The organism is Caballeronia eucalypticola, from assembly GCF_047608185.1.
In the GTDB taxonomy this organism is placed as follows: Bacteria; Pseudomonadota; Gammaproteobacteria; order Burkholderiales; family Burkholderiaceae; genus Caballeronia.
On sequence record NZ_JBLKRU010000002.1, the window covers coordinates 402,968 to 460,638 of the forward strand.

At 57.4% G+C, this 57,671-nt stretch carries 50 protein-coding genes, 1 tRNA gene and 5 pseudogenes (2 of these 56 running past the window's edge); 34 read left to right on the plus strand and 22 right to left on the minus strand.

Annotated elements, in window-relative coordinates; all coding sequences use genetic code 11:
* The 6 genes from gltX to ACMX25_RS04025 form a co-directional block, all read left to right on the plus strand.
* Nucleotides 1-560, plus strand: the end of a protein-coding gene (gene gltX, locus ACMX25_RS04000; RefSeq protein ID WP_414948235.1) for a glutamate--tRNA ligase. The gene continues 847 nt to the left of window position 1, outside the view; 560 of the gene's 1,407 nt are visible here — the last part of the coding sequence; the start codon falls outside the window, past its left edge; its stop codon occupies nucleotides 558-560.
* A gap of 181 nt (nucleotides 561-741) precedes the next feature.
* Nucleotides 742-817 (plus strand) — tRNA-Ala (locus tag ACMX25_RS04005).
* Between the two features lie 186 nt (nucleotides 818-1,003).
* On the plus strand, nucleotides 1,004-1,510 hold the full coding sequence (locus tag ACMX25_RS04010) for an Arm DNA-binding domain-containing protein (RefSeq protein ID WP_414948236.1): 507 nt from the start codon (nucleotides 1,004-1,006) through the stop codon (nucleotides 1,508-1,510).
* Entirely contained in the window at nucleotides 1,426-2,298 is an 873-nt protein-coding gene (locus ACMX25_RS04015) for a tyrosine-type recombinase/integrase (protein ID WP_414948237.1), read from the plus strand. Before ACMX25_RS04010 ends, ACMX25_RS04015 begins: the two co-directional genes overlap by 85 nt.
* Before the next feature lie 270 nt (nucleotides 2,299-2,568).
* Complete coding sequence (locus tag ACMX25_RS04020) at nucleotides 2,569-3,474, plus strand: AbiTii domain-containing protein (protein ID WP_414948238.1); 906 nt, start codon at nucleotides 2,569-2,571, stop codon at nucleotides 3,472-3,474.
* Between the two features lie 159 nt (nucleotides 3,475-3,633).
* Complete coding sequence (locus ACMX25_RS04025) at nucleotides 3,634-4,137, plus strand: hypothetical protein (RefSeq protein ID WP_414948239.1); 504 nt, start codon at nucleotides 3,634-3,636, stop codon at nucleotides 4,135-4,137.
* A gap of 10 nt (nucleotides 4,138-4,147) precedes the next feature.
* On the opposite strand, the pseudogene ACMX25_RS04030 reads toward ACMX25_RS04025, so the two are convergent.
* Nucleotides 4,148-4,537: pseudogene (locus ACMX25_RS04030) on the minus strand (ATP-binding protein); the annotation flags it as partial.
* Nucleotides 4,538-5,103: 566 nt separating this feature from the next.
* Here ACMX25_RS04030 and ACMX25_RS04035 point away from each other — a divergent pair.
* From ACMX25_RS04035 to ACMX25_RS04045, 3 genes are all read left to right on the plus strand, one after another.
* Entirely contained in the window at nucleotides 5,104-6,471 is a 1,368-nt protein-coding gene (locus ACMX25_RS04035) for an MFS transporter (RefSeq protein WP_414948240.1), read from the plus strand.
* Between the two features lie 176 nt (nucleotides 6,472-6,647).
* On the plus strand, nucleotides 6,648-7,802 hold the full coding sequence (locus ACMX25_RS04040; RefSeq protein WP_414948241.1) for a porin: 1,155 nt from the start codon (nucleotides 6,648-6,650) through the stop codon (nucleotides 7,800-7,802).
* Between the two features lie 202 nt (nucleotides 7,803-8,004).
* Nucleotides 8,005-11,397 (plus strand): molybdopterin-dependent oxidoreductase, encoded by a 3,393-nt coding sequence (locus ACMX25_RS04045; protein ID WP_414948242.1) that lies wholly within the window; start codon nucleotides 8,005-8,007, stop codon nucleotides 11,395-11,397.
* Nucleotides 11,398-11,494: 97 nt separating this feature from the next.
* On the opposite strand, the gene ACMX25_RS04050 is transcribed toward ACMX25_RS04045, so the two are convergent.
* Nucleotides 11,495-12,565 carry a porin gene (locus tag ACMX25_RS04050; RefSeq protein ID WP_414948243.1) on the minus strand — a complete coding sequence of 357 codons (1,071 nt, stop codon included), beginning with the start codon at nucleotides 12,563-12,565 and terminating at the stop codon, nucleotides 11,495-11,497.
* A gap of 249 nt (nucleotides 12,566-12,814) precedes the next feature.
* Entirely contained in the window at nucleotides 12,815-14,170 is a 1,356-nt protein-coding gene (locus tag ACMX25_RS04055; RefSeq protein WP_414948244.1) for an MFS transporter, read from the minus strand.
* Between the two features lie 624 nt (nucleotides 14,171-14,794).
* On the opposite strand from ACMX25_RS04055, the gene ACMX25_RS04060 reads away from it, so the two are divergent.
* From ACMX25_RS04060 to ACMX25_RS04110, 11 genes and pseudogenes are all read left to right on the plus strand, one after another.
* A complete protein-coding gene (locus tag ACMX25_RS04060; RefSeq protein WP_414948245.1) occupies nucleotides 14,795-15,115 on the plus strand; it encodes a non-heme iron oxygenase ferredoxin subunit in 321 nt (106 codons plus the stop codon).
* A gap of 100 nt (nucleotides 15,116-15,215) precedes the next feature.
* Complete coding sequence (locus ACMX25_RS04065) at nucleotides 15,216-16,463, plus strand: aromatic ring-hydroxylating oxygenase subunit alpha (RefSeq protein ID WP_414948246.1); 1,248 nt, start codon at nucleotides 15,216-15,218, stop codon at nucleotides 16,461-16,463.
* Nucleotides 16,464-16,525: 62 nt separating this feature from the next.
* Nucleotides 16,526-17,002: an aromatic-ring-hydroxylating dioxygenase subunit beta gene (locus ACMX25_RS04070; protein ID WP_414948247.1), complete on the plus strand. Its 477-nt coding sequence runs from the start codon at nucleotides 16,526-16,528 to the stop codon at nucleotides 17,000-17,002.
* A 12-nt stretch (nucleotides 17,003-17,014) separates the two neighbouring features.
* Complete coding sequence (locus tag ACMX25_RS04075; RefSeq protein ID WP_414948248.1) at nucleotides 17,015-18,190, plus strand: NAD(P)/FAD-dependent oxidoreductase; 1,176 nt, start codon at nucleotides 17,015-17,017, stop codon at nucleotides 18,188-18,190.
* Between the two features lie 152 nt (nucleotides 18,191-18,342).
* The gene (locus ACMX25_RS04080) at nucleotides 18,343-18,570 is read left to right on the plus strand and encodes a hypothetical protein (RefSeq protein WP_414948249.1); all 228 of its coding nucleotides are present in this window, start codon (nucleotides 18,343-18,345) and stop codon (nucleotides 18,568-18,570) included.
* 76 nt (nucleotides 18,571-18,646) lie between these two features.
* Nucleotides 18,647-19,858 carry an FAD-dependent monooxygenase gene (locus ACMX25_RS04085; RefSeq protein WP_414948250.1) on the plus strand — a complete coding sequence of 404 codons (1,212 nt, stop codon included), beginning with the start codon at nucleotides 18,647-18,649 and terminating at the stop codon, nucleotides 19,856-19,858.
* 33 nt (nucleotides 19,859-19,891) lie between these two features.
* Entirely contained in the window at nucleotides 19,892-20,644 is a 753-nt protein-coding gene (locus ACMX25_RS04090) for a maleate cis-trans isomerase family protein (RefSeq protein ID WP_414948251.1), read from the plus strand.
* Between the two features lie 24 nt (nucleotides 20,645-20,668).
* Nucleotides 20,669-21,496, plus strand: coding sequence for an alpha/beta fold hydrolase (locus tag ACMX25_RS04095; RefSeq protein WP_414948252.1), 828 nt, complete (start codon nucleotides 20,669-20,671; stop codon nucleotides 21,494-21,496).
* 35 nt (nucleotides 21,497-21,531) lie between these two features.
* A complete protein-coding gene (locus ACMX25_RS04100) occupies nucleotides 21,532-22,578 on the plus strand; it encodes a 2,5-dihydroxypyridine 5,6-dioxygenase (RefSeq protein ID WP_414948253.1) in 1,047 nt (348 codons plus the stop codon).
* An 8-nt stretch (nucleotides 22,579-22,586) separates the two neighbouring features.
* On the plus strand, nucleotides 22,587-23,243 hold the full coding sequence (locus ACMX25_RS04105; RefSeq protein ID WP_414948254.1) for an isochorismatase family protein: 657 nt from the start codon (nucleotides 22,587-22,589) through the stop codon (nucleotides 23,241-23,243).
* A 61-nt stretch (nucleotides 23,244-23,304) separates the two neighbouring features.
* Nucleotides 23,305-23,862 (plus strand): annotated as a pseudogene (locus tag ACMX25_RS04110) (chorismate--pyruvate lyase family protein); the annotation flags it as partial.
* 50 nt (nucleotides 23,863-23,912) lie between these two features.
* Here the strand turns inward: ACMX25_RS04110 and ACMX25_RS04115 are convergent.
* A complete protein-coding gene (locus ACMX25_RS04115; RefSeq protein WP_414948255.1) occupies nucleotides 23,913-24,635 on the minus strand; it encodes a hypothetical protein in 723 nt (240 codons plus the stop codon).
* A 273-nt stretch (nucleotides 24,636-24,908) separates the two neighbouring features.
* On the opposite strand from ACMX25_RS04115, the gene ACMX25_RS04120 reads away from it, so the two are divergent.
* Nucleotides 24,909-25,598: a TetR/AcrR family transcriptional regulator gene (locus tag ACMX25_RS04120; protein ID WP_414948256.1), complete on the plus strand. Its 690-nt coding sequence runs from the start codon at nucleotides 24,909-24,911 to the stop codon at nucleotides 25,596-25,598.
* On the opposite strand, the gene ACMX25_RS04125 is transcribed toward ACMX25_RS04120, so the two are convergent.
* A complete protein-coding gene (locus ACMX25_RS04125) occupies nucleotides 25,551-26,318 on the minus strand; it encodes a GntR family transcriptional regulator (RefSeq protein WP_414948257.1) in 768 nt (255 codons plus the stop codon). The genes ACMX25_RS04120 and ACMX25_RS04125 overlap by 48 nt on opposite strands.
* Before the next feature lie 529 nt (nucleotides 26,319-26,847).
* Nucleotides 26,848-27,859 (minus strand): annotated as a pseudogene (locus ACMX25_RS04130) (IS110 family RNA-guided transposase).
* A 603-nt stretch (nucleotides 27,860-28,462) separates the two neighbouring features.
* Between ACMX25_RS04130 and ACMX25_RS04135 the strand changes: the two are divergent.
* From ACMX25_RS04135 to ACMX25_RS04175, 10 genes and pseudogenes are all read left to right on the plus strand, one after another.
* Complete coding sequence (locus ACMX25_RS04135) at nucleotides 28,463-28,810, plus strand: transcriptional repressor (protein WP_414948312.1); 348 nt, start codon at nucleotides 28,463-28,465, stop codon at nucleotides 28,808-28,810.
* A 326-nt stretch (nucleotides 28,811-29,136) separates the two neighbouring features.
* Nucleotides 29,137-31,308 carry a TonB-dependent receptor gene (locus ACMX25_RS04140; protein ID WP_414948259.1) on the plus strand — a complete coding sequence of 724 codons (2,172 nt, stop codon included), beginning with the start codon at nucleotides 29,137-29,139 and terminating at the stop codon, nucleotides 31,306-31,308.
* 14 nt (nucleotides 31,309-31,322) lie between these two features.
* Entirely contained in the window at nucleotides 31,323-32,018 is a 696-nt protein-coding gene (locus tag ACMX25_RS04145; RefSeq protein WP_414948260.1) for a MotA/TolQ/ExbB proton channel family protein, read from the plus strand.
* Entirely contained in the window at nucleotides 32,015-32,419 is a 405-nt protein-coding gene (locus tag ACMX25_RS04150; protein ID WP_414948261.1) for an ExbD/TolR family protein, read from the plus strand. The genes ACMX25_RS04145 and ACMX25_RS04150 overlap by 4 nt, the downstream gene beginning before the upstream one ends.
* A 1-nt stretch (nucleotide 32,420) precedes the next feature.
* Complete coding sequence (locus ACMX25_RS04155) at nucleotides 32,421-33,134, plus strand: TonB family protein (protein ID WP_414948262.1); 714 nt, start codon at nucleotides 32,421-32,423, stop codon at nucleotides 33,132-33,134.
* The gene (locus ACMX25_RS04160) at nucleotides 33,131-34,690 is read left to right on the plus strand and encodes an alkaline phosphatase family protein (protein ID WP_414948263.1); all 1,560 of its coding nucleotides are present in this window, start codon (nucleotides 33,131-33,133) and stop codon (nucleotides 34,688-34,690) included. Before ACMX25_RS04155 ends, ACMX25_RS04160 begins: the two co-directional genes overlap by 4 nt.
* Nucleotides 34,680-35,402 (plus strand): response regulator transcription factor, encoded by a 723-nt coding sequence (locus tag ACMX25_RS04165; protein WP_414948264.1) that lies wholly within the window; start codon nucleotides 34,680-34,682, stop codon nucleotides 35,400-35,402. Before ACMX25_RS04160 ends, ACMX25_RS04165 begins: the two co-directional genes overlap by 11 nt.
* Entirely contained in the window at nucleotides 35,371-36,777 is a 1,407-nt protein-coding gene (locus ACMX25_RS04170) for a HAMP domain-containing sensor histidine kinase (protein ID WP_414948265.1), read from the plus strand. Before ACMX25_RS04165 ends, ACMX25_RS04170 begins: the two co-directional genes overlap by 32 nt.
* Before the next feature lie 619 nt (nucleotides 36,778-37,396).
* Nucleotides 37,397-37,535, plus strand: a pseudogene (locus tag ACMX25_RS40380) (XdhC family protein); the annotation flags it as partial.
* A gap of 355 nt (nucleotides 37,536-37,890) precedes the next feature.
* Nucleotides 37,891-38,787, plus strand: a complete 897-nt coding sequence (locus ACMX25_RS04175; RefSeq protein WP_414948266.1) for a 2OG-Fe(II) oxygenase — start codon at nucleotides 37,891-37,893, stop codon at nucleotides 38,785-38,787.
* Between the two features lie 39 nt (nucleotides 38,788-38,826).
* Here the strand turns inward: ACMX25_RS04175 and ACMX25_RS04180 are convergent, their stop codons facing one another.
* From ACMX25_RS04180 to ACMX25_RS04190, 3 genes are all read right to left on the minus strand, one after another.
* Nucleotides 38,827-39,498: a hypothetical protein gene (locus ACMX25_RS04180; protein WP_414948267.1), complete on the minus strand. Its 672-nt coding sequence runs from the start codon at nucleotides 39,496-39,498 to the stop codon at nucleotides 38,827-38,829.
* Between the two features lie 99 nt (nucleotides 39,499-39,597).
* A complete protein-coding gene (locus ACMX25_RS04185) occupies nucleotides 39,598-41,064 on the minus strand; it encodes a cytochrome-c peroxidase (protein ID WP_414948268.1) in 1,467 nt (488 codons plus the stop codon).
* 178 nt (nucleotides 41,065-41,242) lie between these two features.
* Complete coding sequence (locus ACMX25_RS04190) at nucleotides 41,243-43,540, minus strand: alkaline phosphatase family protein (RefSeq protein WP_414948269.1); 2,298 nt, start codon at nucleotides 43,538-43,540, stop codon at nucleotides 41,243-41,245.
* Between the two features lie 369 nt (nucleotides 43,541-43,909).
* Between ACMX25_RS04190 and ACMX25_RS04195 the strand changes: the two genes are divergently transcribed.
* Nucleotides 43,910-44,626: a winged helix-turn-helix domain-containing protein gene (locus ACMX25_RS04195; RefSeq protein ID WP_414948270.1), complete on the plus strand. Its 717-nt coding sequence runs from the start codon at nucleotides 43,910-43,912 to the stop codon at nucleotides 44,624-44,626.
* 58 nt (nucleotides 44,627-44,684) lie between these two features.
* Here ACMX25_RS04195 and ACMX25_RS04200 read toward each other — a convergent pair.
* The 5 genes and pseudogenes from ACMX25_RS04200 to ACMX25_RS04220 form a co-directional block, all read right to left on the minus strand.
* Nucleotides 44,685-44,932, minus strand: a pseudogene (locus tag ACMX25_RS04200) (IS21 family transposase); the annotation flags it as partial.
* A 126-nt stretch (nucleotides 44,933-45,058) separates the two neighbouring features.
* A complete protein-coding gene (locus ACMX25_RS04205; protein WP_414948271.1) occupies nucleotides 45,059-45,715 on the minus strand; it encodes a hypothetical protein in 657 nt (218 codons plus the stop codon).
* Nucleotides 45,715-46,530, minus strand: coding sequence for a sodium:solute symporter family transporter (locus ACMX25_RS04210; protein WP_414948272.1), 816 nt, complete (start codon nucleotides 46,528-46,530; stop codon nucleotides 45,715-45,717). Before ACMX25_RS04210 ends, ACMX25_RS04205 begins: the two co-directional genes overlap by 1 nt.
* Nucleotides 46,531-46,809: 279 nt before the next feature.
* On the minus strand, nucleotides 46,810-47,319 hold the full coding sequence (locus ACMX25_RS04215) for a flavin reductase family protein (protein ID WP_414948273.1): 510 nt from the start codon (nucleotides 47,317-47,319) through the stop codon (nucleotides 46,810-46,812).
* Nucleotides 47,320-47,330: 11 nt separating this feature from the next.
* Complete coding sequence (locus tag ACMX25_RS04220; protein ID WP_414948313.1) at nucleotides 47,331-48,671, minus strand: LLM class flavin-dependent oxidoreductase; 1,341 nt, start codon at nucleotides 48,669-48,671, stop codon at nucleotides 47,331-47,333.
* 305 nt (nucleotides 48,672-48,976) lie between these two features.
* Between ACMX25_RS04220 and ACMX25_RS04225 the strand changes: the two genes are divergently transcribed.
* Complete coding sequence (locus tag ACMX25_RS04225; RefSeq protein WP_414948274.1) at nucleotides 48,977-49,900, plus strand: LysR family transcriptional regulator; 924 nt, start codon at nucleotides 48,977-48,979, stop codon at nucleotides 49,898-49,900.
* Nucleotides 49,901-50,162: 262 nt separating this feature from the next.
* Complete coding sequence (locus ACMX25_RS04230) at nucleotides 50,163-51,302, plus strand: porin (protein ID WP_414948275.1); 1,140 nt, start codon at nucleotides 50,163-50,165, stop codon at nucleotides 51,300-51,302.
* 57 nt (nucleotides 51,303-51,359) lie between these two features.
* Here ACMX25_RS04230 and ACMX25_RS04235 read toward each other — a convergent pair whose 3' ends face one another.
* The 8 genes in view from ACMX25_RS04235 to ACMX25_RS04270 are tightly spaced (at most 52 nt apart) and all read right to left on the minus strand, a layout consistent with a single transcriptional unit that may run on beyond the window.
* Nucleotides 51,360-52,391 carry an adenosine deaminase gene (locus ACMX25_RS04235; protein ID WP_414948276.1) on the minus strand — a complete coding sequence of 344 codons (1,032 nt, stop codon included), beginning with the start codon at nucleotides 52,389-52,391 and terminating at the stop codon, nucleotides 51,360-51,362.
* Between the two features lie 50 nt (nucleotides 52,392-52,441).
* Complete coding sequence (locus ACMX25_RS04240; protein ID WP_414948277.1) at nucleotides 52,442-53,452, minus strand: 2-hydroxyacid dehydrogenase; 1,011 nt, start codon at nucleotides 53,450-53,452, stop codon at nucleotides 52,442-52,444.
* Nucleotides 53,449-54,219 (minus strand): class II aldolase/adducin family protein, encoded by a 771-nt coding sequence (locus ACMX25_RS04245; RefSeq protein WP_414948278.1) that lies wholly within the window; start codon nucleotides 54,217-54,219, stop codon nucleotides 53,449-53,451. The genes ACMX25_RS04240 and ACMX25_RS04245 overlap by 4 nt, the downstream gene beginning before the upstream one ends.
* A 17-nt stretch (nucleotides 54,220-54,236) precedes the next feature.
* Complete coding sequence (locus ACMX25_RS04250; RefSeq protein WP_414948279.1) at nucleotides 54,237-54,650, minus strand: thioesterase family protein; 414 nt, start codon at nucleotides 54,648-54,650, stop codon at nucleotides 54,237-54,239.
* 52 nt (nucleotides 54,651-54,702) lie between these two features.
* Nucleotides 54,703-55,536: an ABC transporter permease gene (locus ACMX25_RS04255; protein WP_414948280.1), complete on the minus strand. Its 834-nt coding sequence runs from the start codon at nucleotides 55,534-55,536 to the stop codon at nucleotides 54,703-54,705.
* Nucleotides 55,533-56,300 (minus strand): ABC transporter ATP-binding protein, encoded by a 768-nt coding sequence (locus ACMX25_RS04260; protein WP_414948281.1) that lies wholly within the window; start codon nucleotides 56,298-56,300, stop codon nucleotides 55,533-55,535. Before ACMX25_RS04260 ends, ACMX25_RS04255 begins: the two co-directional genes overlap by 4 nt.
* Nucleotides 56,301-56,331: 31 nt before the next feature.
* Entirely contained in the window at nucleotides 56,332-57,168 is an 837-nt protein-coding gene (locus ACMX25_RS04265) for an enoyl-CoA hydratase/isomerase family protein (RefSeq protein WP_414948282.1), read from the minus strand.
* Nucleotides 57,165-57,671, minus strand: the final stretch of a protein-coding gene (locus tag ACMX25_RS04270) for an acetate--CoA ligase family protein (protein ID WP_414948283.1). 1,629 nt of this gene lie beyond the right edge of the window; only the last 507 of its 2,136 coding nucleotides appear in the window; its start codon lies off the right edge, out of view — the gene reads right to left on this strand; the stop codon is at nucleotides 57,165-57,167. The genes ACMX25_RS04265 and ACMX25_RS04270 overlap by 4 nt, the downstream gene beginning before the upstream one ends.

The following is a 57,671-nucleotide window of genomic DNA, read 5'->3' on the forward strand; positions in this document are numbered from 1 at the left end:
CGCGTGAACAGTTTGTCGAATGGTTCGACCTGGACCATCTGGGCAAGTCGCCGGCGCAATACGATCCGGACCGGCTGAACTGGCTGAACGCGCACTACATCAAGGAAGCGGACAACGCGCGGCTGGAAACGCTTGTGAAGCCATTCCTGGCCGAATTGGGTATCGACGCCACCATGATCGAGCAAGGAGCGCCGCTCGAGCTTGTGATCGGTCTGCTGAAGGACCGCGCATCGACGGTCAAGGAAATTGCCGATAACGCCGCCATGTTCTATCGGGAGCCCGTGATCGATCCCGCAGCGCTCGCGCAGCATGTCACCGAAACCGTGCGTCCTGCACTCGCGGATTTGCGTCAGGCACTGAGCGAAGTGGAGTGGAGCAAGGAAGCCATCTCGGTGGCGTTCAAGGCCACGTTGACGACCCACAAGCTCAAGATGCCGCATCTCGCCATGCCGGTGCGCCTCCTGGTCGCGGGCACCACGCACACACCGTCCATTGACGCGGTGCTGATGTTGTTCGGCCGCGAGACGGTGCTAGGCCGACTCGACAAAGGCATTGCTTAAACTGGAACATGAGCACGGGTGTGAGGTGAGGTGAGGCGGCGCGTGCGCGTGGCATTGTCGCGAACGGTGTTCAGTTCGGGCCTCAAGTTTGCACCCTAAGAACGAACTATTTTCAGATGCTGGGCTAAAAGGTATTTACAACTTCAAAAGTGCCCTTTAGAATCTCGTTTCTGTTCTGCAAGGGGGTATAGCTCAGCTGGGAGAGCGCTTGCATGGCATGCAAGAGGTCAGCGGTTCGATCCCGCTTACCTCCACCATCAGAACATTATTGATGTGCCGCAGACAGCCACTGAAGTCCGAAAAGCCCTGAGAAATCAGGGCTTTATCTTTTTCCGCTGTCCTCTTTCTTCCACCTGGTTCCGGCGTGTTCCTGCATTTGCGTGTACCCGTCGGCGTACCCCAAAATGGGTTTGCCGCCATTCTCGATTTCGAGGTACACCGCCATGGGCCTGCTCACTGATCGTCAGATCCAGTCCGCTTCGCATCGTCCCACCGAATATTTCCTTTCTGATGGGGAAGGGCTGTTCCTTAGGGTACGTCCGACTCGTAAGGTATGGATCTACCGCTATAAGCAGGATGGCCGAGAGGTCAAACTCGGTTTGGGGCGGTATCCGGTAGTTACCCTGGCCATGGCCCGCCAGAAGGCGCGCCAACTGGCCGAGAAGAGGGCCAATGGCGTTGACCCCAAGCAGGATCGTCGGGCGGCCCAGGAGCGCGACCGGATTCAGCGGTTGAATACGTTCGAGGCTGTCGCGCGCATCTGGCACGCGCAGGCGAACAAGGACCGGATCTGGTCTAAGCACTATGCGACAAGGTCATGCGAGCGCTGGCGCTACACGTGTTTCCGTGGATCGGGAGACATCCGATGCCATCGATTCTCCAGACCGAGATTGTGCGGTGCCTGCACCGTATCAAGGATCGCGGGAATTTGGAGACCGCACAGCGCGTGAAAGGGTATGTGGTGGACGTGTACCAGTACGCCGCGGATACCGGTGTACTTGAGCGTGGGCAGAATTTCATGACGGGCGCTACAGGTGGATTGCCGGCATCGCGGGCGCGCAGCTATGCCGCTATCACCGACCCCAAGCGCTTGGGCCAACTGGTAAGAGACATCCGGGCATATAAGGGAAACATCATCACGCGCGCAGCACTGCAGCTTGCTCCGATCGTATTTCAGCGGCCCGGCCAGCTCCGTTTTGCCCATTGGGAGGATATGGATCTTGATGCAGCGATCTGGACTTGTCCACCAGAGAAAATGAAGATCCGTGAGTGGAGAAAGCGAGATACCCGGACGCCACCTCATCTAGTCCCCTTGCCGAGTCAGGCGGTGGAGCTTTTGCGAGATATCCATCCTTTGACCGGACCGATTGGACCGATCTTTCGCAATATGGCAAGGCGTTCCGAAGGCTCTCGTTATATGAGCGAGAATACGGTCAACAGCGCACTACGTGCGCTGGGCTATGACACGCAAGAGGACATCACTGGCCATGGGTTTCGGGCGACGGCGCGAACCCTGATTCGCGAGTATCTCGGTTGGGACCCGGACGTAATCGAACGGCACCTTGCGCATGGTTCGGACGAAGAACTGGGAGATAGTTACGACAGGGCGACGCTCTTGGAGCAACGGAAATATATGGTCCAGGCTTGGGCGGACTTGCTAGACGCGTTGGCAGAAGGGAAGGTTCCCGCTCCTGTCAGAAAATTTGGCAAGATGACAGCCGATTTCGTCGAAGTTTGAAGAGGGTTGACTGCGGCATGATCGAATTCACCCAGATTACCGAAAAATATCAGCCACCCTATATCGAGAAGCATTTCAGCTCTCTTGAAGGGCTACACATGTTCTCGGTCCAATTCTTTAAAGACGTCGCAGAGATTTATGATGTGCTCACACGGATGCGCAACGTCGAGCGTAATCCTACCGGATATTCAATCGATGACGCGCATAACTTCACAACCCAATTAGAATTACCGTCGGTAGCATCGACATCAAAGCTCCCGGGCTATAGAAATGAAGCTACTTAACGACATCGTTGACCTACTCAGCGACAAAAGCGGTTCCCTTACCGGCGCGCTGCTAAAAACAAAGGTGCTGCTACATCGTATTGGTCACCGCGAACTCGTTGAGTGGGTCAGTGATGAACTCGACGGCTACAAAGATGACAACCGGGTGCCAAGTTACCGGCTCGTCGTGGCCCGCGTGGTAGGCAACGTCCACGTTCCAGGGGGCCGCTATAAAAATCAAACATTACCGACGGCCCATTTGCCAGAAGAGTTGCGCCTAAGCATGAGTCAGTGGCCGATGCCTCAATCCATCAGCGTGCTGGAAACCTTGGCGCAGCAAACGCAGTCAATGTGCAATTATTTCCCTCCGGAGATCGCCGCTGGATTTAGTCACGGTTATGAGGCCGGACACGTTACCAGCGCGTGGAGACAGATCGAGCCGGGGCAGGTGCAAAATATTGTTATCGCGGTTCGTTCCCGATTGCTGGATTTTGTACTGACACTCCAGGACGAAATAGGCACCGCCTCAGAGGAAAATATGAAAGAAGCGGCAAAAGATGTGGACGCGGTAGCCATGTTCCAGCACACCATTTTCGGTGATAACGCCACTATCGTTTTCGGTACTGGCAACACCGCCAACGTGAACAACACGATTGAAAAAGGTAATTTCAATGCCCTAGCCGAGACCTTGAGAAAGGCCGGTGTAGAGGAAGCTGATGTTAGCGACTTGAAAACGGCTATTGATGATGACGACCCCGCAGTCGTGGTCCGCGAAAAGCAGTTCGGCCCGAAGGTCAAGGCGTGGATGACAAATATGATGGGTAAGGCTATTGGCGGTGGCTGGGCCATTGGTATCGCAGCCGGTGGGAAATTGCTCGCGGATGCGCTGGGCGCTCATTACGGCATTAAATAAGTATGCCTAGCTTTGAAGAAACAAAAGACTTGATTTATTCGGAGATCACCGGTGAGGAGAAAGCTGCTGCGGCCTCTTTCCTCTCACGGTACGGCGAGCAGGCTGCGCGGTTTTCTGATTTGACGGCGCAAGCGATGATGGACTGGGAGGCCATTGATCGTGGAGCGGTCCAATCGAAAACAGGAAGCACAAACGTATTGCCTTCCTGATCTTCTGCGCTATCACTTTAAACGCCCAGTCGATGAAGCTTTTGCTTGCTGGCCACATCGTTGCAGCGGGCAACCTCATGCGGCAACGATCGAGGCGCTTGCATTGCCTCTGCTCGGTTCGGGGAAGTCGCTAACCCTGCTGGACCAATTCGATGCGGGTAAGTACTCGACAAATGTAGCCGTACGCGATGTACTACGAAACCGTAAAGCCCTCGGGCTTGATGAACATGGGGTGAAATTGCTGGAGATAGCGAAGAATTTTTACCACAACCACAGCCATTTTTCCCGGTTGACGGTCGCCACCGTTATAGCTTTTGAGGAGGTCGGGTTATATGTCGGCGCATCTTTCGATGAGGCGAAGTTTGATCAGTACGACAGCGAAGTGGCTAGCTGGACAACGTCAAGCAGCACGGCCGCCCAGCGACAATTATCTTGGGCGGTCAGCGGGGGTTAATTGTCGCTGGCTAACTCATAATTGTCGCGCCTCCTTCCTGATTCTTTTCGGGTAATTGTCGCTGGCGAGCGCTTTGTTTGTCGCTGGCCTTACGACGACGATAACTTTCGACGTTGAGCTCGAAGATCGTCGAATGATGTACAAGCCGGTCAATGGCGGCCACTGTCATGCCCGGGTCAGGGAACACGTCATTCCAGCCAGAGAATGGCTGATTGGCTGTGATCAGAAGGCTTTTGCGCTCGTATCTCTCGGCAATCAGTTCAAATAGCACGCTGGTTTCAGCCTGGTCCTTTCGCGCGTACAACAGGTCGTCCAGAATGATGAGGTCGAAACGATCGAGCTTGGCGAGTGCAGAGGGAAGCTGCAGGCTCTTGCGCGCAGCCTGTAGCTTCTGTACGAGTTCGGACACCAACATGGCATCCAAAATCACAGCAACCAACCAGAAGCGCCTCGTGTACCGCAGGTCGACCCCATCGATCCATTGCATAGATACAAATTAAACGTCGATATCGCGGATGACACGGTGCCCATACGCCACCTGCGGAATTAGCCGCTCCATGGATTTATCGCCTCAATGACGCCTCGAGAAGGCGCGCAACTCATTCGTAGACACCGGCTCGAACTGCACTCGCGCACAAAATCGTAAAGACCGTGGCCCAAACCGCTTGCCGCTCTTGGCCGGCCTGATAGGCGCTACCGCAGTTGCAACCGTTTTTTGGCGGGCGATCGGTATCGATAAATACGAAATTCGACTGAATCTCCGGCTGTCAAATCACGTGATGGGCGTCCAAATGCCCAAAAATCTGGGGGTTTCCTTGATTAAAGGGTTAACCCCTGTATGTATAATTTTATGGCTATATAATAGTCTGTACTGCCAGCACGAACTTGCCTCAACGAACGGTCTGCTAGGGGTTGGTGTTTCCTTCATAGACCTACACGGTCGATACGCCCATTGAATCTGGAGCCATGATGGCAGGAGCTAATATCAACATCCACGATGTAATCGATCGTGAGCCCATCAAGAGAACGCAGGTTGTCGCGCTTGTTCTTTTCGCGCTGCTGTTGCTCTCGGTCGGATACGACATACAAGTCGCTAGCTATTACGTGCCGGTTCTGGCCAAAGAGTGGCATCTGCCGAAATCCATTCTGGGTACCATATTTTCAGCCGCTTTCGTAGGACTGCTGATTGGGAACTTTGGTATTTCACCTCTTGCGAATCGATTTGGTCCGAAAAAAATGGCGGTCATCTCGACAACAGCAATCGGTCTGTTAACCTTGCTGACGTTGCTTGCGACAAATGCCAACGAATTGATTGCCCTAAGACTGCTAACAGGCATTGGCCTTGGAGCAGCGGTCCCCTGTGCCGTCGGACTCACGTCTGAGTTCAGCCCAAAACGGTTCCGTGCAACCTTCGTGATGCTTACGTACGTTGGATATTCGTTTGGTTACACCGTGGCTGGTTTCTGCAGCGGCGCCCTTATTCCGTCCCACGGATGGGCTGGTCCGGTGTGGGTAGGAGGAATTGGCCCGCTCGTACTCACCTTTTTCTTACTACCTTTCATTCCGGAGTCAGCACCCTACATTGCACGCCGGCACGGTAGCGAGACCCTTTTTCTGATGCTCAAGAGGCTTTATCCGCATGTGGATCTGCCGCTTGGGACAAGTGTCACCTCAAACGATTCGAAGACTAACAGCACCGACGTAACGGGTCTTTTTTCGGCAGAGCGGCGCACAGGAACGTTCCTGATTTGGGCGGTGTTTATTCTTAGCACTGGAGAATTTTCCTTCTTGCAAAGCTGGCTGCCGACGGTCCTTACGTCGGTTTCTTATCAGACTCACATTGTCGTATGGGCGACAGCGCTTAGCAGTGTCGGCGGTATGGTCGCCGGCGTGGTCATGGGACCGCTGATCGATCGCGTCGGCCCATACATGGTTCTGTCAGGCCTTTATTTGCTTAGTAGTCTTGCGATGGTGGCGATATCCGCCGTGCTCGGTGGCGAAAGCGGGCTACTCATATTTACCGTGTTCTGCTGCGGATTTGGTGTCGGTGGCGGTCAGAAAGGTGTTGTCGCGCTAGGTTCACTTTTTTATCCCGCGGGACTTCGCGCGACCGGAGTCGCATGGGCATATGGCTTCGGCCGGCTCGGTGGTGCTGGCGGAACATACCTCGCGGGCGTCCTGTATGCCGCAGACTGGTCTCCCGACGCGATTTTTCGTGCGGCCGCCGTTCCGGCATTAGCCGCTTCGATTTGCGTAGCGATCATGGGTTGGCGATATAGCGCAAACCGAGATGGTCTATCTGAGTCGCCCAAAGCGCAAGGCGACGTTCGCTAACACTACTTAGGGAAACAAGGAACGTTGGACAGCTGTAATGTATTCGGGTTTCAAACCTGGATTGAAAACGATTTTGCGAAACAAAAAGTCGATGGTTAGGTTTGCTAAAGATAGCCAAAAAATCAAAAAGTCACCGGACTAAAGGCCGTGACCTCAATAGGTTCTGGAGAATCGCAATGAAAAAATTTGTATCTGCGTTTCAATTTTACTTAGCAGCACCATTCATTTTATTTTCCGGGGCCGCACTCGCGCAGTCGTCAGTTTCTCTATATGGCATTGTTGAGGACGGATTTATTTACACGAATAATCAAAAAGGCGGATCCGTTGTTCAGGCTACGACCGGTCAGACCAACACAAGTCGATGGGGGATGACGGGTGCGGAAGATCTTGGTGGCAGTTACAAAGCCGTTTTTACTCTTGAGAATGGATTTGATACTTCAACTGGGAAATTAGGCCAAAACGGCCGGTTGTTTGGTCGCTCATCTTTTGTGGGTATCGCGGCACCTTTTGGAACTATCACTGCGGGTCGGCAATATGAACCGTTAAGTCAATACGTTGGTGCTCTCAGCAGCGCGATCAGATGGGCGGGTTGGACGGGAGCGCATCCAGGTGACGTTGACAACATGCAGTCGACGATCAGATTCGACAATTCCGTGCAATACGCAAGTCCCAACCTTTCCGGCCTCTCATTCAAGGCGATGTACGCTCCTGGTGGGCAGCCAGGCAGCTTCACGAAGCAGCGAGCAATGTCTTTCGGAGTGGGATACAAGGTCGGAAGTCTTAGTCTTGCTGCCGGATATCTGAATATGAACGATCCCTCGATTTCGGCTTATGGCGGGACTACTTTGCCAGGCCAGACCGGCTACACGTCACCGGTCACGTCTCCTGTGTACAGCGGATATGCCTCGGCTGAGACACTGCAGATTGCAGCGGTCGGCGGGGTCTATCAGATTGGTGCATTCGATATTGGAGTGATCTATTCAAACACCCGGTTTAAGAATGTCGACTTCACGCCGACCACGCCGCATCGCGGCGGTACGCCACAGTTCAACGATCTTGAAGCGAATGTACTTTACCGAATTATTCCGTCATTGCAGGCCGGCGGCGCTTTCATTTATTCAAGAACCGGTACAGCCCAATATCTGCAGTGGAATGCGGGGCTTAACTATGCTCTCTCCAGAATGACTGATATTGGCCTCGTTACCGTTTGGCAGCGGGCAATGGGTACCGATTCAACGGGAGCACCGGCAGTGGCGAACATTCAATCATTGACGGCGTCGAGTACGTCCAGCCAAGTGGCGGTTCGGGTCAATCTTCGACATAGATTCTGACGGCGGTCAAGAGCTCAGAATTTCCAGGTTCGCATTCCATCCTGTACGGAATTAGCGACTCGAAAAAGATCCCGCCGGGCAGCGTTTGTGAATCTAGCGCAAACCCTGCACGTTTAATTTGATGAACAGACTGTAGTGTGCGCGATCCGCGCATAGACACTTTTGATTGGCAAGGCACGGAAGGAATTGGAGCGGGCTATTTATGCAAGAGATTCGAGGATTCTGCACATTGTGCCGTTCTCAATGTGGCACCATCAATACGGTAGATGGAGATCGGCTTATTTCGGTACGAAACGATCCTAATCACCCGACCGGTGCTGCCATGTGCATGAAGGGGCGGGCCGGCCCAGAGATTATCGAGGCTTCAAATCGAATCCTCTACCCAATGAAGCGGACGAACCCGAAGAATGCGATCGACCCAGGATGGGTCCGGATATCGTGGGAGGAAGCACTTCAAACGGTGGCATCGAAGCTGTCTAAGATTCGCAGTGAGTCGGGAGCTGAAGCCGTGGCGTTCGCTGTCACCACCAAGAGTGGAACTGCGATTGGGGATTCGATAGAGTGGATCGATCGATTCGTACGCGTCTTTGGTAGTCCAAACGTTATTGGCTCAACGGAGATCTGTAACTGGCACAAGGACAACGCACATAAATTCACTTTTGGAGTGGCCATACCGACCGCAGACTACGCTCATTCCGAATTGTCTATTCTCTGGGGACATAATCCCACGAGCACTTGGCTCGCGCAGTCTGAAGCGATCGCTCAGGGACGCAAGCGCGGTGGAAAGCTTATTGTGGTTGACCCGCGTCCTACTCCTCTCGCATCAACAGCGGATGTTTGGCTTCAGGTCAAACCTGGGACAGATGCCGCGCTCGCTTTAGGATTTTCGCATCTTTTACTTTCTCAGTCCCGCTACAACGATGAGTTCGTCAGGAATTGGACAAATTCGCCGCTTCTTGTCAGCAAGCAGACGGGCCTTTTCCTTCGTGGAAAAGATATCTGGCCTGACGGCAATGACAGTTTTGTCGTTTGGGACAAGAGGTCATGCGCGCCGCGGGCTTACGACACGACGATGGCGGCCGAGGATCAGGGCAGCACCGATTTCGAGTTGGATGCTTCGTTGAAGATCGACACATTAAATGGAGAAGACTTTTGTGATACCGCGTTCAGCTTGTACAGAGCGCAGTGCGCAGAATGGAACCCTGAAAAGGTAGAGGCTGTAACAGGTGTTTCGACCGAAAAACTCATGCAGGCCGCAGAGTTGATCGGATCGAGCAACAAGATCGCATACCACGCCTGGACAGGCGTGGGACAGGGTCCCAACGCTGCGCAAACGGAGAGAGCGATTGCTACGTTGTATGCGCTGCGCGGCTGTTTCGATGATGTAGGCTGCAATCGTATATATACGAAACAGCCAGTCAATAAGGTCGATAAGCCCGACTTGATAGAAAAATCGCAACTTGCGAAAGCTGTTGGTCTTTCTGAGCGGCCGATTGGTCCGCCCTCTGAGGGGCGTGTCAAGCCGACTGACGTTTTCCGTGCGATCAAATCTGGCAGACCATACCGGATCAGAGCCATTTTAGGCTTTGGCACGAATCATCTTGCAACCCAGTCCGATGTGGAAGAGATCAAGGCTGGACTGGAGCAAACCGAGTTTCATGTCCACTGCGACATGATCGAAACCCCTACCGCGCGTCACGCTGACATTATTCTCCCTGTAAGTACACCATGGGAACGCGAGTCGCTTAGGATCGGCTTCGAGATCAGTGAGGACGCGGAAAATCTCATCCAGCTTCGCCCTGCATTCGTTAAGGCTAGAGGTGAAAGTCGATCAGATCTCGAAATCGTTTTCGAGCTTGCATGCAGGCTTGGGTTCAGTAAAGAGTTTTTTGGGGGGAGCATAGAAGCCGGATGGAATTATATGCTTGCCCCGCTGGGGTTCACGGTGGACGACCTACGGCGAAACGATTATCGGATGGTCCGCCCTCTTGAACACCGCAATCGAAAATACGCGGAAATAAAAGATGGCAAAGCAGTTGGCTTTGCTACTGAAACACGTCGAGTTGAATTGTATTCGGAAAAATTTCTGCGATACGGATATCCCGCGCTACCGTTCCACCTGCAACAGGCTGAGACGGATGATCAATTCCCGCTGGTCTTGACTTCCGTGAAGAGCGGTTACTACACGCACAGTTCGTTTCGCTCGATCACCAGCCTGCGCAAGCGGGCGCGCAATCCTGTCATTCAGATGAACGAAGCGGTTGCTTCCAGATTTGGTATCCATGCCGGACAGTGGGTGCGCGTTACGTCAAACTCAGGCTTCGCGTGTTTCGTGGCGGAGATAGAAGGCCGCTTACATGACAATGTACTAGTGGGCGATTTTGGTTTTTGGGAAGGCTCGGAAGGGCTTGGTATTTCTGAGGCAAAGATAACGGGAGAGGGAAATACCAACTTCAATTATCTAGTCTCGTCGGAACAGCGTGATCCCATTAGCGGATCAACCAACCATAAGGCTGTGCGGTGCAGCATTGAACTGGTTAATGACCTGTCGTGGCGCGGATTCGAGAAAATGAGGGTAAGCGCACTGCGTTTTGAAGGAAAAGGCGCAAGGTGGTTACGCCTGGAGTCGCATCGAGGACGGTTGCTTCCAAACTTCGTCCCCGGACAGTATTTAAAAATCCGCAGTGCGTGCGGGGTCGCCGACAAATTTATCGAGCGGGCATATTCGTTGGTAAGTGCTGCAAGCGTAGAAGGTCGTACGACTTATGAGCTTTGTATTGGCGAGCACTCGAGAGTCAAAGAGAGTCCCGGCGTCATGTCTTCGTTCGTTCATGAAACACTGAAGATCGGAGATTTTGTCGAGGTGGCTGCACCTGCGGGGGCGTTCACAATTCCAATACATACTCGGGATCCAGTCGTGCTCCTCGCAACGGGTATTGGTATCACACCATTCATTTCGTATATTCGTTCGCTTTACAGTACTGCAAGCACACATGAGACGATACTGATTTACGGAAACAAGAACAGCTCGATGCATGCGTTCAAGGATGAATTGGTTGAGCATCAAAGGCGTATACCCACTCTTCGTGTTGTGAACTGCTACACAGCGCCGCTGGATTCAGATCAGGAAGGGCAAGACTATCAATATCGCGGTCGCATCTCGAAAGAATTGATCCCCGAGGAACTGGTTAGCCGGGGCGCGCGTTTTTATATGTGCGGTTCTTCGCCAATGGTCAAAGACGTGACTGCGAGTCTTCGCGAGCGTGGCGTGCTGCCGTTCAGAATTTTTAGCGAGCAGTTTGTATCGGAGAGTTCCGTGGGTGTAGGAATTCCTTCTGGCCTCGCATTCGCGGTGAAGTTTCATCGAAGCGGCAAGACTGCGACATGGACGAGCGCCGATGGAAGTCTCCTCTCTTTCGCCGAAAGTCTGGGCATTTCAGCGCCCAGCGGATGTCGGGTTGGTCAGTGTGAAAGCTGCGCAGTCAAAGTCCTTGCGGGTCAGTTTCAACATGCCAGTGGACAACAACTGGATGAACCGGATATTGCTCTGGCATGCCAGGCGATACCGTCTTCAGCTATCGTCCTCGACTTATAAGTTGAATCTGGCTCGATCTTTCTGAGTGACGTGTGACGGCGGTGCGACGCCGGTGTAACGGCGTCTGCTCTCTGATCCGACAGAATATCCTGTCGGGTCAAAACCGATGTCGAATACCGAAGTTGATATTGAACTGCTCGTTAGTTGAGGACGCGGTTAGCTGACCGATCTGCATTTGTGTCGCGCCACTGCCAGCCGTTCCATATATGGCCCACATGTAGAGGTCGGTGCGTTCGGAGAGATAGTAGTCGGCGACCAGGTTGTATTGCCGATATTTAGGATGTTGATCAATCGACCCAATACTGCCGTTTATCACGTCGACCGCGGCCGCAAGACGCAGGGTCGGGGTCACCCAGTAGTCAGCCTGCGCCATATAGATGTTGAACTGGGCATCGGCACCGTTGATTGAATTGGTCAGATTCGAATGTGAGATCCCGGCACGGGCGATAAGCTGGCCGAATTTATACGATATGCCACCGGCCGCAATATTCAGATCTCGCGCTGCGGCCAGGTACTTCCCGAAAATCAGGATGCTCGACGCTCCCGTACTGTCAAACCACGTGGCGTAGGGATTGCGCACTGACGTGTAGGCTGCGCCGATCTGAAGGGGACCAGCCGTATAGCCGGCGCCAAAGCTGGTCACGCTGTTGGTGGAGAATTGGCCGGCTACTCCGCCAAACGCATATAGGGCCGATGCTGAAAGACCCCGGTAGACCGGGCTGGTGTACTTGACCGCGTTGCTGGTCGTCCAGTCGTTGCCCGTGTTGTCGATGTCATAGATAGGCGCCGTGCCCCGGCCATTCGCCATGATCGGTCCGACATAGTCGACGACCTCGTCGTATTGCCGACCAAAACTCAAATTGCCATAAGGGCTGCTAATTCCCACGTAGGATTGCCGCCCGAACTCACGACCATTCTGCGCAAGCTTGCCGGTGTTTATGTCGAAGCCGTTCTCCAGGTGAAAGAACGTCTTGTAGCCGCCACCCAGATCTTCAGTTCCGGCCAGTCCCCATTGGGAGCCTATCCAAGTCCCGCTGCGCATCCGGTACGATGAGGCGCCGCCCGCGTTGTTAATGTACGCAATCGCCTCGTCGATCTGACCGAACAACGTGACTGAGCTTTGGGCATTAGCGTAGCTTGAGACAACGCAAAAACCGACAACAACCAATAGATTTTTAATTTTAGACTCCTAATTAATATAGAAAAACGAACGCATTATTTGAGATCCATTTCCAGACCAAACGCTCTTCGACGGCTTTGGGATAGGAAGTTATGGCTGAATTGCGCAACGCTTGATTCGGCGAAGTGTTCGCGTCGGGACTCCGCGCCGGAGACCGTGTTGCGAAATCGTTAGATGTTGAGCGTTTCATTGCCTCGACCACGCCGATCGCGCCCGCGGACGATGGCTACTGGTCCTTCAAACGTCCCGGGCTACCACGGACGATGGGAGCGACCTGGGAGTGCTGTAACGCCAGCCCATGAGTCCAACACAGATCGACGCGACAACGGCCGGCGCTGCCGCGACGCGAAAAATTGCGTCGGGCGCCCAATTCGCGGCATATAGCACGCCCACCAGATAAGTGCCTCCTGCGCCGCCGAGTCGGCCAACACCGTATGCCCACGCGACTCCGGTTGCGCGCAGCCCTGCTGGATAGAAGAGGGAACCGAGGGCGACAACGCCTTTTTGGCCGCCACTGATGCAAAAGCCGCAGCAGAACACCGTGAGTACAAGGATCCAGGGCGCGGCATCCAGCGCGAAAGAAATTGCCAGCATTGATATCCCGCCGAACAGATAAAGCGCGAACAGGATGATGTACGGGCCGATACGGTCCATCAACGGTCCCATGGCGAGACCCGCGGCCATACCACCGATAGTGCTGACTGCAGTTGCCCAGACGATCAATTCGGGCGAATAGGAAAGCGAATGAAGTACCGTCGGTAACCAGCTTTGCAGGAAATAAAATTCCGCGAGGTTGATGACGAACACGCCCCACAGCAAAAAGGTACCCACGCGCAGATGCGAGGAGAATAAGCCGCTTACATGCGTGTCGTTGCTCTTGTCGTCGTTAGAGGTTAGGACTGCGCCTTCGGGTAGGATGAATTGGGGAAACAATCGTTGCGTCACCTGCAGGAGGTCACTCGGTGGCCTACTGCGTGCGAGATACGAGGAAGACTCAGGCAAGAAAGGAATGAGCAGCAGTGTCAGTGCAATGGGCCCAAGGCCACCGACCCATAAAGGACCGGCCCAGCCGAAATTCGGGATCATCGCGCCGCAGCAGAAGCCAGCGACAGTAAATCCGAGGGAATAGCCCACGTAAATCAATAAAACAAATGTTGCGCGCGTCCTCTTTGGACTGAATTCGGAGGTAAGACCGATAGCACAAGGCGCGGCGGCTCCCAAGCCGATGCCGGTAAGGACCCGCAGTGCAATCAACTGGGGCACGTTCGTCACAAAAACAGTTAGTAGTGTGAATAATCCAAAAGCGGCGGTTGACAAGACCGTCATCTTTTTGGGGCCGAAACGATTCGCCAGAGGCGATACGCCAAAATTTCCAATCAGCAAACCGACGAACGCCGCCGAAAAAATGGTGCCCAGAATCGATTTAGGCAGATGCCAATCCTTTGCAAGAACCGGCACGATGTAGCTGATGGTCTGCGTGTTGAAACCATCGAACAGCATGAGCAGCGCACAGAGACCGAGGGCGACGTACTGCGTCCGCCCGATCCGATGGCGATCAATGATGTCGTGAATGTTTAACGTACGTGTTTCCAAGACTTCTCTCCACTGCGATGCCGGAACCGGGACTCGATGAACCTTCGGACCCGGCGTGTTTGAGCACAGGACGCCACTTGGCGGGGCCGAAGGGTGCAGAACGAACTACAAAAACCGGCTCGGCGAGCAGCGTATGTGCATGCTGTCGTCGGAACCCATCGCCGTGTAGAGATATTATCTAGCCATATAATTAGATATAGAGGGGGTAAACCCTTGTATGGCATCGAAGACAGCACGAGGCGTTTAGCTGGCGCGGGAGAGGGGCGTTATCTGCGATGTTGCATCGGCCCGAATCCATCAGTGATCCAAAATCGTTCTCGGTCACGCGGCGGAGATGCCGGTTGACTTGGTTCAACTGTCGGAGAAACAGTCTCTATCGGCCCTATCCATATGATTTTCTAAAATTGTACGGATGTACAAATATATAATTCAGCTCGAAAATTGACGAAAACCTCGCCCGACATGCCCTGCAAGGCCATAAATATAGGCATCTAGATGCATGTGAATGAAAACAACTTGCGAATCTATAAAATGCGATATACGATTGCTGAACGGTGCAGTGTGTACCCAATCACTGCGGTAACGTAAGTTTGCCGCCTTGCGGCGTTTCTTGTGGGAGTAAACATGTCTTGGCTTAACGTCGCAAGACTGTCCGATCTGTCGCCGGAGTACCCGGCTGCGTGCAGTGTCCAGGGGCATCGGCTCGCGGTCTATCTGGTCGATGGTGCTGTGTATGCAACATCGAACATTTGTACTCATCAGTTTGCTCTACTAAGTGATGGCTATCAAGAGAACGGCGAAATCGAGTGTCCCTTGCATCAAGGGCGTTTTGATATCCGCTCGGGTAAAGCGCTGTGCTCTCCACTGAGCGTCGATCTGGCGACTTACGAGGTGGATGTGCGAGGCGACGAAGTCTGGGTTCACATCCCGGGCGCCGGGCATTGAGCATCGGCCTAGGCGCTGCTCAACAAAAACGGCGCAGCAATTTATGAATGGGGATGTCGTACGAGACAGATCGTGCCCAATGTAACTTCAGGAGGCGAGAATGAGTGATGTAGCAGTACGGGAACAACGTATCCAATGGCCGGAAGCTGGGGTGAGCCGCGTTCCGTTCGAGATCTATACGGACGAGCCGCTTTACGAGGGCGAACAGGATCTCTTGTTCAAGGGCCCGATCTGGAATTTTGTGGGCGTCGATGTGGAAGTCCCGGCCATAGGTGACTTCAAGACCAATTTTGTCGGCGATACGCCGGTCGTGGTCGTGAAGAGTTCGGCTGATACCTACAGTGCCTTCGTGAACCGTTGCGCGCATCGCGGGTCGACGTTGTGCTACGAAAAAACCGGTAATCGCGATGCGTTTACCTGCGTCTACCATAACTGGTCGTACGATCTTGAGGGTAACCTGAAGACGGTCGCCTTTCACAAGGGGGTGCGCGGCAAGGGGGGCTTGCCGGACGATTTTCGCACCTGCGATCACAATCTTCAGAAGCTGCGCGTTCAGGAGTTGTGTGGTCTTTTGTTCGTTTCGTTTGACGAAGCAGCGCCGGATCTGGAAACGTTTCTTGGCCCCAAGATGGTCGCTCATATCAGGCGTATTTTCTCCAAGAAGGTTCGCATTCTCGGCACGTTCTCGCAGTACATGCACAACAACTGGAAGTTGTACATGGAGAACGTCAAGGATTCCTATCACGCGAGTCTCTTGCACACATTCTTCACCACCTTCAAGCTCAACCGGCTTTCAATGCAGGGCGGTTTGGTGCTTGAGGGCGACGGTGGTCACCACATCAGCTACTCAAAAATGGCGACCGATTCGGGCAGCGGTACGGACTACGAGAGCGGTAGCCTGCGCGCACAGAATGACGAATTCGCGTTGCACGATGACCGGATACTGAAGAGCTGGCCGGAATTCGAAGACGGCATCACGCACGCCATTCAAGGCATTTTCCCCAACCTGATCGTCCAGCAAATCCAGAACTCGCTCGCCTTGCGCTTGCTGATCCCGCGCGGTGTGAACGGCTGTGAGCTTGTGTGGATCATGTTCGGTTTCGAGTCGGATACGCAGGAACAGACCGACATTCGCGTCGCGCTGAGCAATCTCGTTGGACCGGCCGGGCTTGTGTCCATGGAGGATGGTGTGATCGGCAGCTTCGTGCAGCGAGCGATCGTTGGCAACCAGGGCCGCGAGACCGTGCTTGAAATGGGCGGGCGATCGGTCGAGAGCCAGGAGTCGCGTGTCAGTGAGGCGTCCGTACGCGGGTTCTGGCAGACCTATCGCAAGTACATGGGACTGTAACCTGGTCACACAGGTAGCGCCGCAGTACTCACAACAGCTCTATTTACCGAAGGAACACTACCGTGTCGGGATCTACCGAACTTTTCCATCGCGTCAGGCCGCTGTACGACGCCTACGCCGACTGCATCGACGAAGAGCGATTCGAACAATGGCCTGAATTCTTCGAAGATGTGTGTTTTTACCAGATCACGACGCGCGAGGCCTATCGCAAGTCGTTGCCCATCGGGATTGTCCAGTGCAACAGCAAGGGCATGCTGATTGACCGGATCAACTCGATGAAAAAGGCCAATATCTTCGAGCCGCAGCGCTACCGGCATTTGCTTGGTGCGCTGCATGTTGAATCCACTGATAACGGGACGATCCGAGCCCGAATGGGGTTTGGCATTGTGCGGACGCTGGAAAGTGGCGACAGCATGTTGTTCTTGTCCGGGGTCTGGCACGACGAGATCGTCGAGACGCCGGAAGGCTTGCGGTTTCGCGAGAAGATCGCCGTACTCGATTCGGGTTGCGTCGATACCTTGATTGTCGTACCCGTCTGACAGGGTGACACGATGAGTCGCGACGCCGAATACCCTGTCGTTATCGTTGGCACCGGCTTTGCGGGCTATACAGTAGCCCGTGAAATACGGCGCCGCGATCGGACGATCAGCATGCTGATGCTGAGCCGCGAGGACGGCAACCAATATTCGAAGCCGATGTTGTCCAACGCGTTCGCGCAGAAGATGAGTCTGGCGCAACTGTCGGGGACACCAAAAGAGCAGATGGCGAAGCGGCTGAATATCGCGATCGAGTCGAATGCAGGTGTCGAATGGATCGACTCGGCAGCGCACTGCGTGCATCTGTCGGACGGAAGGCGGGTGGCGTATGGCAAGCTGGTGCTCGCGCTCGGGGCGCGAGCGCGGACGCCTCAGTTTGCTGGCAATGCAGTCGGTCGAGTGCTGTCCGTCAATAGTATTTCGGACTACGCGGCGTTACTTGCTCGGCTCGACGGTGCATCAAAAGTGGCGATAATCGGTGCTGGACTGGTCGGCTGTGAGCTTGCGAATGACTTGCTGGCTGGCGGCTATGGTGTCGATCTGCTTGATGTATCCACGCGCATGCTTGAGCGCTTCCTGCCCCCCGATGCAGCAGATGCGGTGACGCAGGCATTAGTCGCCGAAGGCGTGCGCTGGCATCCGGGTTCGATGATCCAGTCCATCGATATGGCAGAGACCGATGGCCGCCAGATTCTGATAACCGGTCGCAATGGTCTTCATATCGAGTGTGACGTGGTGATTGCCGCGATCGGACTTGATCCGCAGACGGTGCGCGTCGAGCCGTCATTTGAGATCAACCGAGGCATCGTCGTAGATCGATATTTACAGACGTCTGCACTCGGCATCTATGCGATCGGGGACTGCGCGGAAGTGGACGGCAGTGTACTTCCGTTTCTTGAGCCCGTTCAGCATGGAGCGCGGGCGTTGGCTGCAACGCTGACGGGCACAACCACGCCTGTGCACTATCCGCCCATGCCAATCGACGTCAAGACAACAGCGCACCCCGTACGCGTCCTCTTGCCACCTGTCGGTACGCACGGCTTGTGGCAAATGGAAAAGAGCGAGAGCGGCGGAGTATATGCGACGTTCGTCGAAGAGGGTGGAGCAATCGCGGGCTACGTGTTATCGGGTGACCAGATCAGTAGGGAGAATGAGTTAGCTCAAGCATTAGAGCTCCGAGCGGCTGGGTGATCCCTTGCCGATACTCGCCGAAAATACGCTTTCACTATTAATTGTACGTAAATATAATTAATTGTATATACTAATTTTTACGGATGACGACCCATACACATGTATTTCGCCATCTACCAGCAACTGGATCAAAAGTTATGGAGGAGTGATCTATGGAAAATGAACTCGATACCTTGCGGGGACACATCCTTGGTCTCGTAGGTGCCCTTAAAGCGATCGCTGCGGTCCTTCCCGACCAAGCGTCGACGGACGCGGCCGAAGTGTTGGACAGCATGATTGCCGAGACCGGAAACAGCGGTCTGACACCGGCAGTAACGGAGGCGATGCATTCCGCCATGCAGCAAATCGGCGGAGCCTTACGCGTATCTCTGCATCGTTAAGTAGCTTCGCGGTGTCAGGGCGATTGCCGCGTCAAATATGACTGGGTCTATCAAGCATGCAAGGAGAGGAAGCAAGATGACTAGGAAACTTCGGATTGGCGTGGTCGGCGGGGGTATAGGAGGCGTGGCCCTGACGAGTGCGCTCGCACAGCGTGGATTCGACGTACGCATCTTCGAGCGCGCGAGCGCTTTCGGCGAGGTCGGCGCTGGCATTCAGGTCACGCCTAATGCCGTCAAGGTACTTGAGGCGCTAGGCCTTGGAGAAGCACTGCGCAAAGCCGCATTTCTGCCGCAGGCCATCGTTGGGCGAAATTGGGACACGGCGAAGGAAATCTTCCGCATTCCGTTGGCTGACGAGTGCCCCCGTCTGTATAACGCCCCATTTTTCCACGTGCACCGTGCCGATCTGCATCGGTTGCTTGTTGAATCGCTGCCGGAGGGCGTGGCCACGCTTTCTGCCGGGTGCGTTGATGTCAGGTCGAGTGACGACGGCGCGGTCGCAATCTTCGAAGACGGTTCGGAGTTCGAAGCAGATCTGATCGTAGGCGCGGACGGTGTGCGATCGACGGTGCGCAGCAAGCTTTTCGGTAACGATGCGCCGAAGTTCACCGGCAATATGTGTTTCAGAGCCGTAGTGCCTGTGGATGGATCGTTCGATTTCGTCAGCCCGGATTCGTCGTTTTGGCTCGGACCGAAGTCGCACGTCGTCACGTATTACGTTCAGCGTGGGCAGGCGGTCAATATCGTCGCGGTCAACGAAACTGCCGAGTGGGTCGAGGAGTCGTGGAACGCGCCAAGCAGCCGCGAGGAGTTGCTTGCTGCGTTCGCTGGCTGGCATCCCAACATTATCAAGCTTTTCGAACGCGTCGATTCCGTATTCAAGTGGGGCTTGTTCGACCGCGACCCAATGACAACGTGGTCACAAGGGCGGGTCACCTTACTGGGCGATTCCGCGCATCCGATGCTGCCGTTCCTCTCGCAGGGCGCGGCGATGGCAATCGAGGATGGCTACGTGCTCGCACGTTCCTTAGCCGCGCACGGCGCCGATGTCGCTGCCGCGTTGCGCGACTATGAAGAGGAACGGATCCCCCGTACCAGCCGCGTGCAACTGGAATCCCGAGAGCGTGGCCGGACTTACCACCTGCCGACTCTTTTCGCTCAGCGCAAACGCGATCTCATTTACGAGTTCAAGTCATGGATCAATCCGCATGCTTCAGGCATTCAGACAGACTGGGTATACGCATATAACGCGGCTGACTTCCAGCCACGTGTTGCGGCAGCGGCTTAACGAAAGCTTGGCTATCCTATTAGGCGAACAGATATGAGCAAGGTTTATCGTATCGGCCAGATCGTGCCGAGCTCCAACACCACAATGGAAACAGAGATTCCCGCCATGTTGCGACTGCGGGAGGCCATTCGCCCAGAGCGCTTCACGTTCCATTCGAGCCGGATGCGCATGAAGAAGGTCGTCAAGGAAGAGCTTGCGGCGATGGACGCCGAATCAGATCGCTGCGCGCTCGAGCTCTCTGACGCCCGGGTTGACGTGCTCGGTTACGCATGTCTTGTCGCGATCATGGCCATGGGCCACGGCTACCATCGCGCATCGCAGGAGCGGCTCACGAAGCACACGGCCAGCAATGGCGCGCATGCGCCCGTGCTGACCAGTGCCGGCGCCCTGATCGACGCGCTGAAGGCAATTGGCGCGAAGCGCATCGTTGTCGTTGCACCGTATATGAAGCCATTGACGGAACTGGTCGTGGACTATATCCGTCATGAAGGCTATGAAGTGCTCGACTACCGCGCGCTCGAAATCCCTGACAACCTGGAAGTCGGCCGCCACGACGCGGCGAATCTGCCGGCCATCGTGCAGACGCTGCGCTATCAAGACGCGGACGCGATCGTGTTGTCCGCTTGCGTGCAGATGCCATCTTTGCCGGCGGTTGCAAAGGTGGAGGCAATGACTGGCAAGCCGGTCATCACGGCTGCGATCGCGACCACCTGGTCCATCCTGCATGAACTCGGTCTTGAAGCCATCGTACCAGGCGCGGGCGCGTTGCTGTCCGGCGCCTACTGAACTCAGCATCTTCACAGGGCACCGATGTCTACCAATTTCCTGTATGGCGCAAACGTCGCGGCGAACGGCATTCGTCAGCACTATCTCCGCTACGGCGGCTCAGGCGGCGCGCGCAGCGAACGCGCTGCGATCATCGTGATTCCGGGTATCACCAGCCCCGCTATCACATGGGGTTTTGTCGGCGAGGTGTTCGGCCGGGCGTTCGACACCTACGTGATCGACGTGCGCGGTCGCGGCTTGTCTGAGGCCTCGCCGCTGCTCGACTATAGTTTGGACGCGCAGGGCGACGACGTAGTCGCGTTCGCGTCCGCGCTGGGGCTAAAGCGCTTCACGCTCGTGGGTCATTCGATGGGCGCAAGAATCGCTGCGCGCGCGGCAATGCATAAGCCGGCCGGTCTCGAATCAGTTGTGCTAGTGGACCCGCCGGTTTCCGGCCCAGGCCGGCGCGAGTACCCCGGCAAGACGCCGTGGTACGTCAACTCGATGGCGCTTGCGCGTGATGGTATGGATGTCGAATCAATGCGCGCGTTCTTGCCGACTTGGACGGACGATGAACTCCGGCTCAGAGCAGAATGGCTGCACACGTGTGACGAACGTGCCGTGCTTGAATCTTACGAGGGGTTTCATACCGACAACTTTCACGCAGACGCCGCACAACTGCACGTACCGTCTCTGTTGATCACCGCCGAGCGCGGCGATGTTGTGCGTGACGAGGACGTCGCTGAACTGCAACGTGCGACGCCGTCGATGCAGCATGTACGCGTGCCGGGCGCTGGGCACATGATTCCATGGGACAACGCAGAAGGCTTCTACACGGCATTTGGCGAGTTCCTTGGTACACCGGTCGTTTAAAGCTGTCTTGTCCGTCATCCCTAGAGGAGCTGCTCATGCCAATCAGCGACTATCAACTGGTTGAAGCCTGGAAGGAAGTGCTTACGCTGTCTCGCCTCGAACGCGGGCACACTGTCACGATTCTGACCAGTTCCTCCACCCATCCCCAGACTCTCGCCTGCGCTCTCATCGCAACGCAGTCGATGGGAGCAATCGTCAACCGGCTCGACTTGCCGCCGGTAAATGGCGAGAAGGCGTTCAGTCGTGACTCGCTAGCGTATCTCGGCACGACACCGCTGACCGGTAACCGCGCTGCCATTGCCGCGTTGAAGGAGAGTGACCTTGTGCTCGACCTGATGACGCTGCTTTTTTCGCCCGAGCAGCACGATATCCTGAAGTCTGGCACGAAGATTCTGCTTGCTGTCGAGCCGCCCGAAGTCTTGGTGCGGCTGATGCCGACACTCGCCGACCGTGAGCGAGTGCTTGCTGCCGCCAACAAGATTGGCGCCGCGCGAGAGATGCACGTGAGCTCGCCGGCCGGTACGGCGCTGCTGTGTCCGATGGGTGAGTTCCCGGCTATTGCCGAATACGGGTTTGTCGACGAACCGGGCCGCTGGGACCATTGGCCGAGCGGCTTCGCATTGACCTTCCCGAACGACGGGGCAGCGAGTGGCACTATCGTGATCGACCGCGGCGACATTCTGCTGCCGCAGAAACGCTATGTCAGCGAGCCGATCGTGCTCACAGTGGAAAAGGGCTACGCGACGAAGATCGAAGGCGGAGTTGACGCAGCGCTGCTGCGCGATTACATGGAGACGTTCAACGATCCCGAAGGCTACGCAATTTCTCACATTGGCTGGGGACTGCAACCTCGTGCGCGTTGGTCGACGCTCGGCCTGTATGACCGGGAAGCAACCATCGGAATGGACGCACGTGCTTTCGAGGGTAATTTCCTGTTTTCGCTTGGACCTAACAACGAAGGTGGTGGCAGCCGCACCACCACCTGCCACATTGACATTCCGCTGCGTAACTGCACCGTAAGACTTGACGAGGAAGTTGTCGTCGTCGATGGTCGCGTGACGGATAAGACCCCACACGGATAAGGACCACGATGACCGATTTTTCAGATCACGCCGAAGCGGGTGTTTATCATGCGCAGGGCTTCGGGACACCGCTTCCAATTCGAGGTAATATTGGACTACTTATCATTGATTTCGTTGTTGGGTTTGCAGATCCAGCCGTTTTCGGCGGCGGCAACATCGGACCGGCAATCGCGCGCACCATCGACGCACTTGCACTCGCACGCCGTAATAGCTGGCCTGTCGCCCACAGTCGAATCGTCTACGCAGACGACGGAAGTAACAGCAATGTCTTTTCGATAAAAGTTCCGGGTATGGCGTCGCTGACCGAGGACAATCCGAACAGCGCAATCGTGGAAGTTCTCACTCCTGAAAAGGGCGAACTGGTAGTTCGGAAGACGGTCCCTTCAGCGTTTTTCGGAACGCAACTCGCCCCTTGGCTCACGGAACGCGCAGTGCAGACGCTGCTTGTCGCCGGTGCGGTGACGAGCGGCTGCGTTCGTGCAAGCGTCGTGGACGCCATGTCGTACGGCTTCCGGCCGCTTGTCCTTGCCGATTGTGTTGGTGACCGCGCCATTGAACCGCACGACGCGAATCTGTTCGACATGCAGCAAAAGTACGCGGCAGTGATGCCGCTTGCCGACGCGATCAGCATGATTGAAAAAAGCAGCGCCAGGATCGTCCGCTGACATTTCGCCATGAAGATGTCGCTGTCCATCAGTGAGCCGGCGTCGACGTGCGAAGTCCGCCATGCGCGCTAGGCCGATTCAGTTCAACGCCGCCAATGGATCTTGGCGTGCGGCGTCCATGCCCGGCTTCACCCCCCATCAAAAACACTGGCTGACACTGGGGGGCTCACTCACTGCACACCTACGCATGCTGGGGACGGTGGAGGTGCGTGTTACACGTGAAGCAGTGGGACTGCCTTGGCCTGACGAACGTGAGGCTCTGAAACTGGCGTCGCGTAAGCGCGCGTGGATACGCGAGGTAGTGCTTGCCGTTGACGGCGTGCCTTGCGTTGCCGCTCACAGTGTGACGCCACTCAATGCAAGTGTTGGCGTGTGGCAGCGGATTCGGCGGTTGCGTGCACGCCCTCTGGCAGAACTGCTTTATGGCGACGTTAGCGTAACGCGGTCGACGCTGTCGAGTCGACGCATCAATGCGCGGCATCCCCTCTACGAGTTGGGGGCGGCGCAGGTCTCAGGATGTTTGCCCCATGGTTTCGTCGCACGACGTTCTGTGTTCGAGCGGCAGCAGTCACCGCTGATGGTCACAGAGTGCTTATTGCCAGCGTTTTGGGAGCGTCTGACGCACAGGAAAATCGCTTGAGGGAAAGTCGTTCGACTTGTGCGTGATCGTCAATCGACCGTCGTTGGGATTCGAAATTGAAGGATTAACAAATAAGCAATGGCCTTAATCACGCTGATTATCTCGCCTGTATTGGTCGAACTGCCTGAAATCCTGTGCATCGTCTCTACTACACGTCCGACGACCCCCCGCCCCGCCGCGTAGCACGACTTCCGATGCGGTATCGCCGAAGTCGTAGCCGGCCTCGCGTTTTCCGCATTCTGACGCACCGTCGCTGTTAGCTCGCCCATGCGGGCCGCAGTCTGTTCGAGTGACGCTGCCTGCTCGTCAGTGTGCTGGGACAGGTCGGGATTGCCGGCCGCGATCTGACGGAATGCCACGCCGATCGAGTTGGCCGAGCGCCGCACTTCACCCGCCCCGGCGTTCCGTTTCCAGAAACGCCAGCAGGGGCATCCCAGTTCTGCCACGCGTGCCAGCAACGCATTGAAGGCCATGGCGGTATGGCCGATCGCTTTAGCACTGCCGGTTTTGAACGTTGCTTTTCTTTCGCGCAGGGATATCAGGAGGGAGCGCTGGTGTCGGGTTATCGACGAATCGTTTGCCTTTGTCTCGGCAAATTCAGGTGAGCGATCTGCATCTACCAAACCGCATAGAGAAGCACGCAGGTCTTTGAACCAAAAAAACGACGTTCTTGAGACTCGATATCTTGATACACCTCGGCGAGACCGACGCTGAATTTCTAACTCGCGACAGGTCACGTGGTACGAATTCATTAGATGCTCGGACAGCCAGAACCAAGCGCTAGAAATGGAAAACATTCGGTGAATATAATACGCTTGTAAAATATGCCGGAGCAGGGCATTCGTGCAACGGTGATGTCCTTGAAATGGTGGAAACCCTTAGCTGCAGGGCAATCGGCTTATGCATATTCCACTGATACCGCTGGAGTAACCTTTTTTACTGGGCGGGCCTATAATTATCTTTTAGAGTTGAGCGGATTTACTGCGGGCATTTGCATGTCTTAAATTGGATCCAACACGACGGTCATGAATAAATCAGAACGCCCTCAGGGCGCTTTGCGACGGCGAGGGGCGCTTGGCCGACCCGCCGGTGCGACGGAAAATCAAAAAGAAAGCATTCTGGACGCAGCCGAAGTCGACTTCTCTCATCGCGGGTATGCGGGTACGACCCTGCGTGAAGTGGCGGTGTCGTGTGGTGTGACGCAGGCGCTGATTACTTACTATTTCGGAACGAAGCAGGAGCTCTTCGAAGCAGTGTTTTTGCGTCGGGCGACGAAGATTTCAGCTGACCGGGTTCAGTTGCTCGAGCAGATAGAGGCGCGTGGCAAGGATGCCGATCTCGAGGAACTTGTGCGTGCCTTCTTGAAGCCCATTGTTGATTTGCGCGCGACGGCTTCGGGAAGGGCATTCATCCGGTTGCAGGCCCGGCTGCACATGGAGCCACCGGAAGTGTCGTACAAGCTGCGCAACCTGGCCTATAGCGAGTCGACCCGGGCGTACGTGGAGGCGCTGCGCAGAGTCCTGCCAGGGCTACCGGAAAAGGATCTGTACTGGCGCGTGACGCTGATGATCGGTGCCTATCTCTACGCATTTTCGGACAGTCACCGGCTCGAGGTGCTGGCGAAGGACATTTGCAATCCCGCCGACGCAACGGAGGTGTTTGAGCAGCTAACGAGTTCCATTGTCGGTAGCCTGCAGGCCGCTGCTGCGAAGTAAGCTCGCGGAATCCGTGCTGTCGGACTCGCTCGCATCGGGCGGTTGCGCCAAGCCGGCATCGGTGAGCGTTGCGGCGCCCACGCCGAGAACGTGAGCACGTACCAACTCGAAGGCGCGTGCCGGTTCTCCATCGGCCATCGCCTGGATGATCGCCTGATGTTCTTCGCCCGTTCCCGCCTCGCGCCCGAATGGGCGATCGCGGTTAATGGTGTGGCGCACGCGGTGCACGTGCCACATCAGGTGCTCGTGAGTCTGGCGCAGGACTGGATTGTCGGCGCCCTCGACGATGGCATAGTGAAAGTCATCGTTGAGTTCGAAATAGCGGCGATGATTGCCTTTCTCCAGGGCAATTTGCATGAGCTCATTGGTTTTGCCGATCTTTTTGAGCACCTCGGGTGGGCGCGTGCGTGCGACCGTTTCGGCGGCGGCGGCTTCAAGTAATGCGAGTACCTCGAATGCCCCGATGATGTCCGACGCGTTGGGAGCAGTCACTACAGCGCCTACGTGCGGTATCAGTTCGACCAGACCCTCGGTTTCGAGAATCCGGAACGCGTCGCGCAGCGGCGTGCGCGATACGCCGAACTCCTCACACAGAAGGGGTTCGGGCAAACGCTCGCCGGCTTGCCAGCGGCCTTCCACGATATCGAGCCGGAGCTGCTGCAGGATGGCGACATGCATCGACTCCCTGGGCGCTATCGCGCGCCCGACTCGAGCTTTCAAGGGCATTTCTCGCAACTGAACCTCGACATGTCCGGGTCATTAATGCCTGGTACGGCGCGGCATGGTACGAAATTATAAGGGCTTGGTGCTGCACACGATAGCAGCGAGCAGAGAGTATCCGCCGCCACGCGAGTTACCCGTCGAGACGGACGCCGGCATGATCTCGTATTACATCGGGTTTGACGGGTGGGCCCAAGGGTGCCGTGCCGACCCAGTCCAACTATTTCGTGATGAATGGTTTGAGGGTCAAGATTCAGTGCATGTATGAACCCGACGCGTTTTGCAAGCTCTTTGCTGTGATTGGAAACGGTCTGCATGCATGTATCCGGCTTGCTTGTGGGCATTTCCTGACGCACGCCCGCAGCCTCGATGAGATCCGCGCATCCTGTCCTGAGCAATCCAACAGCTTGAGATTAATCAGCCGGCACTGAAAGCAGGGTTCAGGATGCTGGCTCAACCAATTTCGTCATCACATTTAAGAGCTACGCAAACCTGCGCTTGGTAAAACAACAGATTCACGATCTCGCGTTCAGAAGGCAGCCGGTCTATACGATGCATTCCCGCTCAATAAGACTTGGATAACACGTGCATTCTTGTTGGCTAGAGCCACCGCCGCACAATTGTAGCCACGTCGAGCGATTAGTTGCTGCAGCCAGCGACTACGCTTGTCAGTTTTACCCGCAGCATATTGCAAAACGGTTCTCGCGCCGTGAATCAATAGCGTTCGTAAATAGGTGTCGCCTCGCTTGCTGATGCCCTGCAATCGTGCCTTCCCACCCGATGAGTATTGACGTGGCACCAATCCTAACCAAGCAGCCAAGTGACGTCCGTTAGAAAATTGCTTAGCGTCACCCACAGCACCCACGATCGCAGTTGCAGTAAGGGGACCAACGTCCTCGACAGCAGTGATCTTGCGACACAGCTGCGATGATTTTACGAAGTTCTTAATTGATACCTCAAGCCAGTGAATTCGCGCTTCTAGCGCCTGCAGATGTTGCAACATCTCGGTGAGGAGCGCCTGGCAGAAGCCGGTCAATTCCGAACCCTCATTGCTCAACACCTCATGGATGGCGTGCTTGAAAGCTTGCGGAGTACGAGCAATGATCAGACCTCGCTCTGCGAGCAGGCCCCTAACCTGATTGATCACGGCAGTCCGCTGGCGCACCAGAATGGCACGCATCCGATGGACGGCCTGGATATCTTCTTGCTCGACCGACTTAATGCTGACAAAGCGCATCGTCGGCCGACCTGCAGCCTCAACGATTGCCTCAGCGTCGTTGCGGTCGTTCTTGTTCGTCTTCACGAACGGCGACACATATTGCGGACCGAACCTCAATACCCAACGCTATGAAACGACGGGCCCAGTGATGAGCTGAGCTGCAAGCTTCCATGGCAACGATTTGTGGATGAAGCTTGTGAACCGTCTCGGCTAACGCGCCGCGAGCGACTTTGGAGCGATGCACCGCACGTCCACTGCGATCCGCGCCGTGCAGTTGAAAAACGTGTTTGGCTAGGTCGATGCCGAGAATTTCGATTTCCATGATGAACCTCCCGATGTGTCTGGTGAAGACGACATTCAGTAGTATCGCGCTTCCCCGAAGGGGCGCCGGGTCCATCTCAGTAAACCAACAAATAGGTGATGTGCGGTCGATTGACGTCGGTCAGCCTCGTTGCGGCGATAACGCCCCTCATCATGTCCAGCCTGTCAGTTGCCCACGGAAAATCTCGTTCCACGCCGTCGGCGATCCCAACAGCATGTCACGAGCGCGAAGCTCCCGACTATTCCCACACGCTGGCTGCATTGACCCGCAGCACGAGCACCATGATTCCAAGCAGTCGGGACCACGTCATCATTCGCGATTCGTTTTACGGGCGACGGTGTCAAGGGCAGTGAGGAGACGTCCCTGGCTGGGCGCATCATCCGTCAAGAATTCGTCAGCCGGCGCGCGCTCGGCATAGATTCGCACCGGATCAAAGGGCTTCGCGAGCTCGTCCTTCCGTGCGGATCAACGCCGGCTCGTACAAGCGAAAGCGAACTATCCAAAGGCTTTTTGCCGGGTCGGTGGTGAGGAGCGAGTTGAGACATGTCTCTTGACGTAGTCGAGGAACTACGAAGCGTCGGATTGAGGGCGAGCGTGCCGAGAATGAAAGTGCTATCGTTTTTTCGCGATGAACAGCAAAGGCATCTCACGGCCGACGATGTCTGCCGGTATGTCGCAGACGAGAGGCTCCACATCAGCTTCGGGAGCATCTATCGTGTACTCCAGCAGTGTGTTGATGCAAAGATACTGCCCAGCGGCGCATTGCATTCCACATACATTGTGTACGAGTTGAACAACGGCCCGGACCATGACCACGCCATTTGCATAAGCTGCGGGAAGAATGCGGAGTTGCACGATCCCGGACTTCAACGCGAGGCAGAAGGAAATCGGCGAGAAGGTGGGCTTCTCAATTGCGGGACGACAATTGGTGCTGCACGGCTACTGCCATAACTGCCGTGCGAGCGCACCGATCCCACGGAACACTCCGACAGAGGGTAGAGCAATTAACGCAGATGCCGCGGATATACAACGCATCGTGGCAGCGGGTCTGTTTTCACCCAGATGCGAACCAGCGCTTGTCCATTTCGTAAGTTATCCTGTAAAAATTTGACCCCCAATCTCATGACAAAACCGCTCGCACGAATGCTGTGTTATGCATTCGTAATGCAATACTTAACTTCGTAAGATAGGCATCACCACCGGTTAATGTGCTGTCTCTAAGATGCGCCTTGTCAACTTCCATCCAGACGGAAATCTAAAACAAGGACGCGTCAAACATGCAACGGGTACGTTCACGATTTCGCCAGAAATCACTCGCGCATATCGTTCTCGCATCACTGTGTGCAACTGCTGCCCAGGTATCTCACGCGCAGGCTTCAGGGGACCTTGGCGCAGTGCAAAGCACGGCCAATTCGAACTCGTCCAGCGGTGGTTCTGCACCGGCCAGCCCGGAGTCGGCACCGGCACAGGCGCCCACGCAAGGCTCGCTGAAAGCGGATGAACCGCAATCGATCATCAACCGTCACTATATCCAGAACAGCACCGCGCCCACGGCTAACTATAGCGATATCGTCCAGATCGCACCGAGTGTGAACAGCGTCAACCCGAACGGCGCCGGCCTGATGGAATCACAGAGCCTGTCGATTCGCGGTTTCCAGGACGGCCAGTTCAACGTGACATTCGACGGCATTCCGTTCGGCGACTCCAACGACTTCACGCACCATTCGACGTCTTTTTTTACGTCACAGAACATTGGTGGCATTACCGTTGACCGTGGCCCGGGTGACGCATCGCAGATCGGCTTCGCGACCTTCGGCGGCACGATTGCGGTCCAGTCGCGGGAGCCGGCCATGACGCCGTCGGTATCGCTTCTGGGTTCGTACGGCAGTTTCGACACGTGGCTCACGGGCGCGGAATTCAATACGGGTGACATGCAGCAGTGGGGCGATGCGCGCGCCATGGTCGGCTATAGCCATACCAGCAGCGACGGTTATCTGACCAACGCCTCGCAGCGGCGCGACAACGTCTTTTTCAAGCTGGAGAAGCCTGTCGGTGACGACACTCTCGTTACGGTGTACGCGAACTACAACCGCATCCACCAAAATGTATCGCTAGGTGCGACCGCAGCGCAGATTCATCAGTTCGGCCCGAACTTCGGACTTAGCAGCGATCCAAACAGCCAGTCCTATTCCGGCTACAACTTCGACCGCATCAATACGGACATGGAATACATCGATGTCCAGACCCGTATTGCCGAGTGGAAGATCGAGAATAAGCTCTACACCTACGCGTATTACCACGATGGTTTTAACGGCATGGACCCTAATGGCGAGACCCCAAACGGGACCACCTTCGGCCCGAATGACGTGCCGGGTCAGCAGATGGCGAACAACTATAGGGCGTTCGGCGACATCGCGACGGCGGAACGCAAGATCGGTCCTGGAACGCTTCAGCTTGGTGGTTGGCTTACGCATCAGTCAAACTTCCGCGACAACATGAATGTGGACGACTCGCTGAATTTTGCGCTTCAGACGCTTAATTTCTCGATGCACGACACGTTGCTCACGTTCGAGCCTTACGTGCAGTACGCATGGGAGTTGCCCTTCGGACTAACGTTGACGCCTGGCCTCAAGTACGTGTCGTTTAACCGCAGTATCGATGCTCCTGTGGATCAGGGCAGCGGCGTGCCGGTCAACTACAGCCACACCTGGACGAAGGTGCTTCCGTCGGTGACGTTGCACGAGCAGATCAACTCGAACTGGAGCGCTTATGCGCAGTTTGCACAGGGCTTCCTCGCGCCGAACCTGAACATTTTCTATGTCACGAATCCGGCGGGATCGAGTCAACCTAGCCCGGAGCAGACTAACAACTACCAGATCGGCACGACCTATAAAAGCAAGCGTTTGACGGTATCCGCCGACCTTTACTACATCGACTTCCTCAACGCGATTACGAGCCAGACGGTGGGTGGTAACACCACATTCTCGAACGCAGGCGGCGCGGTGTACAAGGGCTTCGAATCCGAAGCGACGTTCTACGCCGGACTTGGCTTTAGCCTGTACGGCAACCTGACTTTCAACTCAGCCAAGCAAAAGAGCAGCGGCGACTGGATGCCGAATGCACCGCAAAGCACCGCGGCATTGGGCCTCCTCTACGGGCGCGGGCCGTTAAACGGCTCACTGATCACCAAGTTCGTGGGCCACCAGTTTGGTTCCACAGGTGACCAGCAACCTATCGGCAGTTTTATGGTGACGAACTTCGCGACCTCCTACACGATCAGGAATCTGGCGCCGTGGCTGCATAACACGCGCATTGGCCTTGAGGTCGACAACATCTTCAACCGCACCAGCATCAACGCGCTTGCCGGCTTCACCGCTGCCGACAATACGCCGCTGTACTGGACGATTCCGGGCCGCGCCATTATTGGCACCGTGTCGACCGATTTTTAAAGGAGTTTGCCTGCATGACCATCAACACACTGCTGAACCTGGCCAACCATTCCGGAGGCGTTCTTTATGTCATCGCGGCGATGTTGTTTGTCGCGTTGACAATCATTATCGAACGTTCCTGGTTCCTGCATCGCGTCTCGGGCTGCGGGTACGCCGCGCTCGGGCAAATCGACCGTCTGGATCAGCTCGACGCAACGACGCTCACGACTTTCGCCGAAAAATACCGGGGCCTGCCGATCGGCCGGATCTTCTCGGCCGCCGCACGTTTTCATGGTTCGCGGACGCGAGAAGAACTCGACGCCGGTTTCGAGGAAGTGATCATGCGTGAAGCGCCGCGCATCGACCGCTTGCTGTGGGTGCTCGACACCATCGTCACGCTCGCGCCTCTGCTGGGTCTCTTCGGCACGATCGTGGGGATGTTCAACGCGTTCCAGGTATTGTCCGACCCGGGCAACGCACCTGCGCAAGTAACGGGCGGCGTGGCTGAAGCGTTGATCGCTACTGCGTCGGGGCTCTTTGTTGCAATGATCGGCCTCGTGTTCTTCAACGGCCTGCACAACCGGGTGCGTGCGGTCGTGCATCAGCTTGAGACATTGAAGGCCGCGCTCGTCAATCGACTCGCAAGCGGATCATACGAGCACGCGAAGGACCTGAGAGAAGGCGCCGGGCCGCGTGCGGTGATTGGGAAACTCGCTTCCCAAGGGGCATGAGCGTGAACTACTTCGAAGCGAAAAAGGCCCGCATCGAGATCATTCCGATGATCGACATCATGTTCTTCCTGCTGGTGTTCTTCATCATGATTACGCTGCACATGATTCCGAATGCGGGCCTCAAGACGCAGTTGCCATCAAGTGCGAGCGCTATGGCTTTGCCTCCGCCCAAGGTGATGGTGACACTGTCGACCGACGGCGGCATGTCGGTCGATGGCCACGCGCTGACGCCGGACCAACTGACAGCAATGCTGTCGGCGAGGCCGGATGCATTGCATACGGTTGTGACGATCGCGGGATCAAAGGCGGCAAGGATCCAGGACCTCGTCGCCGTGATGGATGCATGCCGTGCAGCCGGGGTTTCGCAGATCGCGCTTGCTGCGCAACCCGCGGCGAAGTGATATGGCGACTCCTTCCGCCGGCTTCGTGCCGGAACGACGACGCTTTTATCCGGCGGCAGCGCTCGCATTGCTGGCCGAAGCGCTACTGCTGGGCGGCGGTTATCTGATGTTGGCGCAAAAAACGGCGCCGCCGGTTGTGCCGCCTGTGACCATGTTGTCGCTCGCGCCTGCCCCAGAGCCCGTGCCCGTGCCCGTGCCCGTGCCGGAACCGCTGCCGGTTCCCAGGCCGCAGCCCGTGGCGCGCCCGGTTGCTCCAGTGCAGCAGGCGAAGCGCGTTGCGCGGCCGCGTCCGATACCGTCCGCCCCGCCACCCGTGCCGACTCCGATACCTCAGCCCGTAGCGCCGTCTACAGCGCCCGCAGACACGCCATCTGTACCTGCACCACCACCGCCCCCTGCGATGCCCGCAGCGGCGCCTGCTGTTTCCAACACAAGCTTCGAGAACGCCATGCGTGCCGCGATCCAGGCCGCGCTTCACTACCCGGAGTCGGCCCGCATGGCCGGCATGGCGGGCCGCGCGCGGGTTGGCTTCCGGTACCGCGACGGTAGTGTGTCAGACGTAACGCTCGTCACGTCGAGCGGCAGTGGACTGCTTGATCGCGCGGCGCTTGCGGCCGTCAGGGATGCGGCCTATCCAAAACCCGAAGCCGCCCAAATGGGCAAAACCCTGGACGAAAGCCTCTGGGTAACCTTCAATCTAAACACTACTGAATGAAACAACTACTCTCCGTCATTGCAGCTTTGCTGAGCCTGTCCACAGCCGCCGCGACCGCAGCCACGCCCGCGGCATCGCTGCCGCCTGATGCGCCCGTGCGACACGTCCTGCTGATCAGTGTGGACGGTCTGCACACTGGCGATCTCGCGCATTTCGTCGATGCCCATCCGGACAGCTCGCTCGCGAGCCTTCTGCAACAGGGCGTCGACTACACCAACGCCCATACCGTCGCACCGGCCGATTCGTTTCCAGGCCTGATGGCTTTGGTCACCGGTGGCACGCCGGCCGTGACCGGCGTCTATTACGACGATTCCTACGACCGGGCGCTGGCTGCACCGGGCAGCAATTGCAGCCGGCTCGGCACACGCGTTCGCTACGACGAATCGCTTGATCTGGCCGCTGCCGACGGGCATGACATGATCGACCCCGCCAAGCTGCCTCGGGACCCCGTGCACGGTTGCGCGCCGGTTTATCCCCACAGTTACCTGCGCGTCAACACTCTCTTCGAAGCGGTGCATGCGGCGGGGGGTTATACCGCATGGACCGACAAACATCCGACCTATGAACTGGTCGAGGGTCCCTCCGGGAAAGGGGTCGACGACCTGTTCCTGCCGGAGATCGGCGCGAACTACGAAGGTCTCAGCAACGTGGCGGCAAAGGAGATCACCGGTTCGCTTCCTCGAACCGAGGACTATGACGATATGAAAGGGCGGGTGATCATCAATGAGATCGACGGCCTGACGCACGACGGAAAAAAGCATTCAGTTATACCGAATGTTTTCGGCCTGAACCTGCAGGCGGTCAATGTCGCGCAAAAAATCTACGGGTATAAGAATGCGGACGGGGATCTGACAGCGGGGCTGGATGGAGCGATCGGACATACGGACCGGTTGATCGGACGTTTCGTGAGTGAGCTGGAACGGCAAGGCTTGCGTGACGATACCTTGATCATCGTCACGGCCAAGCACGGCAATGGTCCTATCGATACCAGCCTGCTCAACAAGATCGACGAGCGCCGGCTCGAGAGCGTGGTCGACACGGCCGCGCCGGGTGCGCTCGCCCAGTTGACCACGGATTACGGCGCGCTGATCTGGCTGCACGACGCCTCGGCTGCCCCCGCGGTGAGTGCTGCATTGCGGGCAAATGCGAAGGCGCTCGGTATCGCCGATGTTGTGAGCGGCGAGCGCCTGGCGCTGCGCTTTCCCTCGCCATCGCGAGACAGCCGTACACCAGATATTGTTGTTGTGTCCCGCGACGGTGTCATATTCGCGCCACCTGGTGATGGCAAACTGGCTGAACACGGCGGATTCCATGACGACGACACCCGCGTTGCGTTGTTTGTGTCTAATCCGCGTCTTGCCGCACAGGGCCAACGGGTGACCTATCCTGTGTCGACCACGCAGGTCGCGCCGACCATCCTTGCGGCGCTTGGCTTACCGGTAGACGCACTTCAGGCGGTCGCGCAAGAAGGCACGCCGGTACTGCCGGACGGGAGTTGGAATCCGCTTCGGCAAGTCGCGCACGCTCAACCTGGAACACAATCGATTGGCAAGTGAACAGGCCATCGTCCGCTCGACCGGACGGAAGTACCGCATCCTGGTTGTCGAAGACGACCGGGATGCGGCGCTGGAAATCAGGGCAGCGCTTGAGGACTATGGTTTCGACGTGGAATCCGTGTCGTCCGGGCATGACGGCTTGTTGCGCGCCATTGACGGAGAGTTCGACGTGGTGGTGCTCGACCGCATGCTGCCGGATATAGACGGCCTGTCGATTCTTTCGACGCTGCGCAATATCGGCAAGCGGACCCCGGTGCTGATCCTGAGCGCGCTCGCTGCCGTCGATGAACGCGTGCGGGGGCTGCGTGCCGGAGGCGACGATTACGTCACCAAGCCATTCGACAGTCTCGAACTGACCGCGCGCCTTAACGTCCTTCTGCGCCGGCAATCGGCGGCGGGGGCGCCCTCGATCCTGAGCGTCGGCGACCTGCTGCTGGACACCGCGTTGCACAGCGCGCATCGCGCTGGTCAGGCGTTAGACCTGAAGCCGCGTGAATACAGTTTGCTTGAATTCCTGATGCGGCACGCGGGCCAGGTCGTCACTCGCGCGCTCTTGTTCGAGTCGGTCTGGAATTACCACTTCAATGCGCAGACCAACGTGATCGACATGCATATCGGCCATCTGCGCCGGAAGGTCAGCCTCAACGGGCGCATGTCGGCAATGATCCATACGGTACGTAATGTCGGCTATATCCTCCAGGCTGCGGAGTAAGCGTGGCGCGCGTCTGCATCCGGGCAGCATCGGCTGGCTGACGCTGGTATTCGTCAGTTCGGCGATCGTGCTGTTCGCCTTGCTTTACTGGCTCACCAGCGGTTACCTGCTTCACCAGGTCGACGAACGCCTGAACGGAGAGGTGTCGGAGTTTCAGTCGCTCGGCCGCGACGAAGCCATCGCAACGGTCGGCGCACTGAGCCGGCGCGACGTCGCGGATAGCCGGCCCTATGGCTTGTTCGACGAGAACGGCAGGCGGCTTGCGGGTAACGTCAATAGTTTCCCGGTGCAAAAAGACGGTACACCGTTCAACTACGTTCAGGCGACCCGTGAGGGGCGCGGTCGGATGACAAGCCAATATCGCGGCATCATCGTGCCGACCAAAAGCGGCTTGCGGATCGTCGTCGGGCATTCGATCGATGAGATCATCGTGTTCGATCGGACGCTGGTGACAACGCTGTGTGCCGGCCTCGCGTTGACGATCCTGCTTGCACTCGGCTGTGGCGCCGCGCTGAACAGGATGTCGAACCGGCGCATTCGCGCCATCAGCGAGACGAGCCGTGAAATCATGGCAGGCCAGCTCGACCGGCGCTTGCCCACGCGACATACCAATCACGATCTTGACCGCCTCGCCGGAATCGTCAACACGATGCTCGACGAAATAGAGCGGCTCGTGAGCGAGGTGCGTGGCGTGTGCGCGGGTATCGCGCATGATTTGCGTACACCCATGACCAGTCTGCGTGGCAGCCTGGAACGGGTGCGCCGCCGCTCAACTACTGCCAGCGACTACGCCGAAGCGATCGACATGGCGATCGAGCAGTCGGACGTCGTGCTCAATCGTTTTACAGCCCTGCTGAGAATTGCGGAGATCGAGGCCGGCGGGCGGCGCGCGAGTTTCAGTTCGATCTCGCTCGACGTCGTGCTGCGCGACGTGGTTGAACTTTATGAGCCGCTCGCCGAGCATCGCGGCTTGTCGATGAAGGTGCATGCGTCCGAACCTGTCGAGGTCATCGGCGACATCGACCTGTTGTTCGGGGCAATCGAGAACCTGCTCGATAATGCGCTGAAGTTCACGCCGCGAGGAGGGCAAGTCACGCTCGAGGTCCGTAACGACAGTGGTGTTACCTCCCTCCTGGTTACCGACACGGGACCGGGTATTGATGTGGGTGAGCGCAAAGCGGTGCTTCGGCCGTTTTACCGGAGTACGGGTGCGCAAGTGCATATGACGGCGGGGCACGGGCTCGGCCTGAGTCTTGTTGCTGCGATCGCTCGTATGCATGGGGCCGACTTCGAGATTGGGGACAACCAGCCGGGCTGCAAGATGCTGTTGCGTTTTACAGGGAGTTGTCAGATTGGCGAGCCGGTGACCCGTTGAGGCGGCCGGCCTCCTTCGATCAGCTGACAGTTCGAGTGCAACGTCACCTTACCCCCGTGCACCGTCAGGAGATCGCAGTCGCCAAAACGAGGCTGCTTGCCCGGCAGCCTCGACGATGCCTGCCGCGACATAGCCGATTTTCCTCGCGGCGTCCTGGGCCAGCAGTCTTTGCGCCTGGCGATCGCCGCCGCCGGCTTCTCTCGCCGTGGTCGCGGCTGATTCAGTTGCTTCCGCTAGTGCAGCGCGTCTTGCGTTGCTAATGCTGACTGTTGTCGACGCCTGCGGAGCGACCGCACTTGCTGCAGGGGTCTTGCTGGCTTTGGTCGTTGAAGACGCCGCAGACGGGGGCGCCGTTGAAACAGCACCAGTCGCCGGCGACGACGCGGGCGGGCTGTGTGGGTTGACATTCATTTAGCTATTCTCCTGAATTGGTAGGTTGCGGTAGTGCATCTTTCACGCGGCCAAACAGGTCGGGTTCCCAAGGGCCCGCGTTCACCGGGGGTATCAGAAATCCTAAAAAAGATCATAAGCCGGCTCGCATTCCAAACTCGATGCCATGCTTCAGATTCGCGACGCCCCCGCTCTGAGATCACCGACGACAACGTTGCTGGAAACGCATACGCGCTTTGCCCGCGCCATGCCCGATGACGCAATATCGGGTGCGGCTCGCCCACCGATCGGCTGTCATCGCATTGACACACGATCCCGAGCTGGACGATTTGGCGCTCATGGAAGGGTTGCGTAGGCCAGCGTTCTATTGCCCTGTTTCAACGTGGCTTGGTTGGGCATTATTGCGGCCTGTTTTCTTATGATCGCGCAGTTCTATACGAACCGCGACTGATCAACAAGCAGCTCCTTCCAAGCATGTGAGATTGGGCGTTTCCCTCATGGCAAGTGGACAACCACAAAATCCGCTTTCAGCTAAGTGCGCCGCGTTCGCGGTAGTCCGAGGGACAGGTGCATCTGTATTCCGAAAACGACCCCGCGGATATTCGTGTGCCCTGTCGGAGAAGCAGGACAACCAAAGCATAAATACCCTGAAGAACGGTATCATGGCAGTGGATTCAGGCCCCACCACGACACAATCCTTACAGCCTATCGCTTGCCATTTCGATGTCCATAACAGTTAGCTTTCCCGCCGCTTTGCGTGATTGGATCACCCACAATCTCACACGCGGCGTTGCGCCTCAGGCGATTGTGCGTGAACTCGTTGATCGAAATAACGCGCCGGAGCTCGCGTCGGCAATGGTCGATGCGGTCTCCTCGGCTTTTTTGTATGGCACGCCGTTGCCAGGCGAGACGCTCGAAATCGGCGGTGCGCCGCTCACGTACGAAGTGGAGCCGTGGCGCGTGCCGGACGGGCCGCTGATCCGGCTCGGCGAGCACAAGGTACGTGTGATTGCGCGCATGCACCGGCCTGCTGCAGTACTGCTCGACAATTTTCTCAGCGCGATCGAATGCGAGCAGCTGGTCTCGCTCGCGCGGCCGCGTCTGGACCGTTCGACCGTGGTCGATCCTGTGACCGGACGTAATGTCGTGGCAGGGCATCGCAGCAGCCACGGCATGTTTTTTCGCTTGGGCGAAACGCCGCTGATCGCGCGCCTTGAATCTCGTATCACCGAACTCACAGGCCTGCCGGTCGAGAATGGCGAAGGCCTGCAACTTCTGCACTACGAAGCAGGCGCCGAATCGGCGCCGCACGTCGACTACCTGGTCCCGGGCAACCCGGCGAATCGAGAGTCGATCGCGCGCAGCGGACAGCGCGTAGGCACACTGCTGATGTATCTGAACGACGTGGATGGCGGAGGTGAAACCGTGTTCCCCCAGATCGGATGGTCGGTGGTGCCGCGGCGCGGCCAGGCACTTTACTTCGAATACGGCAACCGTTTCGGGCTCGCGGACCCGAGCTCCCTGCACGCAAGCACGCCCTTGCGGACGGGCGAGAAGTGGGTGGCCACCAAATGGATCCGCACGCGCCGCTTCGCGCCGCGCGTGTCCGGCATGGAGTGACCTGCGGGACGGCTGAGTGCCCCGCAGGCCCGCTGAAATTCAACGGACGAAGACCTCGTCGGCAACCCAGCCCTTCGACGTCAAATACACACCCTCGCGCAGTTGCATCGTGCCGGCGCCTTCGATCACGCGCTTGACCATCGGGAACACGCGCTGTGCGTCGCCACTCTTGGCCCACGGCGCAGGGTCAATCTTGTAGGTATAGATGACCGAGGTGGCGGTCTGGCCGTTCACTTGCGCCGGCCGCTCCCAGCCCACGACCTTGTCAAGCGAAAGCGTGGCCGCGCAGAAATCGGCCGGGTGAGTGATGCGCGAGGTGCCGGTCGCAACTACTTCCGGAATATGCAGATAGTATTTCTGACCTTCGGCCGTCAGTTGGAACTGGCGCGCGTTCGCGCGGATCTTCTTGCTGTTCTCATCGGTGCGTTCGGCCACCACGTCCTTGCCTGCGACCAGACCGAGTTTTTCGAGTACCGGCATTTGTAACGCGTCGCGGGTACCGGCGGCCATATCGTCCGTTGTCACGTAGATCGGCCAGTCGTATTTAGCGAGGCACAGGTGGCCACGCTGGGCGAGAAAAGTGTTGATGGTGGCCGTGAAATTCTCCCGGCTGACATCTTGGCTATTGTCATGGCAGCCGGCGAACAAGGTTAGGGCGTTAAGGGCGAATGCGCCACAAGCAATGCGGCCGGCGGTGGAACGTCGCGTCATGGTGTTTGTTGCTCAGGTTGAATTGCTAAAGTACGGGTGAATTTTTTCGGCGCACGGCCGCTCGAAAAGGCAGGCCGCCCGCCGTGGATCATGGTTTTGTCAGTTCACGCAGCTGCCGCTGGTGGGCGGCGTGGTGGGCACTTGATAGCCGTCGGTAAGCGTGTTCAGGAAGCAGACCAGGTCCGCGATGTTTTGCTGCGACAGCTGCGGCGCTGAGTGAACCACGCGCGCCTGCGCACCGTCGGCGGCTGTCGTGCCGCCAGCCGCAGTCTGGCCTTGGCCCATCGGCAATTCCTCGTCGATATTGCCCTGGTACGCCGCTGGCAGATCGTTGAACGACTGGGCGGTCGCACCCGAGGCGGATGTCGGAAACAGCGCGTAGGACGGGTTCTGCACCGGCTGGCCGGGGTTGCCGCCCGAGCTTGGGTACCAGTACTCCGGGTTCGTGTCGCGCGTGTTGTAGAAATTCAGCACCTGCACGAGCGAGTGGAACACGCCGTTGTGAAAGAACACGGAGCGTGTTGCGACATTGCGCAGCGTCGGCACTTTGAAGCGGCCGCAATACGGGTCGGGGACATTGACGCCGGTGATCGAGTCCGGGCCCGCGCCGCTGCTGGCTGTGCCGGGCGTGTGGAGGTTGTTAAGCGGGCCGCACAGGCCCATGTCGACGTACGACGCAGCGGCGTTGCTCGGGATCGGGTCGGGATTGCCCGGGATCTGTGTGTCGTTGCGCGGCGCGCCGATCGCCTGGTAGGTGAAGTCGGTCATGAGCGCGACGGAGCCGTTGAAGTTCGCTCCGGCATAGTGACAGGCTACGCATCCGGCGCCCGTACCTGTGTCATTGAAAAGCTGGAGGCCGCGCATCTCCGCCGCTGTCAACGCGCCACCGAGCTTGTTGGAGACATACAGGTCGAACTTGCTCGCGTAGGGTGCGAAGCTCGGGTCTTCCTGCTGATAAGCCTGGAGGGCGAGACCGATATCGTTGAACGTGGCGTTGGCGTCCGAGAACACGCCTGAGCCGAATGCCTGTTGGAACAGCGCCGCGTAGGATGCTTTCTGTACGGTCTGCACCACGGCAGCTGGCGACGGGTTGTTCATTTCAATCGGATTGAGCAGCGGTAGTGCCGGTTGGGCGGCAAGCGTCGCGGCGCGGCCGTCCAGCATGAAACCGCCGCCAGGCGCGTTCTGCGTGATGCCGTCCGGGTTCTCGGCGATATCGTTATAGGGCGGCGTCATGGATTTGTAGCGCAGCGAAGGCACAGCGCGCTGGCCCGCCAGCGACGGATCAGAGCCGAGCTGCACGGACAGGCTGTTGGGCGGCCCGTACGCGAACTGAGGGTTGTGGCAGGTGGCGCAGGCCATGTTCTTGTTGCCTGACAGATTCTGGTCGAAGAACAATTTCTGGCCGACTTGTGCAGTCACGCTAAGCGTGACCGGCGCCGGCGGCGCGACGACGCCCGACGGGCTACCCGACGACGTCTGGGTGGAGTCTCCGCTACTGCCGCCGCCGCAGGCGGCCAAGATCAGTGAGAGCGCGCAGATCACGCCGAGGGAGAGTTTTCGCATATCAAGTGTTTGGAACCCTGACTCCAATCGCCGGGCGGTCCTGACAGGGCTGAAGGCCGCTTGGCGATGGGACGGATAGAACGGAAATTGCCAGGCCGCGAAAAAAACGCGGCCTGGCAGGGAGATCACACTTGCCGCGGCGGGGAGGCAGTGAGCCGCCTCCCCGCGAGCCGCGTGCTTACTTAGCCAGTGCCCAGACGTTGGTCTGGGTTGCGTCCGGGCCCGGAGCGCGAGATGCCAGCGACGTACCCGTCACATCGACCGGGTTCAGCTTCTGCGTGTAGCCTGCCGGTGTGATGTAGGCGTGGTTCATCGGACGCACGGAGTCGAAGTGCGTATCCGCGCTGGCCGCGAGTTCCGGCAGGTTCACGATGTTGCTCGCGATGAACGACTCGGTGTACTTCGCACGAGCGAGGTACGTCTGCGGCTGCGCCGGGTCAGCGACCTGGAACATGTCCTGCAGCGTACGCACCAGTGCGAAGTGACTGTACTCATCGCTGTCGATCACTTTCGGGTTGGCCTGGTTCGTTGCCACACCGAAGATCGAGTTGCCGTGACCGTGGTTTCCTGCGCTGTAAGCCGTCGTTGTCGTCGGCGTGAACTTGCCGTTTGCGAACGTGAGCGGTTGCTGACCGACGTTCGACGTCACCGGGTTCCAGCCACAGCACGAGGTGGAGCTACCTTCGCCTTCGTCAAACATCACGACGATGGCCACCTTGCGTTGCTTGTTGGACCAGAGCGGCGATGCCTGGATCTTCGCGACCACCTGACGTACGTAGTCATCGCCACGCTGAACGATATTCTCGCTTCCGCCGAGGCACGAAGGATCAGAGCCAGTGCCGTGCATGTCGTCGCACTGATCGGGCATGATGAAGTTCAGATTACCCACGTCACCGCTCGCGAGGTCGGTGCTGAACTGGTCGGTGTTGTAGCCGGCCGGGACGGGGTACGCCGTCGCTTTCGACCAGTCGGCGGCGGAGTATTGCGTGCCGAAGATGGTGCGGTTGTCGGCGAAGAACTCAGGCAGGCTGCGCGTCTGCTGATAGGCCATGCCAGGATGGTGCTTGGTCTTGTACAGCGCACCCGGAACCTTGAATGGCCCACCGGCTGCGCCCGGACCCGTGTAGGTGTCCGATATTGCGGCGTCGGCAATACTGTCGGCGCGCGGATCCTGGCCCGGGTTCATCGATTCGCTATACGAGCGCCACGTCAGGCCCGCTTGCGAAATCAGGTTGAAAATGGACGGTGCCGTGACGTTGTGGTTGGCGCTGGCGGTGACGTTGCAGGACGAACTCCCAAAGCCCGACAGGTGACTGGAGTCTTGCGGTGGCAACGCGCCGGTCGCGACAAGAGGTTGGCCGTCCGAGGCCTTGCCACCGGTGAATGCCACGTCCGTCGGCGCGGCCGGGGCGGCGCAGCCCCACCAGTTGTCGTCCACGATACCCCAGTCGTCTCCGCCGCCGAGAGCCGTGTAGTTCGGCTCGCTCGGGTTACCCGTCGAGTAATAGGTCGTGAACTGGTTGTTGGCACTCAGGAACGCGTTGATGTTCGGGGCTTGCGTCGCACCGAGAATCCCTGGGGTACCCGTAACCGGGGCCACGCTGTGATTCTCAAGCATGATGATGAAGACGTTGTCGTAGCGCGGGATGCCTTCGACGTTGAACGCGGCTTGCTGGGCTTGAGCGAAGGTGATGGGCGCCTGCGTCTGCGTCGGCTTCACGATCGTTGCGGCGCTCACGCCCGCGACACCGACCAGCGACGGGTCGCCGCCGGGCACGGCGAGGTTGTCGGGGTACAGGTCGCCGCGGTCGAGCTTGGTCGTGGCGTAGGTGTAGCGGTTCGCGAGCTGGTTGTCTTCGAACAGCACAGCCTGCTGCTCGGGACCCGAGAGCTTGTTCACATCGCTGAGTACGTCAGCAGCCGGCACTGACACTGATGCTGCACCCAGGGCCGGTGCGCTCAGGCGGTTGACCAGGTTGGTCTTCTCGGCCGCGTAGACTGTGCCGTTCGCTTCGACAAGACGCTGGACTTCACTCGACATCGGGCTGATCACGACATTCGTCGCACCCTGGTCGGCAACCTGCGCAGCCGAGGCGCGCAGGATCAGATGGCTTGGAGCGGTCGCGCCGGTTGCCGTGTTGATGGCCTTGGTGGAGACGTCGGCAATCAACGGGCCGCTGGCGGCGGACTGCAGTGTGAAGTGGCCGGTGCTGTCGGTTGTCGTGCTCACTTCCGATGTATCGCACTTGCCGTTGCCGTTCACGTCCACGCACACGGTGGCGCCGGCATAGTAGCCTGCCTTGAGGGTTGGATCGCCAGTCGTGCTGCCAGGCATGAAGCCGGCCGCGGCTACCACGCCGCTATTGTTGACCGATGCCGGCGAATTGTTGTCATTGCCTCCGCAGGCGGTCAGCACGCAAGCTGCCGCGATTGAAGTTAGAAGAAAACCAGTGCGACTTGTTGAAATGACCGACATATGTGGGGGTCCCCGGTTGGTTGGGTGTACTAGTTTCTCGTGCCCTTACTTACCATTTCGTTCTCTTACTAGTTTTGAAGCTGGCCGAATTGGAACACTGCCAAATGAAATCTTGGGGTCGGAAAACTGAACGTTTGCTTTCAGATCGATTAACGGACGTCGATGTTTCTTGATTAATCGCACCTTGGATTGGCGAAAGTCGCTAGCAGAAGAATGTGACAAATCGATGTTGAGCTAGGTCGTTGAAGTTCTCAGACACGGGTGAGGCAGCCGGTTATGATCACGCCTCAATCGCAAATAAGAACTTAGGCAGACTTTGTTTACTGCTCCATCAACCTACTTCCCGCACGCCGATACTCGGGCACCAATATGTCTGCGATCCTGATCGTCGGAGACGACCCCTCAAAAACCGAACTAATATGGCTGCATGCACAGCAAGCAGGCCATCAACCTGCGATTGCATTCACGGGAAAAAAAGCGAAGGAATTAATTGATGAGCGGTTGCCAGAAGTTGTGATCCTTGACTGGACGTTGCCTGACATGACGGGCTTGTCGCTATTAAGTGCACTTCGTTCGGTTAGAAGGACAAAAGATTTGGGTGTGATCGTGTTGGGTAAAAGCTTGCGTGAAGCAGACACCTTGAAGGCACTCGAGGTCGGAGCGGACTTCTACCTCGTCAAACCGTTTTCAATGAGAGAATTGTTTGCCCGTGTGCAAGTTATGTTGCGACCACGGCCACTTGTGCAAGCGCAGGAAGTTTTGAAGGTCGCTGCGATCACCATGTCTCTCACGTCACATCGAGTGTCCGTCCGAATGGAATGTCAAGAACTGACCATTAGCTTGTCCCCAATGGCATTCAAACTCTTGCGTCTGTTTTTGACCCGTCCCGGAGAGGTGCTTTCACGTGACACGATTTTGAAAGTAGTCTGGGCGGAACAAACCGATGCTAAAGAACGCACTGTCGACGTGCATGTCAAAATCCTCCGTGATGCGCTAAGGCCGTTCGACGCAATGATCGAAACGGTCTGGAAGGGAGGTTATCGGCTATCAAGTGAGAATCCCCTTTCTGATAGCTTGGCTATCTAATAATTCTCCAGACATCGGAAGGCACCCATCGATCGGAACGTCAGCGTGCACGCTAACTGCGGCGGACCTTGTCGACGGCGGTCTTCATATCGTCGTAGATGCCTTGGCGCGGAATGCCTCCCCCCGCCGCGAACGCGTAGTGGTGCGCGTCGAACAGCATCTCGCGCGTCTGCAGCAAATAGGCGCGTAGGAAGCATGCTCGGCTATGACTGACTTGAACTGCGCGACCTGCAGCTTGGTGCGCTCGCCGTTGATGACGGCTCAGTCCTCGCTCCAGTCGAACTGAAAGGCTTCACCGAGCGCAAAGCGCGCTGCTCTAGTTTGGACACAATCGACGCATTCAGAAGAGCATAGGGGCGCAACTGCACGGCGCTCGGTGTCAACGGTGAAAGCTCACCGGTGGCAATTCGTCCGTAAATTGAGCGACACCCATCAGCGCTCTGCAACGAGCTTACGTTCGGTCACACACATCAGCTTCCAACAGACGATCAGTACGAGCACGTTCAGACCCAACGCGATCAGCCCGATATTGACGGATGCGATCGATGCCGGAACGTTTGGAAATGCTTGAGCAAGACTGCCGCCGAAACCGATAGAGACATAGGCCAACAGTGCAATGCCCGCAACAATTCCCGAAGCAACAGGAATGGGCCGCTTCGTGATTTGCGGCATCAGTCCCAGCACGAAGGCCGGAAACAACTGGTCGAGCAGATTGGATGCGAACAGCGAGATTGGTACCATCGACCAGCCTGAGTAGAACAAAATAGTCACGCAAATTAGCGCATAGACGGGAACGGTGAGTCTGGCGACAGTCGTGACTGTTGCTTCCGACGCTTGCGGCAACACGTATCGTTTGACCACGTTCTTCGAAAACATGGTCGACGCATTGAGCAGAATCATCGCACCCGGAACGAGCGCGGTGAGAAGACCCGCTCCGCCAATGATGCCGACCACCCAGTCCGGAAACGTCTTCTTTACGATCACGAACAGCGCGATATCGATTGATGATCCGGTCAGCCCCGGGACCACGATAATCGCCGTGAAGCCCACGATGTACATACAGACAATCAGCATCTGATAAAGAGGCATCAGGATGGTGTTTTTCTGACCGCGTTGCGCGTCTTGATTGCATAGACGCTGGTAAAAGCATGAGGGAATAGATAATAGCCGAGAGATACAAGCAGGACCGTCGAGTTGTACCAGGTTGCATTGAGACCCGTGTCAGGGATGGTGAAATGACCGGGGTGGGCCTTTTCGACGGCTTCGAAAAGTCTGCCGTAGCCACCGAGATAGTGGATCGGCAAATAGATCGCAAGCGATAGAGCAACGACCAGAATCAGCGCGTCTTTGACCACCGCCACCGTTGCCGCCCCACGGATACCGGAAACGACGATATAGCCGACCATGATCGCGAGCCCTATCCAGATCGCCGCTGCTTCTGACAGCCCGCCGTATGACGACTCGTGCACGATGATGCCGAGGCCTTTCATCTGGATCACGAGAAGCGGAATCATCGCGCCGAGGCCGATGATGGCGGCCATCGCGCCGAGCATGCGGCTCGCAAAAACCTGCTCGAAGTAGTCTGAGAAGGAGACGAGCTGATGGGCCTGTGCCACGTCCCGAAGGCGCGGCAATGTCCAGTAGCCGATCACGAAGGCAAGCGAGGCGCACGCCATGTAGTAGAAGACAGGCGCGCCTTTCGCGTATGCCCACCCCGTTGCGCCCAGAAAGGAATAAGTTGAGAATATTTCACCGGCAATCAGCACGAACGAGATGACGGCGCCAAAGCCGCGGCCGGCAATCGACCACTCTTCGAAATTCATCGGTATTCCGCGCCTGGCTGCCACGCCGACGGCCAACGCACCGGCAAAGAAAATGCCCAGGATGCACAGTGCAATATTCATGGCTGTTCCGTAGACGATCTATTATCGGCTGCATAGATGATCCAGAGGATGCCGGCAGATGCCAGCATCCAGGTAAGATTCCATATCAGGAGTGTCGGAGCACGAAACAAAAGCGGTCCCCAATACCGGACGACCCAGGTTCCCGAAAAAAATCCAACGAACGGCAACACAGCGAGTAAGTGAACTGCTTTCACGTTGATTATTCCTTCGGCGTTAAGCGATGCATTATCTTTGCGCCTTTTTAGAAGAGCCGGCTTTGAGAGTCGGCTTCACGCAGATCTAGGAGCCGGTGTGGTCCAGCCATCGGTAGGCACCGTCAGCGTAGAGCAGCGGATCGACCGGCTCGTTGAGCGCTGTCTGCATGACATTGCCAACGAATACCGTATGTGTACCGTGTTCAAAACGCCGTGCCAAGCTGCAAAAAAACGTCGCTTGAGCACCCTCCAGATAGGGAAGCTGCCAGCGGGCGGACGTATTCCATCGGCCGGAGGCGAAGCGCTCGGGATGCGAATAGTGGCTTGCGAACCGGTCGCTGATGTCGCGCTGGCCTCTGCACAGCAGGGTCACCGAAAAGCGGCCAATTCGCTCGATGACGGCATGCGACGATGCGTCCCTGTTGATGCAGACGAGGAGGGAGGGCGGCGCGGCACTCAGCGAAGTAACCGCTGTGGCCACCATGCCGTACGGTTGCTGGTGTTCTTGCGTTGCCACGACGCACACGGTAGCGGCGAGGCGGCGCATGGCTCTGGCGAAATCGATGGGGCGTTCGTCAGTTTGAGTTGCTTCCATATTGGCCTCCTTCACTTCGGACTGCGGATTTTGAATTGATTTTGCGGCCGGTCGAGTCCAAGATTTTCGCGCAACGTGGTTCCTTCGTATTCAGTGCGGAAGACACCGCGCTTCTGCAATTCAGGAATGACTGTTGCGCAAAACTCGTCGAGGTCGCCAGGCAGGACCGCGGGCTGGATGAGAAACCCGTCCACAGCATCTGCCTTGAACCACGCCTCCATTTCGTCGGCTATATCGGATGGCGTCCCGACAATCGTTCGTTGCCCTCGGGCGCCTGCGAGTTTCTGGTAGAGCTGGCGAATCGTCAGGGATTCGCGTTTGGCCATTTCGAGTACGGACTGGACCGTGCTCTTGCTGGTGTTAGTGTCACTGGCAGAAATCTTTTCGGGCAGCGGACCATCGAGGTCGAGACCGTTCAAGTCGTATCCGCCGAGCGCGTTAGATAATAGTTCGAGGCCGACGTCCGGCTGGATCATCGCTTGCAGTCTCGCGTGCCGCTCTTGCGCTTCTGACCGGCTTACCCCTATTACAGGATTCAGGCCGGGCATGATCTTCAACTGACTGACGTCGCGTCCATACCCGCTCATACGGCCCTTCAGATCGTTGTAGAAGGCCTTGGCCTTTTCCAGGTTGTGTTGGGCGGTGAACACGATTTCGGCCGTTTCAGCCGCGAGTTCCATGCCGTCATGCGACGATCCTGCCTGTGCGATTACGGGATGCCCTTGCGGTGGACGCGAGATATTGAGCGGTCCGCGAACGCTGAAGTGCTCGCCACGATGGTTGAGCGTATGCAATGCTTCGGGACGAAAATAGACGCCGGATTCCCGGTCGCGAATAAACGCATCGTCTTGCCAGCTGTCCCAAAGACCTCGCACGACACCAACGAACTCCTTCGCCCGTTCGTAGCGATGCTCGTGCGAGAAGTGTTCTTCGCGTCCAAAATTAAGGCTTTCGTCCACGTTCGACGAAGTGACGACGTTCCAGCCTGCGCGTCCTGCGCTGATGTGATCGAGAGACGCGTATCGCCGGGCGATGTTGTACGGCTCGTTATAGCTGGTGGTCGCCGTCGCGATCAAGCCGATGTGGTGTGTGACGGCTGCTATACCGGCGAGCAGGGTCGTCGGCTCGAAGTACGCCATGTACTGCGGCCAGCGGCTCAGCGCCTCCAGATTGCCGCCACGCACGGCAGCGGCGTCGGCGAGAAAAAGCAAGTCGAATCGCGCGGCTTCGGCAGTCTTCGCCAGTCTCACGTAGTGCTGGAAGTTGCTACCCGCATCGATTTGTGAATCAGGATGCATCCAGGCTGCGATGTGATTGCCGGTGGGATGAAAGAGCCCACCGATTTTCATCATACGTTGTGTGTTCACGTTTTCCTCCAAACGAGTTGTGACTTGATTATTCGAGCGCACGACGGGAGTGACAAGCAACGAAATCAGAACGCTGCGTTGCCCTCATGTGTTGCCGTCGGGGCAACGCAATGGGCTTCACGCTGAGAATTTCCCAGTCAAGTGAACAAATAAATCGAACGCGCTCTTCGAAAAACGGTGGTTTTCGGAGACGCTCACGCGCGATAGATTGCTCATCATGTGCATGCCGTTATTGCGAGGCCACACACAAGCGCACTGTAAAGCCACGATCAGCAACTCTTTGGACGCCCATGAGAACCATCCTGATGTCTCCGCTGATGCATTACGTCCGGGAAGTGGCCCTTGAAGGGTCCATTCGTCGCGCGGCCGATAACCTGCATATTTCACCTTCGGCGATCGCGCGACAGATCCAGCAGCTTGAGGAACAGTTCGGTGCGGCACTGTTCGAGCGGCTGCCGCGTGGCATGAGACTGACCGAAGCGGGCGAGATCGTGTTGGAGACCATTCAGCAATTCGAGCGGAACGCAGCAACCGCCCTTTCGCACGTTGAAGAGTTGCGTGGACTTAAGCGCGGACGCGTTTCGATCGGCGCTCTGCAGACGCTGGGTGAAGAGGTTCTCCCTCGCGCGCTGAGCGATCTGCGCAAGCGTTACCCAGGAATATGTTTCAACGCATATATTGGGAATTCCTCGGAAATCGTCCGCAAGCTGCTCAACGGCGAACTGGACATCGGCATGTGTTGGGAGCCTGTTGTGGCCGTGCCGCTGGAACGGTTGCGCGTCGTGCAGAGCGCGATAGGCGTGGCGATGCAAAGCGGGCATCCGCTCGCGCGCAGGGATGTAATCGGACTGCGCGACTGCGCCCCTTATCCGGTGATTTTTCCGTCCCGCGACATGCTGTTTCGCGTCATGCTCGACCGGATCAACATTGGTATTGGCAGCAGCCTGACGCCGGTGATCGAAACGAACTCCATGTCGATGATGCGCACGTTAGTGCGGGAAGGAGCGGGGCTCGTATTGACGACATCAATGTCGCTTCTTAGCGATCTCGCGACGGGCAAGGTCGTCCACCGGCCGCTGCTTGAGTCGGGCCTGCATTCCCTGCCCCTGTGTCTGCTGGTCCGATCCGAACGCGAATTGCCATTGGCAGTGAAGGTTGTCGTTGAGCACTTCATGACCGAGATGGACAAGCTCGCGGCCCTTCAAAATCGCTAATGAACATATTTCATGCGTGCGTCGTCTTGTTCGCGATCCCGTTCGCTGTTCTAGAAAATCGGCCGACGCGTTCGAATTTTGATTTTTGACGCGCATTTATCGCTGGATACAGTGGCTCAACCCGAGTGAGCCAGAGCGGGCCATAAGAAGTTTCGTCTTACAACGCGGTTGTCCAGCGTAGTTACTTCGTATAACGAAGTATTTATAAGTCAAAATGCATCGTCGTGCGTTCGGCGAACAGATAGGTCTTGGAGATCGCATCATGAAGAGAAGACAATGGATCAAGCGATTTGTCGCAACATCATCAGTCGTGGGTGTTGCGGCGGCCTTGCCGCAAATAGGTCAAGCACAAAGTTCCGTCACGCTATATGGACTTATTTCCACAGGTATCCTGTACACGTCGAATGCGGGTGGCCATTCCCAGGTATCAATGGCAAGTGGTCCAGAACAATTACCTCGCGTGGGCTTCAAAGGACGCGAGGATCTGGGAGGGGGAAATGCCGCGATCTTCATGCTTGAGAACGGCTTCAATTCGACGAACGGTTCACTCGGACAAGGCGGAAGAATGTTTGGGCGATGGGCCTACGTAGGGTTAACGAACGACGCAATCGGTACGGTGACCATGGGTCGCCAGCTCGAGGAAATGGCGCAGCAACTATACTGGACTGAGTCAGGTGTCATCTTCGCGGCCTTCGCGACGCACATTGGCGACAACGACAATATCTTCAATTCCAACCGGTTCAATAATTCAATCCGGTATGCATCTCCCAACATCCACGGTCTATCGTTCGCTGGCTCATACGCGCTTTCAAATCAAGCCGGCGCATTCTCCAACAACAATGGCTATAGCGTCGGGGCAAACTACGTCGTGGGTCAGTTAAAGCTTGGCGCGGCATTTACGCAGTTCAATCATCCCTCGGTTGCGTCGAATCTCAACGGAGCCGTGGACGACGACACATGGGGATTCTCGAATCCTTTCGTCAAGAGTCTCGCCGGAGCGGTGACGGCCCAGCAACGCATCATGGGCGTTGGCGCAAGCTACGACTTCAACGTCGTTCAGGTGGCGGCAAACTACACCAACGTGCTCTACAACTATCTCGACAATACGGGTTTGCGCCTGCAAAACGCCGAATTGACAGTGACTAAAAGAATTACGCCCGACATTCTGTTAGGCACAGGCTATATCTTCACGGCCGGAAACTATTCCGCAGACCTGCAACCGCGATATCACCAGTTAAACCTTGGTGTTGTGTATTCGCTGAGCAAGCGCACGGATCTCTGGCTGGTTGGCATGTACCAGCGTGCGGTGGGTGACGCGCATCATGCGCAGATCTATACGACCACGGCATCGAGTTCGAACAATCAGACGTCGGTTGTAGCCGGCATTCGCACGCGGTTCTAACGGATCTTTGCTGTGCAGCCTGGAGCCGCGTGGAGAGGCTCCGGGCTGGACGACTCCCTATACTTGGACGTCTTTAGAGAACGAGTTGTCGTAGTCGTCGATAGACTGAATGTACGCGTCGGCAACTGAACGTTCGATAAACGATGCTTCGAAGCTGTTTTTGGCGAGCTGAACGATTTCGCTGCGAGAGAGCTGCAGGTTCTGCTGGACGAACATGAAGTTTTCGTTCACATAGCCGCCGAAGTACGGCGGGTCGTCGGAGTTGATCGTAGCGCATAGGCCGGCATCGAGCATGGCGCGCAAAGGATGAGGCGCGGTGGCATCGACTATATTCAACTTGACGTTGGAGAGCGGGCAGACAGTGAGCGGAATGCGCCGGGCAGCAAGAGTCTTCACCAAGTCGGTATCAGTTAGGCAAGCGTTGCCATGATCGATGCGATTCACATGCAAAAGGTCGACTGCCTGACGAACATAGTCTGCCGGACCTTCTTCGCCAGCGTGAATAGTGACGGGGAAGCCATACGATCTGCATCTGCCGAAGAACTCAACAAACTTGCTGGGCGGATTTGGCAGTTCGGCGCCACCCATGCCAATGCCGGCAATCTGTGTTTTCCACGGCATGATTGACTCGAGAAGCTTGAGCGCCTCCGCCTCGCTGCGATGACGATGCGCGCTGATCAGCAAGCCCGACGTGATGCCGACATCACGCTGCGCATCCCGCATCGCGCCCAGGACGCCTTCCATTAGTTGACCAAGCGGGGTGCCGCGTTCCATAAACGTTTGAGGGCCGATGAACATCTCCGCATGACGGACGTTCTGTTCGTGCGCTTGGCGAAGATATCGATAGGTCACGTCGTAGATGTCGCGCTCCTTGACCAGGACACGGCAACCCTCGAAGTAAAGATCCAGGAACGACTGGAGATCCTTAAACGCGTAGGCGGCCCTGAGCGCCTCTGGCGACGGCCATCGCAGTGAAAGACCGTTGCGTTCGGCGAGCGCGAACATCATGTCCGGCTCTATGCAGCCTTCCAGATGCATGTGAAGCTCTGCTTTGGGAATGCCTTCAATAAAGGTATGTATGTTGGTCATCGAAATAATCCTATGGCTTGCTGGCGCAAACGAATGTAAGGGCAATGGGTTCAGTATCCGGTGGCGCGGTCGACCAGACCCTCCGCCGGCAGACTTTTGCGAATAGCTAACAGCCGCTCGACGGTTTGACCCGCGAGCGCAATCGGGTCGCAACGGCTTGCAATGTGGGGCGTGACGCAGATCCTCGGATGCGACCAAAGCTCACTGGATGGAGGCAACGGTTCGGTCCGGAAGGTATCGAGCGTGGCTGCGCCAACACTGCCATCGGCGAGGGCCTCCAAAAGGTCGCGCTCGTTCAGGTGTTCGCCACGGCCGACGTTGATCACGTGTGCGCCGGCTTTCAGCATCGAGAACACGTCGGCGCCTAGAAAGCCGTGGGTCTCGTACGTGAGCGGCAGCAGACAGACAAGGGTATTGCATTCGCGAAGGAATGGCTTGAGGTCTGCATCCCCGCAAAAGTACGTTATCCCGTCAAGGCGGAACGCCGGTGGCCGGCGCACCCAGCCTCGCACGGTAAAGCCAATTGCCGAGAGTGCGTGCGCGGTCGCCCGTCCAAGCTCTCCCATTCCGGCAATACCGACAACGTGACGCTGCGGCGCAACGAAAGGAAGCGCTTCCCAGGCGCGGACAATGCCGTGGCCCAGATAGTCCTTCATTTTGTGCTGATGATGCACCACCGCCCAGCTCACATAAGCCGCCATGCCCGCCGCCATACCCGGGTCGATGGCGCGGCAAAGCGGGACGTGCGCCGGTAGATCCGGGTCGGCGAGAATATGGTCGACGCCCGCACCCGAGGATTGTATGAGCCGTAGATTCGGCAGTTGACGAAGCAAACCAGTGGGCGGTCTCCAGCAAACGACGGCTTCGATATCCGACAAACTGCCGAGATCGTTTCCCCAGCGAAGATCGAGCGCCTGAGGCAGCCGTCTGAAAGCCGGCACGAGGAACGACATGTCATTCGAACCGCCGATCAGCGCGATACAAGGGGGCTTGCGCGCCGAGCGTGCCCGGCGTCGGTCCACTCCAGTTCGAGACGGGGACAGGGCGACTGTTTCGCTCATTGCCGATATCCGGTGCCGACCTGCGCGTCAAGGAGACGACAAAAGCCGTTCCATTCCCGCGCGGTCCCTTCGAGCTGGTTCGCGCTTGAGCCCCCTCGTTCATATTGCCGGGCCGTGTGCTCGCACACCTCAGGCGCAACTTCGCGAATCTTGCGGCCCGATGCCTGTGTCGCTAGCTGTACTCGACACGCCCGCTCCAGGTTATGCATCAGGATGAACGCTTCAGCGACCGTGCGCCCGATCGTCAGCAGGCCATGATTGCGAAGTATCAGACAGCGCTTCTCACTGCCGAGGCTCGTGACGAGGCGCTGGCGTTCTTCGAGATCGAGCGCGAGTCCTTCGAAGTCGTGATAGGCCACCCGGTTATAGAACTGAAAAGCCCACTGATTGCATGGCTGGAGCCCTTCGTCCAGAGACGAGACGGCGACACCTCCGATCGTGTGCGTATGCATTACGCAGGTGGCATCAGGACGAGCGGCATGGATCGCGCTGTGAATGGTGAAGCCGGCGGGATTGACCTCGTAGCCGGATGGCCCGATGAGCTCACCGTCGAGGTTGATTCTGACGAGCGACGAAGCCGTCACCTCACGGAAAAGCAGGCCAAAGGGATTGATCAGGAATTGCTCGTGTGAGCCAGGCATGCGTGCCGAAATATGCGTGTAGATTCCGTCATCCATGCCGAGCAGGGCGATAAGCCGATAGGCGGCTGCGAGGTCTTCCCGGGTTTGGCGTTCGTCGCGATGACCGGCCGTATCATTCGTTTTCATGGTGAGTTTCCCTCCCGTCAGTTTGCCTGGCCCGTGCGCTTGAGAGCACGTTTCTCTACCGCCGTGCCTGGCACGACCGCTCTAGCGTGAGAGCCTTTGCCGATCACGCCTCCCGCATCGTCGGCCCAGATGTCGAATAGATATAGCGGACCGTCCCTGCCCGTGAACTTCGCATGTGCCGTGAATTGCGCACCGGGAGGAGTGGGCGCGAGATGCTCGAACACGACGCTCGAGCCGACCGAAAGCTGTCCTTCCTGCAGCACCGGATGCAACGCTTTGGCGGCCGCGCGCTCCAGATGTGCAATGAGCCACGGTGTCGAAAGTACGCCCGGAAAACGTTCTCCCGAATCGAGTTCCAGCCGGCTCGCCAGATGTTCGAGCGTGACCGTGACGTCAAGGGTGATGGTCGTGCCGTGTTCAAGTGTTGTCATGATATGAGTGTGAGTGGAGTGTGAGCAGCCCATGAAAATTGATGCGACGCGCTTAGGCGCCCGATACGTGATCCGCGTCGTGATTAACCCAGAACACGACCTTTTTCTTGATGGCCTGCATGACCCAGTGCAGCCCAACCCCCATCAGCGAAAGAATAAGGAGAATCGCGAACACGCCTGCGGTATCCATCGAAAAGTTTCGCTGCAAGATGAGATAACCCAGGCCCGCCTGCGATCCGACGAACTCACCGACAATGGCGCCGATAACCGCAAGCACAATGGCGACGTCGAGGCCAACGAAGATATACGGCAGCGCGTTGGGAATTTTCACGTAGCGGAAAATCTGCCATTTCGAGCCGGTGAACGCGACGAGCAAATCGATTTGCTCGCGCGGCGCGGACCGCAGGCCGACGATGGTGTTCGCCAGCACCGGGAAGAACGCGATTGTGGCGGTGATGACGATCTTGGACGTTACGCCGTAACCGAACCAGATCACGATCAGCGGCGCGATCGCCACTTTCGGGACTGTTTGAAATGCGATCACATACGGATAGAAGATTTTCTCCGCGTAGGCAGACTGGCCGATTATGCCGCCGAGAATAAGCCCGAGACTCGCCCCGGCAAAAAAGCCCGCCATGGTTTCGTAAAACGTCACGCCCAGGTTGGATATAAGCGATCCGTCGGCGCATCCCTGAATAAGCGAAACGAATGTGGCGCTGGGTGTGGGAACAATGAGCGTCGACACGTTGAAGTAGCGAACGCCGAATTCCCATACGCCGAGAATCACGACCAGCAAAGCAGCCGACATCAGGCGATCCGAATGCTTGCCTGAGGACTTGTCGCGAACCCCGTCGATCCGGGTCGCCTGTTCGATAGAAGTGCTCATGAGTCGAGGGTCCCGTGAGAGTTGAAGTGGCTGCGGATCCGGGTTACCACTTTCCCGAAGGGTTCGGAGTTGATCATTTCGAGCTTGCGCTCGCGCGGAAGATCGACCGCAAGTACGTCGGCTATCCGCCCTGGACGCGGGGACATGACAATGACGCGGTCAGCGAGGAAGACGGCTTCCGGAATGCTGTGTGTCACGAGAAGCACCGTCTTCCCACTCTCGGCGCGAATCCTGAGCAGATCGAGATTCATCATCTCGCGGGTCATCGCGTCGAGCGCGCCAAATGGTTCGTCCATCAGAAGCAGATTGGGATCGTGGCACAGGGCTCGAGCTATCCCCACGCGCTGTTGCATTCCGCCCGACAGCTCCCCCGGATACTTGTCTTCAAACCCTTCGAGACCCACCATCGCCAGGTATTTATCCGCGCGCTCGCGGTGCACGCTGGTGAGCTTGCCGTGCAGCTCGCTCGGCATAAGGATGTTTTGAATGACGGTGCGCCACGGCAGCAGTACAGGCGCCTGAAAGACGACGCCGACCTCATGATTGGGCCCGTCGATCGGTCGCCCGGCGATAGATACGCTGCCGGACGTGCGCCGCAGAATGCCCGCCAGAATTTTCAGCAAGGTCGATTTCCCGCACCCGCTAGGTCCAACGACGGTAATAAATTCACCGGGTTCGACAGCGAACGCCACTCCATGCAGGGCATGGATTTCGTTGCCTTCGCGCGTCTGATAGGTCTTGTTCAGACCGGATACTGTAATCATCGATTGCTCCGTTTATACCGCGACGCGGTATTCAGAGTGAGGTCGGATTGGCCGTCGAATCGACGGTGCTAAAACGCGCATCCCGCCATTTGAATGCCGCCCTGAGGCCGTCCCGATTCATGCGCTCAAAAAACTCGTCTGCTTCGCCGGATGTCGACATCAACACCTGAGTGAAGATTTCGCTGCCGTATTCGATGGTCGACGCAAAGCCGCGGAGCTCGTAATTGCGATTGATGCCGAGTTTGTTGAGTTGCACCGCGGGCGGAGGCAATCTCGCGATCCTCAAGGCGGTTTGCATTGCTTGCCCGGCCAGTTCTGCGAGCGGCACAATTCGATTGACGAGCCCCAGCCGCTCACCTTCGACGGCGTCCACGCGATCGCCGAAGAGAAGAAATTCCTTGGTCTTCTTCATGCCGAGAATCCACGGCGTAATGTTGAAGGGCGGTGCGGACTGGAACTGGATTTCCGGTTCGCCGAAAGAGGCCGTGTCGGCAGCCAATGTGTAATCACAGACCATCGTGAGGTCGCAACCGCCGCCCAACGCGTAACCGTTCACGGCGGCAATATACGGGACACGCGACTTCCAGATTTTCCACCACGTGTCGTTGCCAAGTTTCACGTGCTCGCGCCAGTCCTGGACCGTGACAAAAGGATGCTCGCGCGGCGACAGATCGAAACCGGCGCAGAAGGCCTTGCCTCGCCCGGTGATGACGGCTGCGCGAATCTGCTGGTTGTTCTCTATGACATCAAGCGCGTCCTGCATTTCCAGCAGCAACTGGTCGCTTAGTGCATTCATCTTGTCGGGCCGCGACAAGGCGAGGGTCGCCACGGGACCCTCGATCACCAGTTCGATCGTGTCGTACATCATTGCCTTGTCTCCAGGATCGTTTTTGCTTTCGGAATGATCAGTGCGTCCAGAACAACGGCGCCTTTCCCGAAGGGCTGGACTGATACCGGGTTTAGATCCACGGCGTCGAGTTCGTGCTGATAGGCGATCGCAATTTCGGAAAGCCGGGATACCATGGCTGCCAAAGCGCCACGGTCCGCCGGCAGTGCCCCGCGGTAGCCGCTCACGAGCCGGTCAAGGCGTGTGAGCGAAATCATGCCGTCGGCCTGATCCCGGCTGACCGGCGCGATTTCAAAGGCGGCGTCGTGCAGCAGTTCGACCAGCACGCCGCCTGAGCCGACGACAACACCAGGACCGAATGGCCGATGCGTGGCAATGCCTACGATGGCTTCAACGCCCGCAGACACTTGCTGCTGTACCAGCACGCCATTGATACGGGCATCGGGCAAACGCGCCTTGACCCGTTCGATCATGTCGGCGAAGGCAGACAACACCTCCGCTTCGTTCTGCAGGTTTAGCATCAC

What these genes read in the sequence shown, in the direction of transcription:
- ACMX25_RS04120 (WP_414948256.1), top strand. Translation starts at nt 24,909, where the DNA reads ATGAATAAATCAGAACGCCCTCAGGGCGCTTTGCGACGGCGAGGGGCG.
- ACMX25_RS04225 (WP_414948274.1), top strand. Translation starts at nt 48,977, where the DNA reads ATGAGAACCATCCTGATGTCTCCGCTGATGCATTACGTCCGGGAAGTG.
- ACMX25_RS04190 (WP_414948269.1), bottom strand. Translation starts at nt 43,540, where the DNA reads ATGTCGGTCATTTCAACAAGTCGCACTGGTTTTCTTCTAACTTCAATC.
- ACMX25_RS04220 (WP_414948313.1), bottom strand. Translation starts at nt 48,671, where the DNA reads ATGATGAAAATCGGTGGGCTCTTTCATCCCACCGGCAATCACATCGCA.
- ACMX25_RS04040 (WP_414948241.1), top strand. Translation starts at nt 6,648, where the DNA reads ATGAAAAAATTTGTATCTGCGTTTCAATTTTACTTAGCAGCACCATTC.
- ACMX25_RS04075 (WP_414948248.1), top strand. Translation starts at nt 17,015, where the DNA reads ATGAGTCGCGACGCCGAATACCCTGTCGTTATCGTTGGCACCGGCTTT.
- ACMX25_RS04150 (WP_414948261.1), top strand. Translation starts at nt 32,015, where the DNA reads ATGAGCGTGAACTACTTCGAAGCGAAAAAGGCCCGCATCGAGATCATT.
- ACMX25_RS04145 (WP_414948260.1), top strand. Translation starts at nt 31,323, where the DNA reads ATGACCATCAACACACTGCTGAACCTGGCCAACCATTCCGGAGGCGTT.
- ACMX25_RS04240 (WP_414948277.1), bottom strand. Translation starts at nt 53,452, where the DNA reads ATGAGCGAAACAGTCGCCCTGTCCCCGTCTCGAACTGGAGTGGACCGA.
- ACMX25_RS04015 (WP_414948237.1), top strand. Translation starts at nt 1,426, where the DNA reads ATGCCATCGATTCTCCAGACCGAGATTGTGCGGTGCCTGCACCGTATC.
- ACMX25_RS04260 (WP_414948281.1), bottom strand. Translation starts at nt 56,300, where the DNA reads ATGATTACAGTATCCGGTCTGAACAAGACCTATCAGACGCGCGAAGGC.
- ACMX25_RS04210 (WP_414948272.1), bottom strand. Translation starts at nt 46,530, where the DNA reads ATGAATATTGCACTGTGCATCCTGGGCATTTTCTTTGCCGGTGCGTTG.
- ACMX25_RS04115 (WP_414948255.1), bottom strand. Translation starts at nt 24,635, where the DNA reads ATGAATTCGTACCACGTGACCTGTCGCGAGTTAGAAATTCAGCGTCGG.
- ACMX25_RS04060 (WP_414948245.1), top strand. Translation starts at nt 14,795, where the DNA reads ATGTCTTGGCTTAACGTCGCAAGACTGTCCGATCTGTCGCCGGAGTAC.
- ACMX25_RS04180 (WP_414948267.1), bottom strand. Translation starts at nt 39,498, where the DNA reads ATGACGCGACGTTCCACCGCCGGCCGCATTGCTTGTGGCGCATTCGCC.
- ACMX25_RS04195 (WP_414948270.1), top strand. Translation starts at nt 43,910, where the DNA reads ATGTCTGCGATCCTGATCGTCGGAGACGACCCCTCAAAAACCGAACTA.
- ACMX25_RS04265 (WP_414948282.1), bottom strand. Translation starts at nt 57,168, where the DNA reads ATGATGTACGACACGATCGAACTGGTGATCGAGGGTCCCGTGGCGACC.
- ACMX25_RS04140 (WP_414948259.1), top strand. Translation starts at nt 29,137, where the DNA reads ATGCAACGGGTACGTTCACGATTTCGCCAGAAATCACTCGCGCATATC.
- ACMX25_RS04020 (WP_414948238.1), top strand. Translation starts at nt 2,569, where the DNA reads ATGAAGCTACTTAACGACATCGTTGACCTACTCAGCGACAAAAGCGGT.
- ACMX25_RS04080 (WP_414948249.1), top strand. Translation starts at nt 18,343, where the DNA reads ATGGAAAATGAACTCGATACCTTGCGGGGACACATCCTTGGTCTCGTA.
- ACMX25_RS04095 (WP_414948252.1), top strand. Translation starts at nt 20,669, where the DNA reads ATGTCTACCAATTTCCTGTATGGCGCAAACGTCGCGGCGAACGGCATT.
- ACMX25_RS04255 (WP_414948280.1), bottom strand. Translation starts at nt 55,536, where the DNA reads ATGAGCACTTCTATCGAACAGGCGACCCGGATCGACGGGGTTCGCGAC.
- ACMX25_RS04230 (WP_414948275.1), top strand. Translation starts at nt 50,163, where the DNA reads ATGAAGAGAAGACAATGGATCAAGCGATTTGTCGCAACATCATCAGTC.
- ACMX25_RS04155 (WP_414948262.1), top strand. Translation starts at nt 32,421, where the DNA reads ATGGCGACTCCTTCCGCCGGCTTCGTGCCGGAACGACGACGCTTTTAT.
- ACMX25_RS04045 (WP_414948242.1), top strand. Translation starts at nt 8,005, where the DNA reads ATGCAAGAGATTCGAGGATTCTGCACATTGTGCCGTTCTCAATGTGGC.
- ACMX25_RS04245 (WP_414948278.1), bottom strand. Translation starts at nt 54,219, where the DNA reads ATGAAAACGAATGATACGGCCGGTCATCGCGACGAACGCCAAACCCGG.
- ACMX25_RS04065 (WP_414948246.1), top strand. Translation starts at nt 15,216, where the DNA reads ATGAGTGATGTAGCAGTACGGGAACAACGTATCCAATGGCCGGAAGCT.
- ACMX25_RS04170 (WP_414948265.1), top strand. Translation starts at nt 35,371, where the DNA reads ATGTCGGCTATATCCTCCAGGCTGCGGAGTAAGCGTGGCGCGCGTCTG.
- ACMX25_RS04010 (WP_414948236.1), top strand. Translation starts at nt 1,004, where the DNA reads ATGGGCCTGCTCACTGATCGTCAGATCCAGTCCGCTTCGCATCGTCCC.
- ACMX25_RS04105 (WP_414948254.1), top strand. Translation starts at nt 22,587, where the DNA reads ATGACCGATTTTTCAGATCACGCCGAAGCGGGTGTTTATCATGCGCAG.
- ACMX25_RS04235 (WP_414948276.1), bottom strand. Translation starts at nt 52,391, where the DNA reads ATGACCAACATACATACCTTTATTGAAGGCATTCCCAAAGCAGAGCTT.
- ACMX25_RS04250 (WP_414948279.1), bottom strand. Translation starts at nt 54,650, where the DNA reads ATGACAACACTTGAACACGGCACGACCATCACCCTTGACGTCACGGTC.
- ACMX25_RS04160 (WP_414948263.1), top strand. Translation starts at nt 33,131, where the DNA reads ATGAAACAACTACTCTCCGTCATTGCAGCTTTGCTGAGCCTGTCCACA.
- ACMX25_RS04135 (WP_414948312.1), top strand. Translation starts at nt 28,463, where the DNA reads ATGAAAGTGCTATCGTTTTTTCGCGATGAACAGCAAAGGCATCTCACG.
- ACMX25_RS04085 (WP_414948250.1), top strand. Translation starts at nt 18,647, where the DNA reads ATGACTAGGAAACTTCGGATTGGCGTGGTCGGCGGGGGTATAGGAGGC.
- ACMX25_RS04090 (WP_414948251.1), top strand. Translation starts at nt 19,892, where the DNA reads ATGAGCAAGGTTTATCGTATCGGCCAGATCGTGCCGAGCTCCAACACC.
- ACMX25_RS04205 (WP_414948271.1), bottom strand. Translation starts at nt 45,715, where the DNA reads ATGCCTCTTTATCAGATGCTGATTGTCTGTATGTACATCGTGGGCTTC.
- ACMX25_RS04175 (WP_414948266.1), top strand. Translation starts at nt 37,891, where the DNA reads ATGTCCATAACAGTTAGCTTTCCCGCCGCTTTGCGTGATTGGATCACC.
- ACMX25_RS04185 (WP_414948268.1), bottom strand. Translation starts at nt 41,064, where the DNA reads ATGCGAAAACTCTCCCTCGGCGTGATCTGCGCGCTCTCACTGATCTTG.
- ACMX25_RS04100 (WP_414948253.1), top strand. Translation starts at nt 21,532, where the DNA reads ATGCCAATCAGCGACTATCAACTGGTTGAAGCCTGGAAGGAAGTGCTT.
- ACMX25_RS04215 (WP_414948273.1), bottom strand. Translation starts at nt 47,319, where the DNA reads ATGGAAGCAACTCAAACTGACGAACGCCCCATCGATTTCGCCAGAGCC.
- ACMX25_RS04035 (WP_414948240.1), top strand. Translation starts at nt 5,104, where the DNA reads ATGATGGCAGGAGCTAATATCAACATCCACGATGTAATCGATCGTGAG.